The 57,671-nt window shown below is 42.7% G+C and carries 60 protein-coding genes and 1 tRNA gene (2 of these 61 cut by a window edge); 5 read left to right on the forward strand and 56 right to left on the reverse strand.

Annotated features, from left to right (window positions below; translation table 11 throughout):
• The 19 genes from PGY05_RS05645 to PGY05_RS05735 form a co-directional block, all read right to left on the reverse strand.
• Nucleotides 1-385, reverse strand: the 5' end (the start) of a protein-coding gene (locus PGY05_RS05645; protein ID WP_270475485.1) for a ParB/RepB/Spo0J family partition protein. Its footprint begins 857 nt before the window's first position; the window shows 385 of its 1,242 coding nt (coding positions 1-385); it begins with the start codon at nucleotides 383-385; its stop codon lies beyond the left edge, outside the window.
• Nucleotides 386-400: 15 nt separating this feature from the next.
• Nucleotides 401-682 (reverse strand): hypothetical protein, encoded by a 282-nt coding sequence (locus PGY05_RS05650; RefSeq protein WP_270475486.1) that lies wholly within the window; start codon nucleotides 680-682, stop codon nucleotides 401-403.
• 49 nt (nucleotides 683-731) lie between these two features.
• Entirely contained in the window at nucleotides 732-1,115 is a 384-nt protein-coding gene (locus PGY05_RS05655) for a hypothetical protein (RefSeq protein ID WP_101874953.1), read from the reverse strand.
• A gap of 5 nt (nucleotides 1,116-1,120) precedes the next feature.
• Nucleotides 1,121-1,885: a ParA family protein gene (locus PGY05_RS05660; protein WP_101874952.1), complete on the reverse strand. Its 765-nt coding sequence runs from the start codon at nucleotides 1,883-1,885 to the stop codon at nucleotides 1,121-1,123.
• Nucleotides 1,886-1,905: 20 nt separating this feature from the next.
• Nucleotides 1,906-2,328, reverse strand: coding sequence for a DUF3850 domain-containing protein (locus PGY05_RS05665; RefSeq protein WP_270475487.1), 423 nt, complete (start codon nucleotides 2,326-2,328; stop codon nucleotides 1,906-1,908).
• Nucleotides 2,329-2,371: 43 nt separating this feature from the next.
• Nucleotides 2,372-2,917 (reverse strand): VRR-NUC domain-containing protein, encoded by a 546-nt coding sequence (locus tag PGY05_RS05670; RefSeq protein ID WP_270475488.1) that lies wholly within the window; start codon nucleotides 2,915-2,917, stop codon nucleotides 2,372-2,374.
• Complete coding sequence (locus tag PGY05_RS05675) at nucleotides 2,914-3,234, reverse strand: hypothetical protein (protein WP_270475490.1); 321 nt, start codon at nucleotides 3,232-3,234, stop codon at nucleotides 2,914-2,916. The genes PGY05_RS05670 and PGY05_RS05675 overlap by 4 nt, the downstream gene beginning before the upstream one ends.
• Nucleotides 3,170-3,481, reverse strand: coding sequence for a hypothetical protein (locus PGY05_RS05680; protein WP_144368993.1), 312 nt, complete (start codon nucleotides 3,479-3,481; stop codon nucleotides 3,170-3,172). Before PGY05_RS05680 ends, PGY05_RS05675 begins: the two co-directional genes overlap by 65 nt.
• Nucleotides 3,466-4,257, reverse strand: a complete 792-nt coding sequence (locus tag PGY05_RS05685; RefSeq protein ID WP_270475491.1) for a rolling circle replication-associated protein — start codon at nucleotides 4,255-4,257, stop codon at nucleotides 3,466-3,468. The genes PGY05_RS05680 and PGY05_RS05685 overlap by 16 nt, the downstream gene beginning before the upstream one ends.
• Before the next feature lie 218 nt (nucleotides 4,258-4,475).
• On the reverse strand, nucleotides 4,476-5,201 hold the full coding sequence (locus tag PGY05_RS05690; RefSeq protein WP_195487942.1) for a single-stranded DNA-binding protein: 726 nt from the start codon (nucleotides 5,199-5,201) through the stop codon (nucleotides 4,476-4,478).
• The gene (locus PGY05_RS05695) at nucleotides 5,194-5,640 is read right to left on the reverse strand and encodes a hypothetical protein (RefSeq protein WP_270475492.1); all 447 of its coding nucleotides are present in this window, start codon (nucleotides 5,638-5,640) and stop codon (nucleotides 5,194-5,196) included. The genes PGY05_RS05690 and PGY05_RS05695 overlap by 8 nt, the downstream gene beginning before the upstream one ends.
• A gap of 7 nt (nucleotides 5,641-5,647) precedes the next feature.
• Nucleotides 5,648-5,944 carry a hypothetical protein gene (locus PGY05_RS05700; protein ID WP_225084376.1) on the reverse strand — a complete coding sequence of 99 codons (297 nt, stop codon included), beginning with the start codon at nucleotides 5,942-5,944 and terminating at the stop codon, nucleotides 5,648-5,650.
• Complete coding sequence (locus PGY05_RS05705; protein ID WP_270475493.1) at nucleotides 5,941-6,108, reverse strand: hypothetical protein; 168 nt, start codon at nucleotides 6,106-6,108, stop codon at nucleotides 5,941-5,943. The genes PGY05_RS05700 and PGY05_RS05705 overlap by 4 nt, the downstream gene beginning before the upstream one ends.
• On the reverse strand, nucleotides 6,083-6,358 hold the full coding sequence (locus PGY05_RS05710) for a hypothetical protein (RefSeq protein WP_270475494.1): 276 nt from the start codon (nucleotides 6,356-6,358) through the stop codon (nucleotides 6,083-6,085). Before PGY05_RS05710 ends, PGY05_RS05705 begins: the two co-directional genes overlap by 26 nt.
• Nucleotides 6,359-6,770: 412 nt before the next feature.
• Nucleotides 6,771-7,532: a DNA cytosine methyltransferase gene (locus PGY05_RS05715; protein ID WP_330672984.1), complete on the reverse strand. Its 762-nt coding sequence runs from the start codon at nucleotides 7,530-7,532 to the stop codon at nucleotides 6,771-6,773.
• Nucleotides 7,472-7,678, reverse strand: a complete 207-nt coding sequence (locus tag PGY05_RS05720; protein WP_270475495.1) for a hypothetical protein — start codon at nucleotides 7,676-7,678, stop codon at nucleotides 7,472-7,474. The genes PGY05_RS05715 and PGY05_RS05720 overlap by 61 nt, the downstream gene beginning before the upstream one ends.
• Nucleotides 7,679-8,030: 352 nt before the next feature.
• Nucleotides 8,031-8,104 (reverse strand) — tRNA-Ile (locus PGY05_RS05725).
• 30 nt (nucleotides 8,105-8,134) lie between these two features.
• On the reverse strand, nucleotides 8,135-8,413 hold the full coding sequence (locus PGY05_RS05730) for a DUF6874 family protein (RefSeq protein WP_270475496.1): 279 nt from the start codon (nucleotides 8,411-8,413) through the stop codon (nucleotides 8,135-8,137).
• 4 nt (nucleotides 8,414-8,417) lie between these two features.
• Entirely contained in the window at nucleotides 8,418-8,639 is a 222-nt protein-coding gene (locus tag PGY05_RS05735) for a hypothetical protein (RefSeq protein ID WP_118575651.1), read from the reverse strand.
• A gap of 84 nt (nucleotides 8,640-8,723) precedes the next feature.
• Between PGY05_RS05735 and PGY05_RS05740 the strand changes: the two genes are divergently transcribed.
• Both PGY05_RS05740 and PGY05_RS05745 read left to right on the forward strand, forming a co-directional pair.
• Nucleotides 8,724-8,873 (forward strand): hypothetical protein, encoded by a 150-nt coding sequence (locus PGY05_RS05740; RefSeq protein WP_270475497.1) that lies wholly within the window; start codon nucleotides 8,724-8,726, stop codon nucleotides 8,871-8,873.
• A gap of 276 nt (nucleotides 8,874-9,149) precedes the next feature.
• Nucleotides 9,150-9,503, forward strand: coding sequence for a helix-turn-helix domain-containing protein (locus PGY05_RS05745; RefSeq protein ID WP_118575649.1), 354 nt, complete (start codon nucleotides 9,150-9,152; stop codon nucleotides 9,501-9,503).
• A gap of 249 nt (nucleotides 9,504-9,752) precedes the next feature.
• Here the strand turns inward: PGY05_RS05745 and PGY05_RS05750 are convergent, their stop codons facing one another.
• On the reverse strand, nucleotides 9,753-9,953 hold the full coding sequence (locus tag PGY05_RS05750) for a helix-turn-helix domain-containing protein (protein WP_054338080.1): 201 nt from the start codon (nucleotides 9,951-9,953) through the stop codon (nucleotides 9,753-9,755).
• A 256-nt stretch (nucleotides 9,954-10,209) separates the two neighbouring features.
• On the opposite strand from PGY05_RS05750, the gene PGY05_RS05755 reads away from it, so the two are divergent.
• The gene (locus PGY05_RS05755; RefSeq protein ID WP_270475498.1) at nucleotides 10,210-11,262 is read left to right on the forward strand and encodes a tyrosine-type recombinase/integrase; all 1,053 of its coding nucleotides are present in this window, start codon (nucleotides 10,210-10,212) and stop codon (nucleotides 11,260-11,262) included.
• Nucleotides 11,263-11,405: 143 nt separating this feature from the next.
• On the opposite strand, the gene rpsI is transcribed toward PGY05_RS05755, so the two are convergent.
• The 5 genes from rpsI to PGY05_RS05780 form a co-directional block, all read right to left on the reverse strand.
• A complete protein-coding gene (rpsI, locus tag PGY05_RS05760) occupies nucleotides 11,406-11,798 on the reverse strand; it encodes a 30S ribosomal protein S9 (RefSeq protein ID WP_008373223.1) in 393 nt (130 codons plus the stop codon).
• Nucleotides 11,799-11,825: 27 nt separating this feature from the next.
• Nucleotides 11,826-12,254: a 50S ribosomal protein L13 gene (gene rplM, locus PGY05_RS05765; RefSeq protein WP_022220779.1), complete on the reverse strand. Its 429-nt coding sequence runs from the start codon at nucleotides 12,252-12,254 to the stop codon at nucleotides 11,826-11,828.
• A gap of 185 nt (nucleotides 12,255-12,439) precedes the next feature.
• Nucleotides 12,440-14,983 carry an HD domain-containing phosphohydrolase gene (locus PGY05_RS05770; RefSeq protein WP_270475499.1) on the reverse strand — a complete coding sequence of 848 codons (2,544 nt, stop codon included), beginning with the start codon at nucleotides 14,981-14,983 and terminating at the stop codon, nucleotides 12,440-12,442.
• A 9-nt stretch (nucleotides 14,984-14,992) separates the two neighbouring features.
• Nucleotides 14,993-16,609, reverse strand: coding sequence for a GH3 family domain-containing protein (locus PGY05_RS05775; protein WP_173692567.1), 1,617 nt, complete (start codon nucleotides 16,607-16,609; stop codon nucleotides 14,993-14,995).
• A 17-nt stretch (nucleotides 16,610-16,626) separates the two neighbouring features.
• The gene (locus tag PGY05_RS05780; protein WP_243257129.1) at nucleotides 16,627-17,211 is read right to left on the reverse strand and encodes a hypothetical protein; all 585 of its coding nucleotides are present in this window, start codon (nucleotides 17,209-17,211) and stop codon (nucleotides 16,627-16,629) included.
• 241 nt (nucleotides 17,212-17,452) lie between these two features.
• Between PGY05_RS05780 and PGY05_RS05785 the strand changes: the two genes are divergently transcribed.
• Nucleotides 17,453-18,757 (forward strand): alpha-amylase family glycosyl hydrolase, encoded by a 1,305-nt coding sequence (locus PGY05_RS05785; RefSeq protein WP_008373212.1) that lies wholly within the window; start codon nucleotides 17,453-17,455, stop codon nucleotides 18,755-18,757.
• 165 nt (nucleotides 18,758-18,922) lie between these two features.
• Here PGY05_RS05785 and PGY05_RS05790 read toward each other — a convergent pair whose 3' ends face one another.
• Nucleotides 18,923-19,969 carry an AraC family transcriptional regulator gene (locus PGY05_RS05790; protein ID WP_055156085.1) on the reverse strand — a complete coding sequence of 349 codons (1,047 nt, stop codon included), beginning with the start codon at nucleotides 19,967-19,969 and terminating at the stop codon, nucleotides 18,923-18,925.
• Nucleotides 19,970-20,209: 240 nt separating this feature from the next.
• Between PGY05_RS05790 and PGY05_RS05795 the strand changes: the two genes are divergently transcribed.
• Complete coding sequence (locus PGY05_RS05795) at nucleotides 20,210-22,597, forward strand: glycoside hydrolase family 2 TIM barrel-domain containing protein (protein WP_195548673.1); 2,388 nt, start codon at nucleotides 20,210-20,212, stop codon at nucleotides 22,595-22,597.
• Between the two features lie 91 nt (nucleotides 22,598-22,688).
• Here PGY05_RS05795 and PGY05_RS05800 read toward each other — a convergent pair whose 3' ends face one another.
• The 30 genes from PGY05_RS05800 to PGY05_RS05945 form a co-directional block, all read right to left on the reverse strand.
• Nucleotides 22,689-23,291 carry a Maf family protein gene (locus PGY05_RS05800; protein ID WP_055156083.1) on the reverse strand — a complete coding sequence of 201 codons (603 nt, stop codon included), beginning with the start codon at nucleotides 23,289-23,291 and terminating at the stop codon, nucleotides 22,689-22,691.
• Between the two features lie 3 nt (nucleotides 23,292-23,294).
• Entirely contained in the window at nucleotides 23,295-23,804 is a 510-nt protein-coding gene (locus tag PGY05_RS05805) for a flavin reductase family protein (protein WP_270475500.1), read from the reverse strand.
• 12 nt (nucleotides 23,805-23,816) lie between these two features.
• Nucleotides 23,817-25,040 (reverse strand): tyrosine--tRNA ligase, encoded by a 1,224-nt coding sequence (tyrS, locus tag PGY05_RS05810; RefSeq protein WP_173692569.1) that lies wholly within the window; start codon nucleotides 25,038-25,040, stop codon nucleotides 23,817-23,819.
• Nucleotides 25,041-25,810: 770 nt separating this feature from the next.
• On the reverse strand, nucleotides 25,811-27,214 hold the full coding sequence (locus tag PGY05_RS05815; RefSeq protein WP_008373201.1) for an alanine/glycine:cation symporter family protein: 1,404 nt from the start codon (nucleotides 27,212-27,214) through the stop codon (nucleotides 25,811-25,813).
• Between the two features lie 130 nt (nucleotides 27,215-27,344).
• On the reverse strand, nucleotides 27,345-28,187 hold the full coding sequence (locus PGY05_RS05820) for a carbohydrate ABC transporter permease (protein ID WP_022220784.1): 843 nt from the start codon (nucleotides 28,185-28,187) through the stop codon (nucleotides 27,345-27,347).
• Nucleotides 28,187-29,038: a carbohydrate ABC transporter permease gene (locus tag PGY05_RS05825; protein ID WP_270475501.1), complete on the reverse strand. Its 852-nt coding sequence runs from the start codon at nucleotides 29,036-29,038 to the stop codon at nucleotides 28,187-28,189. Before PGY05_RS05825 ends, PGY05_RS05820 begins: the two co-directional genes overlap by 1 nt.
• A gap of 190 nt (nucleotides 29,039-29,228) precedes the next feature.
• Nucleotides 29,229-30,548: an ABC transporter substrate-binding protein gene (locus PGY05_RS05830; RefSeq protein ID WP_055156079.1), complete on the reverse strand. Its 1,320-nt coding sequence runs from the start codon at nucleotides 30,546-30,548 to the stop codon at nucleotides 29,229-29,231.
• A gap of 165 nt (nucleotides 30,549-30,713) precedes the next feature.
• Entirely contained in the window at nucleotides 30,714-32,021 is a 1,308-nt protein-coding gene (locus PGY05_RS05835; RefSeq protein WP_215687171.1) for an ABC transporter substrate-binding protein, read from the reverse strand.
• Entirely contained in the window at nucleotides 31,993-33,774 is a 1,782-nt protein-coding gene (locus PGY05_RS05840) for a sensor histidine kinase (RefSeq protein WP_270475502.1), read from the reverse strand. The genes PGY05_RS05835 and PGY05_RS05840 overlap by 29 nt, the downstream gene beginning before the upstream one ends.
• Entirely contained in the window at nucleotides 33,771-35,369 is a 1,599-nt protein-coding gene (locus PGY05_RS05845) for a response regulator (protein ID WP_270475503.1), read from the reverse strand. Before PGY05_RS05845 ends, PGY05_RS05840 begins: the two co-directional genes overlap by 4 nt.
• 35 nt (nucleotides 35,370-35,404) lie before the next feature.
• A complete protein-coding gene (locus PGY05_RS05850; protein ID WP_270475504.1) occupies nucleotides 35,405-35,872 on the reverse strand; it encodes a Na+/H+ antiporter NhaC family protein in 468 nt (155 codons plus the stop codon).
• 79 nt (nucleotides 35,873-35,951) lie between these two features.
• Nucleotides 35,952-41,054: a penicillin-binding Tp47 domain C-containing protein gene (locus tag PGY05_RS05855; RefSeq protein WP_270475505.1), complete on the reverse strand. Its 5,103-nt coding sequence runs from the start codon at nucleotides 41,052-41,054 to the stop codon at nucleotides 35,952-35,954.
• A 68-nt stretch (nucleotides 41,055-41,122) separates the two neighbouring features.
• The gene (locus PGY05_RS05860) at nucleotides 41,123-41,638 is read right to left on the reverse strand and encodes a Gx transporter family protein (protein ID WP_270475506.1); all 516 of its coding nucleotides are present in this window, start codon (nucleotides 41,636-41,638) and stop codon (nucleotides 41,123-41,125) included.
• Nucleotides 41,639-41,652: 14 nt separating this feature from the next.
• A complete protein-coding gene (locus tag PGY05_RS05865) occupies nucleotides 41,653-42,051 on the reverse strand; it encodes a NusG domain II-containing protein (protein WP_173686886.1) in 399 nt (132 codons plus the stop codon).
• Between the two features lie 3 nt (nucleotides 42,052-42,054).
• Entirely contained in the window at nucleotides 42,055-42,918 is an 864-nt protein-coding gene (locus tag PGY05_RS05870) for a 4Fe-4S binding protein (protein ID WP_270475532.1), read from the reverse strand.
• 10 nt (nucleotides 42,919-42,928) lie between these two features.
• On the reverse strand, nucleotides 42,929-43,363 hold the full coding sequence (locus PGY05_RS05875) for an FMN-binding protein (RefSeq protein ID WP_270475507.1): 435 nt from the start codon (nucleotides 43,361-43,363) through the stop codon (nucleotides 42,929-42,931).
• Nucleotides 43,364-43,365: 2 nt separating this feature from the next.
• A complete protein-coding gene (locus PGY05_RS05880; protein WP_270475508.1) occupies nucleotides 43,366-45,135 on the reverse strand; it encodes an FMN-binding protein in 1,770 nt (589 codons plus the stop codon).
• Between the two features lie 28 nt (nucleotides 45,136-45,163).
• The gene (locus tag PGY05_RS05885) at nucleotides 45,164-46,255 is read right to left on the reverse strand and encodes an FAD:protein FMN transferase (protein WP_270475509.1); all 1,092 of its coding nucleotides are present in this window, start codon (nucleotides 46,253-46,255) and stop codon (nucleotides 45,164-45,166) included.
• A 177-nt stretch (nucleotides 46,256-46,432) separates the two neighbouring features.
• A complete protein-coding gene (locus PGY05_RS05890) occupies nucleotides 46,433-46,966 on the reverse strand; it encodes a GNAT family N-acetyltransferase (protein ID WP_173685850.1) in 534 nt (177 codons plus the stop codon).
• Nucleotides 46,967-48,118: a double-cubane-cluster-containing anaerobic reductase gene (locus tag PGY05_RS05895; protein ID WP_022220794.1), complete on the reverse strand. Its 1,152-nt coding sequence runs from the start codon at nucleotides 48,116-48,118 to the stop codon at nucleotides 46,967-46,969.
• Between the two features lie 5 nt (nucleotides 48,119-48,123).
• Nucleotides 48,124-48,894 carry an acyl-CoA dehydratase activase gene (locus tag PGY05_RS05900; RefSeq protein ID WP_270475533.1) on the reverse strand — a complete coding sequence of 257 codons (771 nt, stop codon included), beginning with the start codon at nucleotides 48,892-48,894 and terminating at the stop codon, nucleotides 48,124-48,126.
• A 246-nt stretch (nucleotides 48,895-49,140) separates the two neighbouring features.
• Entirely contained in the window at nucleotides 49,141-49,887 is a 747-nt protein-coding gene (gene truA, locus PGY05_RS05905) for a tRNA pseudouridine(38-40) synthase TruA (protein WP_022220796.1), read from the reverse strand.
• Nucleotides 49,888-49,898: 11 nt separating this feature from the next.
• The gene (locus tag PGY05_RS05910) at nucleotides 49,899-50,723 is read right to left on the reverse strand and encodes an energy-coupling factor transporter transmembrane component T family protein (RefSeq protein ID WP_055156067.1); all 825 of its coding nucleotides are present in this window, start codon (nucleotides 50,721-50,723) and stop codon (nucleotides 49,899-49,901) included.
• Nucleotides 50,720-51,583 carry an energy-coupling factor transporter ATPase gene (locus PGY05_RS05915; protein WP_022220797.1) on the reverse strand — a complete coding sequence of 288 codons (864 nt, stop codon included), beginning with the start codon at nucleotides 51,581-51,583 and terminating at the stop codon, nucleotides 50,720-50,722. The genes PGY05_RS05910 and PGY05_RS05915 overlap by 4 nt, the downstream gene beginning before the upstream one ends.
• On the reverse strand, nucleotides 51,568-52,419 hold the full coding sequence (locus PGY05_RS05920; RefSeq protein WP_008373161.1) for an energy-coupling factor transporter ATPase: 852 nt from the start codon (nucleotides 52,417-52,419) through the stop codon (nucleotides 51,568-51,570). The genes PGY05_RS05915 and PGY05_RS05920 overlap by 16 nt, the downstream gene beginning before the upstream one ends.
• Nucleotides 52,420-52,559: 140 nt before the next feature.
• The gene (locus PGY05_RS05925) at nucleotides 52,560-53,249 is read right to left on the reverse strand and encodes a GTP pyrophosphokinase (protein WP_270475510.1); all 690 of its coding nucleotides are present in this window, start codon (nucleotides 53,247-53,249) and stop codon (nucleotides 52,560-52,562) included.
• An 89-nt stretch (nucleotides 53,250-53,338) separates the two neighbouring features.
• Nucleotides 53,339-54,982: a PucR family transcriptional regulator gene (locus tag PGY05_RS05930; protein ID WP_195255922.1), complete on the reverse strand. Its 1,644-nt coding sequence runs from the start codon at nucleotides 54,980-54,982 to the stop codon at nucleotides 53,339-53,341.
• A 178-nt stretch (nucleotides 54,983-55,160) separates the two neighbouring features.
• Nucleotides 55,161-56,531: an amidohydrolase gene (locus PGY05_RS05935; RefSeq protein ID WP_195255923.1), complete on the reverse strand. Its 1,371-nt coding sequence runs from the start codon at nucleotides 56,529-56,531 to the stop codon at nucleotides 55,161-55,163.
• Nucleotides 56,532-56,568: 37 nt separating this feature from the next.
• Entirely contained in the window at nucleotides 56,569-57,267 is a 699-nt protein-coding gene (locus tag PGY05_RS05940) for a hypothetical protein (RefSeq protein ID WP_008373154.1), read from the reverse strand.
• Between the two features lie 13 nt (nucleotides 57,268-57,280).
• Nucleotides 57,281-57,671 carry the 3' portion of a DUF5058 family protein gene (locus PGY05_RS05945; RefSeq protein WP_008373153.1) on the reverse strand. The gene runs 305 nt beyond the window's last position, so 391 of the gene's 696 nt are visible here — the last part of the coding sequence; the start codon falls outside the window, past its right edge; the stop codon is at nucleotides 57,281-57,283.

Below are 57,671 nucleotides of genomic sequence, written 5' to 3' on the forward strand. Positions count from 1 at the left end.
ATTCCCAGTCGCTAAGCTGTCGGTTAAAGATATTTGCACTATGCAGTGTCAGCATAAACAGGCTTTCGCTCATTTCTTTTATTTTGCAGTCCACAAGCTTAAATTCGTCGTGTCCGCGCTCGATATTAAGGACTGCTGCCGCTGTACGTCTATGTCCTACTATTATTCTGTCTTGCCCATCTACACGCCCTACTATGATTTCCTGTAGCTGTCCGACTAAAAGCATATTGTCCGCCAGTTCTTCTATATTGTCCTGGCTATACTTGTTATGCTCTGACGGAATCAGTGTACGCGGGTCTAAGCGTACCTTTCTGTAGTCCTTTGCAAAAATAATATTTTTCTTGCTGTTGGCGTTAAGTCTGTCGCCTATGCCAATCTTTCCCATTGCTGTATCTCCTTTCTACTGTTCCCCTATTTTTTCTCCTGGGCTTAACCGTCTTATCCCTTTTCTTTCGTCTTCGCTTCCTTCTTTGTATCCGACTTCGTACCCAGTTTCGTATCCGTCAACAAAGCCACCCGCTTTTATTCCGCCTTCATGCCCTTCCCGGTATCCATCAGTCTTACCAGCTCTGTACCCTTCGGTAAAACCGCCCGCTTTTGTTCCGTCTATATATCCTTTCGTATATCCGTCAGCCTTCCCGGTTTCGTATCCGTCTATAAAGCCGATGCTATACTTTGCCAACAAAACCCTTCTTAATGTTTCCTTGAACTCTTCAAGCATCTTTACACTCCTACTTTTCTCCAACACCTATAAACTTTCTGACATTCTGCAAAAATGTTGCGCTTTCCTGTAATGTATCCCCGATACACTCTTTAAGGTTCATTTCTTCCAACACAAGTTCTAATTGCTTAAGCTGTAAAATTTCTTCCTTAATCGCGTTCTTAAGTCCACTTATGAAAATTTCTTTTGCTACCGTGTGTACTTCGTCATTAAAATTAAATTCTGACTTATTCCCGTAGATATGATCTATGTATTTTATTTTTCCACCTTCTACAATAAGATACGGGTTGTTATTCTCTCTTCTGCCGTCTTCGCCTTCCGTTTTACTTTTCAGTCTTACCGCATAAATCATTTTTTCATTTCGTATAACTATTGTTTCTTCAACTTTTTTCATTTTCCTTATCCTCTTTTCCCCATATACTCTAATACCAGGTTCTTATAATCTCTTGTCGCTGCGCTTCTCGGTGTTGTCTCTAACAGGCTTTGCCCGTTCTCATACGTCCACGCTGTTACTTTCTTGCTATGTCTGATATGCGTATTAAATACGTCGTATTTGCTATTTCTTAAAGCTTCCTCGCCTTTGATTACATCAATATCCTTTGTGTACATCGTTACCAGGCAGCGCACGCTTTCCAGCTTTTCGTTATACGGTCTGATTTCCTGTATAATGTCGTCTAACTCTTCCATACCGTCTAAAGCGTTCTTATCTGCCTTAATCGGTATAATAATGTCTTCTGCTGCTGCCAGGGCGTTCAGTACCTCTATTCCTACTCCTGGGTGGCAATCAATAATACAATAATCGTAATCTTCTTCCACCTGGTTAAGTACGTGTCTGATTCTTCCCATCTGATCGCCGTCTTTATCTGTTATAAGGTCGTCTGCTGCCGCTACCAGGTTCATATTAGACGGGATAATATCCAGCCCCCAACGTCCGCTCGGTACAATTACATCTTGCGCGAATAAAATCGGATTTCTAAGCACTTCTTCCATGCTCAGCGCGTCATAACTGTGTTTTTCAAAGAACTTTGTGACTGCTGCTTGGAAATCATTATCAATCAATAATACTTTCTTCCCGTGTACCTGGCTCATAATCAAAGCCATGTTGATAGCTGTTGTACTCTTCCCTACGCCACCTTTTAAATTTACTACTGCTGCTGTTCTCATTTGTTCTACCTCACTTTCTTTTATTTCACTTTCCACGCTGCTAAGCCCATATTTTCGACCATTAAGACACAATAGCCGTCTAATAAACCTTCTGTTCCTCTTTCTGCGCTGTATACCTGTACTGTAAGTTTCTTCCCTGTAAACTTTCCGTTATCTTCTTCCAGTAATATTAAAACATCGTCCGGCTCATATCCTCTGTCTTTCAATATCATGTATGTAGAGTAAGACGCTTCCAGCTCTATAGCTGTGTCCTTATCGCATTTCTCATAATATTTCTTGCCTATCTTTCTTTCGTCCGGCTCAATATGTAGTTTTCCTTTTAACCATTCAATCGCGTTCATTTGCCTAAACTTCCCTTTCTGCGGCGGCAGCAGAAAAGCCCCGCCGCTGGTGCTTCGTTGTCGTGTTACGTGTGTGATATACATTTCCTTGCTTTTTGCCATAACCATAAGCAGTTACAAGCGTTTTTCTCTTTTGTACTGTTCTTTATGTTGCCGGAAGTAGCCCCGGGCTTAATATGTCGTCTACCGTCCGCCCCTGGCAGCCTTTGTTATCGCATTTCCGGCAATCTGCACCGCAAAAGCCTATAAACCGTTTCTTGTTTACCCGTTCTGTAATCTTTGCTTTTTCCTTCGGGTATGTGTCGCTTACTATTTCCAGGTCGTCTATAGTTCCTTCCAGGTATGCAGTTATAAGCTCTATTGCCGCTTCGCTGCCGTAGACTACAACCGCCTTCCCGCCAATGCTGTTTATCATATCTACAAACTTAAGCTGATTATCCGTTGCTTTGTTGTTTCCTACTTTCAGCTCTACATACAGGTTGTTATACTTCCCGGAAGCATACGGTAAGCAGATATCGCTTACGCCTGGCTTCATGCCCTGGCGTTTCAATTCTGCCCCAGCTCTTGCACTTCGCTTCCCTTCATTCGCTGCATGGTACATAGCCTTAAGCTGTGGGTATTTGCCCTGCTGCCAGCGCGCCCAGTCAAATATAAGGCGCTGTGCCTGGTCTTCTGATTCTGTTATATTCATTCTCCTAAGTCGTCTCCTGTAATCGTCAATATTGTTACTCCGATGCTTGCCACTACCACAAGCCACCACATAAGCCCTACGGTTAATGCAGTCCCAACTTGCGCCCATACAAGCGCCGCCTTCTCTTTCCCGTGTGGCTTCTCCCGGTAGTAGCCCCGTTCCTCTTCCCGCATTTCTTCCCGCATCTCGTCAACGTCCAGCCATAACAGGGCGAAGCAGAACGCTACAATAGCCCCGGTAAGATAGATTGCTTTAAACATTTTCTTCCTTCCCTTCGTCCTTGTCTTTCTCTGCTGCCCGCTCCGGCACTTTTGCAATATATGTACCTACTGCCTTTTTGATCTCGTCCACCTTCTCAGCCGGGAACGTGCCTTTAATTACTTCTTCCTTAAGGATTTCGTCCATAGCCTGTCCCGCCAGTGCGATACCTTCTACTAAGCCCTGTTCGTAACCGTTGTTATAGCTCTTGTCGGTTACTCTCGTTAAATAGCCGTCCAGCTCCTTACGGCTCATTCTCTTAATTTTTCTTGCTAAGTCTCTGTCAATTCCTAAAGTTTGTCCCATTCTAGTTCTGTCTCCTTCCAGGTTTGGTTGATTTTTACAAATGTGTAGGTAAAGAACGTATAACCCGTCTTTTCGTGTATTCCTTCCTGTACGCTGTCGCCGTCCAGGTAATAGGACTGCTCCAACTTCTTCGGAAGCCTTGCGATACGGTTATACCAGCCTTTGTCTTTTACTGGCTCTTTCCTTAATACCTTCGGTTTCCTTAAGTTCCGTGAACTATTCCAGCGCTTTCCTTGCAGTGCGTCCGGGCTTCTTAACATTCCGTCGCTTTGCTTTATCAGATACGACGCTAATTTAGCGTACTGCCCTGTATCGTCTAGCGGGTTGTGGTGTGTCCTTCCTCTTCCCTTCCAACACCGTACTATAGCTTGCTGGCTTATCTCTTCGGGTGTATTTATGACTAAGTGATGATGCAGCGCCCCTTTCTTCCCGATCTCCATTACATGAATGTACTTGAACGGAATACCATGACGCTTATACAGCTTTCGCATTTCCCTTAAGAAGTCGTCTGCGTCTTCCCGCATCTGTACTCTTTCGGCTGGTCTTCTCTCCTTTCTGTAGTCTAATACCAGGTGTGTATCTCCTTCCTGGAAGTTCTCATTTATCAGCCTTCTCAACTTCTTCTCTGCTGCTCTCTTATTCACTTTAATCTGTTCTTCTTTGGTAAGTGCCTTCCTCTCCCCTCTCTTTATTCCCTTCTTCCCGTATCTGCTGCTATAGTATTTCATTACCTCTACAGTTCTACCCGCTTGTACTACCTCTATGATGTATGGCATATATCCTAACTCCTGTTCCTAAAGTTAATACTTTTATCAAGCCTTAAAACTGGTAAAACCCCTTGAATTCAAAGGCTTTCCAGTTGCTTTTTCGCCGGATATTTGCTATACTATCTTTGTGAGTTGAAGTACAGCTTTGTACGGCAAAGCCGCTAAGTTATTTCCCGATAACCTAGCGGCTTTTCTTTTTGTCTTTCTCTGTTTTCGGGTGTATGTGCTTACGCTTCTTTCTTTAACTCCGCTGGTGCTGCTACCTGGTATTCCTCAATACTCAGCTCGTAACACGTTCTAACCTCGGTTTCCCCGTGTTCCAGCTCTTTTGTATACTCCCGGCTCTGTAAACGTCCGCGTACTTCGATACAGTCCCCTACATTAAGGTTATCTGCTGCCCTTGCCGCTGTTCCGTTCCATGTGATCGCCGGGATATAATCGCTTACGTTGCTTTCGTCGTCTTCGCGCCAGCACGCTAAAATCATATCCGTAATACGGATACCGCGCGGCGTAGTCCGCATATCGCCCTTTTTACATACGAACCCGGTTAAAACTACCCCGTTCGTATCTCCTTCGTATTCCTGGTCTGTAATCTCCTGGGCGCGCACTGAAATATATAACTTGCTATGTTCTTTCTCTGCTGCCTGGTTCTTCTTGTCGTGTTCTTTCTCTTTGGTTCTGCTGCCGTCGGTGTCCTTCCGTTTGATATTTCTTGTACGGATTCTTCCAGTAACCAGCAGCTTACAGTCTAACAGGTCTTTTACCTGGTCGATTGCTGTTAAGCTCTCAAAAGCTGGCGTACCTTCTTCTACGATTACCTGGGTAATATCCTTAATGCCGCTTACCCTTTCTGTTGCCATGTTGAACCCGTAGTAAGCTACTCCGCGCTTATCTACGCTTACCTGGTGCGGATACTCTAACGGTTCTCCGTACAATGTTATATAGTTATTCATCGGTTTTACTCTCCTTCTCATTGCTTTTCGCTTCCCAGTACTTTCCTTCGCTTTCATAGTACAGTTTGTACATTCCTGGCGACCACTCGCCCGTCTCTATTGCACTTTCCATACTTACGCATAATCCCATATACTCTGTAGTCTCATACGGGTACGTGCCGGAAATATGTATACAGCCCTGGTATTCTCTCGTAACCCCGGTATCGTCTGTAACGGTAATCGTTCCCCAGGCGTTTTGTTCTGTCTGAATCTTCCCGGATTCCGGCGCTACTTCTGTTACTTTCGGCTGGTTCTCTTTGGCAACGATCGCGGTAAGCAGTACAATACAACATATTGCGATAGCTCCCGCTACGGTTTTACTACATTTAGTGTTTGCCCCGATGATTCCTAATAACATCAACGCAATCATTACACCTAAAAATATTTTCAGTCCTAACACTCGGTCTTTACCTTCCCCATTTACTACGGAATATAGCCAGGTTCTTTTTAAATTCTTCCTGGTTTTTCTTCTTCTGTACTACTTCCGGGTCGTCCGGGTTCTTTGGTTCGGTTCGGTGTCTTAAGTCCGGGCGTTCTGCTGCTGTAAGTACCAGGGTAGTACCGTAGATATCTACAAAATGCTTCTGCCCGCAAAAGCTACATTCGTGTTCGGTGTTGTCCTTAAGCCCTACCAGCACACGCCCGCACTGTAAACAGTGCTTATGTTTCTTATTTTTCAAGCTTCCAACTCTTTTAAGTGTCATTTCTTCGGTTTTCCTTTCTCTTCCGGCGTTTCCTTCGCCGCCAGGAACATTTTAGTAGCAATATAAACGGCTTTCTGCATCGAAGCATCAAGCTGTCCTACAAGTTCCAGCGCTTCGTCTGCTCTTGCCTTCTGTTTATCAATGCTCATAACTGCCGCTGCCATATTTTCGCCCCTTTCTTTTTGCCCCGTATCCGAAGCCATGACCGAAAGTGTAGCCACCGTAGCCGCGTTCCTCTTCTTCGTCGCGCTGCCCGCTTACTTTCACGTTCTGCCCGGTATACGGAACACATGATAATACTGCGTCTCCTTCGTTCTTGCAGTTGCTTATCGCTGTACATTTGTTTCTTGCTGGTACTAACCTGGTTTCTACTCTCCCGCTTTCCTTCTCAATCTCAACAACCCATTTTTTCACTGCTTCGTTCTCCTTTTCTTTGTTGCTTTTTCGCGATTTTACCTATAAACAAGGGCTTTACGACTGCTGCCACAGTCTTTTATCTTTGGTTCGTGCTTCTGATTCTTTTAATCTCTTCCGCTACGTTCTTAGAAGTCCGCTGCTGTAATAAGTTGTCACTGATCTGATATGTGTACTCGCTTGAACCAGGAAGCTTTATGGCTATTCCTATAGGAAGTTGCCCCATTTGCATAGCAACCCGGATAAATTGCGGCGAAACGCCCAATATTTCCGCTGCTTCCGCTGGTTTTATGTTGTTTTCCCTCAATCTATCCCGCCTTTCTATGTAATATCCGCCCTCTGCATTTTCCCAGGCTTGGGACTGGCTACCGTGGTAGGCTGCATTACGGTGGGCGGTGCTTCCGCCCATTATTTATAAGTCTTTTGCATAACTTAAAATATGCGCTATAACATCTACCGTCCAACCGTTTCCCAACGCTTCATATCTTCGAGTTTTTGGTACTCCTTCCGTATAGTTATCCGGCAATGTTTGTAATCTCTCAATTTCTACAGGGCAAGTTTTCTTATAAGTCTCTCCGCCTAAATAAACATTGAATTTTGTTTCCGTTCTGCATCTCGGAATTGTCGGCGCTTTCTTATTCAGAAAATACATTCTATCTTGTTGCGAATAGTGCCCCTTCCCACCCAGGTCGTACTTAATATAGTTTTCTGTTATTTTTAAAGTGTTTCGTATTCTATCATCAAAATGTTTGATTAAGCTTTCATCGTTGCATATAATGTCTTTTGTTAATATGCCTTTATCTTCCGGCTGTTGTACGCCTGGTATATTAGTCCAGTACAACCGCTTTCTTCTTTGTGCTGATACTAAAGCGCTATCAATCATTATCGGCTCAACGCCCAGCTTTTCGCTTATAGCGTCCTGTATTTCTTGTGCTATTCCGTAGTTATTTTCATATAAAAAATATTTCGGTTGTGCTATTTTCTTTGCTTCTAAATATCTCTCAAACAGTTTCCACCCCATACCTTCTGTTTCGGTTTCTCTCTTTTGTTTTGCAGTCTTGCTACATTTTGCTTTACTCCAAAACGTACACGGGCTGCCACCTAATAAGAAATCTATTTCCTGTACTGCAAATTGTGCAAAATCTGTATTGAATACGTCCCCCAGTTGTATAATCTCCGGGTAATTTTTTTGCTAATTGTAATTGCGCTCGGTTCTATTTCGTATGCGTAATATCTTTCTACCTTATATCCGGCTCTTTCAAGTGCTACCATTCCGCAACTTATACCGTCAAATAAGCTTAATACTTTAACTTTCTCCATTGTGTCCGCGTCCGAACACGACTAGCCGCTTCTCCTTTAAAGGTTGTTCTTTTCCTTTCTTTTTTTCTGCCTTCTGTATTTCCCCAGGCTTAGGACTGGCTACCATAGTAGGCTACATTACAGTTTCCTACTGGGTGGCGCGCGTACATGATACCTTTTCATATTTTGTATTTCTCCTGTTCCGGCTTAATTTACTGTGTAGTCGCTTTTTCTCATTAAAAAAGCAGTAGAAAAACCTGTTATACGTCTGCACACTCTCTAGCTGGTGTACCCGCTGCTATTTTTATCACAGTATCCAGCTTAAGCTCTTTGCTTGCTGTCGCTACTGCAAGGTAGCCAACCTTGCTACTAATGCGCCGTGTGGGGCTCGAACCCACGCCCGCCCGGTTATGAGCCGGGTGCTCTGACCAACTGAGCTAACGGCACTTACTGGGCGACTACTGCCGCCCTAGTGTTTTATGCGTCTCTTCCCGCGAATCTCGGTACAAAGTACCCGAAGTCCGTCGCCGGGTATTGGTTTCTTACAATATTTCGCTGTATTCCGGCGAAGTCATGTTTAAAGTTTTCTTCGTCAGCGTTTAAGAAGTCGTCCAGTCTTAAATTAAACTTTTGGTCGGCGCTGTCTATATCCATAATTGCATTTAACGGGTTTCCTTCCATAATTCCAAATGCATTAGCTCTTATGCAAATCGCAATGTAGTGATAAACTTTATCTTCTCCTTCTTCCCACGTCATTTTTTTATTGTCCCTTCTTCTTTTCTGCTAAAAGTGTAGTAAAGTGTCTATCCAGTTCCCCGCTTGTCAGCCCTGTAGTTTCTGCCAATCTGTTTACAAAGTCGCAATAATCTTTATGAGCTTCCTTAAAGCCTTCCTTTGCCGACAGTGCTTTCTCGATGTTTCCCAGCTTTTCTAAGCCTTTGGCTTCTACTTTTTTCCAAATTTTAAATTGTTCTTCGCTCAACTCTCTACCGTCCTTCCTTCGTTCGTGTTATAATAGCTCTGAGTAGTTTTGCTACTCGGCTCTTTGTGAAAGGGGGTGTACCGTATGAAGGACACTAAACCTGTCACTAAAGAAGCGTTGATTGCTGTAATCGCTTCTGCATTGGCTGAATTTCGTCCCGAATCTGATGATAGTTCTTATGAACCTATCGTTAAATTCGCTACCGAACTTCAAACACAATTAGAAAAATTGTAGCAATCAAACAGGTACATAAGAAAACCTGTTAGGAACTTCCGAAAGTTTAAGAAGTTCCTGGAAGCCGTTGTATTAGGGGTACAGCGGCTTTCTTTTTGTTGTGCCCTTCATGGATACAAACCCAATCACTAAAGAAGTTTTATAGTCTTTATTGACTATGACGTAATTATATACGTCTATGACTTCTTTGTCAATACTTTCTTTTTTGTTTTTCTTGACTATGACGTATTTTTATTGTATTCTTTAGTTACCTAATACAGAAAGGGGGAATTTAAGTTGGATAAGCGTATCAAAGAATTAAGAAAAGCTTTGAACCTTACGCAAAATGAGTTAGGTTCTCGTATAGGAATGACTCCAAACACAATAACCAACTATGAGACTGGGCGGCGTGTCCCTTCAAACCAGGTTATTTTTTCAATATGCCGGGAATTTAACGTAAACGAAGACTGGCTTAGAACCGGGAATGGCGATATGTTTAATCCCATATCGGAAGACGAAGAACTTGACTTATATGTAGGTCGTATCTCCGGCGGCGCTGATGAATTTAAGAAGAACCTAATTAAAACTCTTTGTAAATTGTCAGAAGACGAATGGGATGTACTTAAGAAAATCATTTCAGAAATGAAATAAGGGATAGACGCTATTAACGTCTACCCCTTCAAGCCCAGGATATAAAAGTATATCTTTCTTAATAGTTTTTCTTCCTGGATAGTGTCTATAAGGTTGTGTAGCTTCTCACGCATTATAGTTAAGCCCCCCTTCCTTTTGACAATATCCATTATATTCCTATTTTTTTCGCTCGTCCCGGATTTGAAAAACATTTCCAGGATTGTGGAAATATTTACAAGAATACCAGGTAAAAAGCTGTGTTATGATATACTACTTATATTCGGAATCGTACAGATCGCTTATACGGCAGCCTAAGCCTTTGGCTATTTTTTCCAGGTTTGCCAGTGTTGGCGAAGTTTTACCATTTTCAATATTGTTTAGTGTGGACTTGCTTACACCAGTCATTACGGCTACAGCTTCCAGCTTTAAGCCTTTGGCTGTACGCACTTCCCACAAATTCACTTTTAACATTATCCTACCTTCCTTTCAGCGTGATAGGATAATGTTATTATCGGCATCTAACTGCCGGAATCATTAAATTGAATACAGTATTAACTAAACCTTTGCAAATTAAAAAAGCCGTCCCGGGCTGCCACCCGAAACGGCTACGCGATACCTATAAACAAGGGCTTATAGATAAATCAAAACGCAATATGATTATACCATAAGCCCATATTTTTAAAAAGGGCTTATTTTTTATACCCTTTTTTAAGGAAGGTGTGATTATATGAAATTGCCTAACGGCTTCGGAAGTGTTTACAAGCTCTCCGGCAACCGCCGTAACCCCTATGTAGCAAAGAAAACAAAAGGCTGGGATATCGACCCGAAAACAGGGAAGGTAAAGCAGCTATATATAACAGTCGGCTATTATCCTACCAGGAAAGAAGCACTTACCGCCCTGGCAGAATTTAACGCCAACCCTTACGATGTGAACGCCGCTAAAGTTACTTTTGCTGATGTATATGAGCGTTGGAGTGACGAACATTACCCGACAGTCAGCGAATCTAACGTAAAAGGTTATAAGGCTTCCTGGAAGCTCTGCGATAAAATCGCTTCAATGCGCTTCGTTGATGTTAAATTAGATCATCTTCAAATGGTTGTTGATGAATCCGGGAAGAATACCCCTACTCTTAAGAAATTAAAAATTATGCTGGGTCTTATGTACAAATACGCTGTAATACATGAAATAATACCGAAAGAAAGAAATATGGTCGAATATCTAAATATTAAAAATGCCGGAAACCCGAACGCGCTAAACCGTGAACCGTTCAGTAAGTCGGAAGTTTCCCGGATATGGGACGCTAAAGAAAGTAACCCGTATTATACAGTTATACTTATGCTGATCTATTCCGGCTGCCGCATAAGTGAACTATTAGACTTGAAAAAAGAAGATGTAAATTTAGAAGAACGTCATTTTAATATTGTCGCCGCTAAGACTGCTGCCGGAATCCGTACAGTACCGATAGCAGAAAAGGTTTACCCATTCTTTGAATATTGGTATAGCCTTAATTCCTGTGAGTACCTTTTAAGTACGCCAGAAGGCGCGCACTTCAAATATCGTAATTATTACGATTCTTACTGGAAGCCGCTACTTGATGCCGTCGGAATGTCGCACCGTCCGCATGATACCCGGCATACTTGCGTAAGCTTATTAACCGTAGCTGGTGTATCTGATAAGGTCATAAAAAAGATAATCGGACATAAAGGGCAAGGCGTAACTGAAATAGTATATACTCACTTTGAAATAGAGGAACTAATAGACGCAATCAACAAGATATAGTGTTAGTTACCTGTTAGTTACGTGTTAGTTACCGTAAAAAATTCGTGCTTTTTTGTGGTACTTTACAAATCTTCGGACATAAGAAAAACCCAGGAAATATAAGCATTTCCTGGGTTTGTATCTTTTTCGTTGTCTCTTTGTAATTATCGTTTAGAGAACTGTGGTGCTCTACGAGCTGCTTTGAGACCGTATTTCTTACGTTCTTTCATACGTGGGTCACGTGTAAGGTATCCGGCTTTCTTAAGTACCGGTCTGTAATCAGAATCTGCTTCAAGAAGTGCTCTTGCGATTCCGTGACGGATTGCTCCTGCCTGTCCTGTGTATCCACCACCACGTACGTTAACGAGAACGTCAAATTTATCAACTGTTTCAGTTGCAACTAATGGCTGACGAACTACAACTTTAAGAGTTTCAAGTCCTAAATATTCGTCGATATCTCTTTTATTGATTGTGATCTTACCTGTACCTGGTACAAGGTATACTCTTGCGATAGATTTTTTTCTTCTTCCTGTTCCGTAGAATTTAGCTGTTGCCACTTTTATTTCCTCCTTTCAAACCTCTGACTAAAATGTTAAAACTTCTGGTTTCTGTGCCTGATGAGCATGTTCTGCTCCAGCATATACGTGAAGTTTCTTGATCATTGTTCTTCCCAAAGGTCCTTTTGGAAGCATACCTTTAACAGCAAGTTCGATAACCTGTTCCGGTTTCTTTGCCATCATTTCTCTTAATGTAGTTTCTTTCATTCCTCCTACATAATCTGAGTGATGATAGTATACTTTCTGATCTAATTTCTTTCCTGTAACTTTGATCTTTTCAGCGTTGATAACAATTACGTTGTCACCTGTATCAATGTGCGGTGTAAATTCCGGTTTATTTTTTCCTCTTAAAACTTTAGCGACTTCTGCTGCAAGACGTCCAAGTGTCTGTCCTTCAGCGTCAACTACATACCATTTTCTTTCAATCTTATCTGGATTAGCCATGTAAGTTTTCATTGGTTGACCTCCTATGAATTTCAGTTTACTAATTATTTTCATTGTAGATTCTATAGAAAACAAGTTCACTCCGGGGCTTTGGTGCAAACTGTTTCTTCTCACGTCATACTTGTATATTATATTATACCAGCAGGCTTTTGTCAACTGTTTCTTGCTGATTTTCATCACTTTTTTGTAGGAATTTTCTACAGTATTTCTTTCAGATTGTCCACAGTTTCTTCTGCCTTCACCAGTGTAATACTGCCATTATCCAGGCATTCAACAAACTTATATACCAGGTCAGGATCAAACTGTCTGCCTGCATCCTGAAGAAGCTTCTCCCGTGCCACTTCAATAGAAAATGCTTTTTTATAACATCGTTTGGATGTCATGGCATCAAAAGAATCTGCCACGCACAAAATCCGCGCAGTCAGTGGAATATCTTCTCCTGCGATCCGGCGTGGATATCCTTTTCCATCATACCGCTCATGATGACCGATGACTGCCGGAATTACATAATCCAGCGATGGAAGGTGACGGATAATATCGATCGATGCCTCTACATGCCCTTTGATGATCTCATATTCTTCATCTGTCAGTTTTCCCTCTTTATTGAGTATATACTCCGGAATACCGATTTTACCGACATCATGCAGAAGTGCTGCCTGCCGGATAATCTCTATCATATCTTCGTTCATTCCAAGGGTCGTCGCCAGTGACGTTGCATAATAAGCTACGTTGTTGGAATGGCTGAACGTATAGTGATCCTTCGCATCAATTGCCGCCGTCAGCGCATAAATCGTAGACTCATACTCCTGATAAATATGGGTGTGATTCCTTGTATTGTTCCCCTCACTGTTGTTCCGGAACATCATATCAAAGACCTGGATCCCATTTTTTCCATTATGTTTCACATGATAAACTGCCAGATCTACATTTTCCATCAGCTCTTTCACGTTCCTTGCCGCATAAGGAGCCGCACTGATACCGGCACTCACAGTTACCGCTTTCAGCTTCATATCCGTTCTGCGGTTATTCATAACATAAATCTGTTTTGCAATAGATTCCACCATATTTCTGGCGGAAAAAAGATCATATCCCGGTAAAAGAACCGCAAATTCCTTTCCTCCATAGCGGGCCGTGTATCCACTTTCTCCGACACTGCTTCTGATAATATCTGCAATCCGCTGCAGACACAGATCTCCTTCTTTCACCCCATACAACTGATTATACAATTTAAAATCATCTACATTGATGATCGCAAGTGCCAGCGATGCCTCCCTGTTTTTCTCAAGCTCTTCATTCAGCACTTCATAGAAATATTTCCGGTTCAGTAATCCGGTCATCTCATCTGTTCTGGCTTCCTGGCGGGCTCTCTCGTACAATCTTGAATTCTTAATCGCAATCGATGCAACCGACGTAACAGATGAGATCAGCTGCACCTCATCATATACCAGCCGTTTTTTCACCGAAGCATCTGTGATCAGAATCACACCAACCAGGCATTCTCCATCTTTCAACCCTGCACAGTAACGGATATGCGTCTTATCCAGCCGGTGTTTTTCACTCTCCCACATCGACTTATACTCCACGGTATAACGGAAATCCCGGTAAATGATCGGCTCTTCATGTTCTTTCAGCCACTGGATCATCGGGTTTTCTTCTTCCATCGTAAATGTCAGATCATTCAGTGGCTGATCACTTGCCACTCCCCGATATGGCTGTCCCGGTGCATCCTGCATACAAATATAGATATTTCCAACATCCATCAGTTCTTTCATGACACTGATCGTTTTGTCCAGAATTTCATTTAAATCCAGCGTCTTCGAAATTGCAGAGCTGAACTCCCTGATTTTTTCTGTCTGATAATTTTCTTCCCTGACAAACACACTGCGTACCAGAAGCTTCCACAAAAAAGTAAACAGCGCATAAATCACCAGAAACACAATTGCAAAAACAAGGGCATAAAGCGTTGTATTCTTATCCATCTGTATATGGAAGATTTTCTGCAGATATGGAATTATATTTAAAAATACAATAACAGAAAACAAGAATCCTACACCGTAACACAGACTGGGCGATGCCAGCATCTGCAACCGGAACAGACGTCTGCGTATCAGTGCATAAAACAGAAAAAATACATTTACAACGCCACTTAAAATATCAATCGGAAATCCACTGAAGAATGGTATTCCAAGCAACATATTCCCTGCAAACAACACCAGAACCCCTGCCATGACCGGTTCATACTGTACTTTCATATTGGGATTCGCTTTGCAGATCCGCACAAGGATAAGGAAAAGATAAATCAAAAAAATCCCAGCCGGGAAAAAGAGTACTAATATAGTAGGTTTAATCTCATACACAAAAGTAGGAAGCCCATTCTTTTCCACCACATTCGGGCATCCCAGGAATACCCCATGCCGGATATTTACCACAAAACAGATCAGCATAACAGCCAGATATATTTTCCCTGGCAGACTTTTTTTCACTCCGCCAAATGCCAGAATAAAACAATAATATGCATACGGCAGCAGTAAAATTCCAAGCAGGGAAACCTGATACCAGAATTCATAACTTGGCCACAGATGGACACGCATAAATGCCGATCCTCCAGCCCAAAAAAGCAGTCCAACCAGCACTACCAGAAAGCTATTTACAATTTTATTTCGCTTCGCTGTCAGAAACATCAGCAGCATAAATCCATAGCACACCATTGCTATGATTGAAATATATCCATAGGTTCCCATAATTCCCTCTTATCTCACTTTGTTCAAACATTCCTGCACTTCCAGCAACGCCTTCAAATCATAATAAGAAGGATTCATCTGATGCAGTTTTTTCCCAGTCTTTTTTTCATAAGTTTCAAATGTTCCGCACGTAAAAATTGTAACCTGTAAAGGATCCATTCCCAGGATTTTCTTCAAGTCACGGTAATCCTGATCAATATATTTAAAATATGTACTCAGTAACTCTTTTAAAATATCGGCGCTCATGGCACTGTTCAGCAAGGATTCCCGTTCCAGTTCTACATACATATGCAGATATGGGCGGTTCTGTTCATTATATTCCTTTGCCGCAACCCAGTTTGTGATCGGGAGCTTTGACAGACGAATGACATTTCGGATCCCATTTTCTGAAATCCTTGTAAATCCTGCTATATCAATGATCCATGGTACCCGGTCCACATATTCAAAACGTGGGATCTGTGTTTCATCTTCCCTGTTTTCCAGTCCAACGCACCGATACATATCACCACAGCGATATCTCGCGAATGCACCGCCTTTCAAAATCGTAAATACGAGCTCATATTTTTCTCCCGGCTGGACTTCATCCATCAGATATGTCGGTGGAACATAAGACGGATCCTCATGATTTTTCAACATGTCCTTCTCTGTGATAAATTCATAAAATGCCGTATCCGGGAAGAAATACATTCCTTTTCTCGTCCAGGTCTCTGTCCCCATTATAGATGGTTCCGTACCGGCAAACAATTCCATCGGCCGGATTCCCCAGAGTTCTTCCAGATCATCTTTATAGCACTGATTGTCCGTACCTGCTACCATGAACCCTTTCAAATGGAATAAATCCTTTGGGAGTAATTGCCGGTTCTCCTTTTTGCAGCGGTATTTTGCCTGTATCATACGGAAGATCATATGCGGTCTGCATTTCAGAAGACTTGATAGTTGGATACCGCCGCCACCGGTCATCGAAGAAAGGCTCAGACTTACCGCATAAGCCACACTTCCAAGACCAAAGAAAAATCCCAGATCTTTTTTCATCGCCATTTTAAATCCCAGCTTGTTTCGTTCGCTGAAACTCATATTCACAGCATCTTTTACTGCCGGAAGGAACTCAATATCGATTTCTTCCCCGAGTGCCAGTGGAAAAAGTCCGGTAGCATACGGAAGCGGTGCCAGCGCATACAGAAATTTGTCCGTAGATGCAACATCAAAAGAACCCTTTTTCCTGCTGGTCGATAAAATCAGACATGCTGTCACATTATTCCGGTAGGTATCCAGCATACTTCTTGTATACGGTGCAACCTTAATCGGATGTTTCCCGCCTTCCCAGGTTGTCTGAATCCAGATCACCGGATTCCCCGGAAGCATATCAGGCTGCTTGGTCAGAAGAATGTCTGCATAATCTTCATACTCCGTCAGCGGTACCATTTTGCGGAATTCATCCAGATTTCGGGGATGTTTTCCTTTCAAAATCGACTGTCCAAGTCCACAGTTACTCCACAGCTGGATCTGTTCTTCCATCAGCCGCCGCTGGATTTTCATGTAACCGTCCATCGACAGATCCAGAAATCCACAGTACTGCTGCCATATTTCATTATACTGTTGTTTTTTTAATTTTTCTTTTAAATTCATAGACTGTCCGCTCCAGATCAATCATTTTTTCTGATAGTACGCAGGCACACCCGTATACTTTTTCTGTTCGGTATCAGAAACGGTGTACTTTGCTGATATTCTTTATAGTTAAAAAATGTCCGTGGGAATGTCCACAGATCCTGAAAAATAATATACAGATAATTCCAGAAAATCATAAGTAAAAAATAAATCCCATGTTTCCATCCACCGACCATTCCCCACATGCACAAATATGCTCCTGCAAACCATAAAACACCAGGATGGCGGCACAATCCATACATACCTTCCGTATAAGCCGCACGCAGTTTATTTTCTTCACAATAGGTTTCTTCAAAGGGAAGCGCAAAAAACAACGTATAAATGAGCAGACAAAGGAAAAGGAATCCTCCTAATCCAAATCCGGTCATTGTTCCGATCTTCCGCTGGCAACTCCCCCATGCTGCATAAAGCTCTGCAATCAGTGATACTACAACGAGAATACTCCCAGCTGCAAAAAATTTTTGTAATACTGCATTCTTCATCCGAACACTGTTGATATCATAAATAAAATACAGAATAAATCCTGTACTTCCTAGTATAAACTGCCACATTTTTCTCTCCATGATTTGTGCATTATTATGCACAAATACCTTTTCACGCACTCTAAATTATAATAAAAGCTACTATAAATTGCAACCAAAAAATGTCTTCCCTTTCCCCTTTTTTCAAAAACATTACCATATCATTACATTTTTTACAAATTCCACTTTTGCTTTAAATAGTATACCATCATTTGCTTCTATCTGATACAATAGATGTATGGGATTTTTATCCAAATTTTGACTAAAAGGCAGGTACTAGAATATGTGGGCTTATGAAGGAATTTTTTATCAGATCTATCCAATTGGATTCTGTGGCGCTCCGACCGCAAATGACGGCAAAACCGTATCCCGGATTTTAAAATTAAAGGACTGGAGCAGTTATCTGGAATCCTTAGGTATCTCTTCTATATTATTAAATCCAATTTTCGAATCAGACAATCATGGTTATGATACCAGGGATTATAAAAAAATCGACTGCCGTCTCGGAACCAATGAAGATTTCGCAGAAGTATGCAAAGATCTCCATGCACACAATGTAAAAATCGTTCTTGACGGTGTGTTTAATCACGTAGGACGCGGCTTCTGGGCATTTAAGGATGTACAGGAAAAGAAATGGGACTCTCCATACAAGGACTGGTTCTGCATCAATTTTGACGGTAATTCCTGCTACAATGACGGATTCTGGTATGAGGGATGGGAAGGACATTTTGAACTGGTCAAACTGAATCTTGCCAATTCTGCTGTTGTAGATTATCTCCTGGAATGTGTAAAAGGCTGGATCGATGAATTTGACATCGACGGTCTCCGGCTTGATGTTGCATACTGCCTGGACCGCAATTTCATGAAACGTCTGCGCAGTTTCTGCCAGGAATTAAAACCTGACTTTGCCCTGATCGGAGAGGTTCTCTTCGGGGACTACAATCAGATCGTCAATGACGAAATGCTGCACAGCTGCACCAACTATGAATGCTATAAAGGTATTTATTCCAGCTTCAACAGCATGAACATGTTTGAGATTGCGCACTCTCTGAATCGTCAGTACGGACCGGAACAGTGGTGCATTTACCGCGGAAAACATCTGATGTCTTTTGTTGACAACCACGATGTAACCCGAATTGCAAGTATCCTGACCAACAAGAACCACCTGCCGCTGACTTACGGACTTCTTCTTGGTATGCCGGGTGTTCCTTGTATTTATTATGGAAGTGAATGGGGTGAGGAAGGGGTAAAAGCACCAAATAATGACTACGCCCTTCGTCCATGCTTTGAAGAACCAAAGCCAAATGAACTGACCGAAGAGATCAAAAAAATGATCCACGTCAGAACCGGAAGCAATGCACTCTGCCACGGAAGCTACCGTAATGTTGTCCTGACCAACCATCAGCTCATCTTTGAGCGTCGGACCGATGATGAACGGATGCTGGTTGCGATCAATGCATCGGACGCACCGTTTACTGCGCACAATGGAGAACTCGGAGGCACAATGACCGACCTGCTCACCGGAAATGAAATCCAGATGAGCGGACAGCTTGAGATGCCGCCGTACAGTGTGCAGTATCTGAAATAATATCTCCGGACATTTTCCAAAGCAGACCTCTTTGGTTTGCCATGAGAATGATTGATATTGCTTAACAGCACAAATGCCAGTTCCGGCTTGCTGTCGGTTCTGGCATTTTTTCAAAGAATCTCTGTTCCAGTAAATACAGTAATTTCGTTTGAGATTTCCTGTCATTTAACGGAACTTCGATTTTCTATATTCCCTCGGAGTCATTCCATAATTTTTTCGAAAAAGCCTGTAAAATTGTGTCCGATTACTAAAGCCAAGGTCCTCCATGATTTCTGCAATCGTAAGATCCGAATCCAAAAGAAGTCCCTCCGCCTTTTCCATTGTAAATTTCGTGCTATATTCATACAGAGACAACCCGGTATATTTTTCAACCGTTTTATAAAGATAATCTCCTGAATAACTAAACTTTTCCTCCAAATCCTTTCTGCGCACCTGTCCATCCTTTTCCCGGATATAACTGGTTATCTGATCAAATAGTTCTCTCTCAGACGTATTTCCGAAAGCAACCGGCGTATTTGTGTAAAGCGCTCCGTCAAACAATGCAGATAACATTCCTATCATTGCTCCTGCAATCTGAAAATTTGATTTAGGCGTTCTCTTCTGCAATCCTACTGCAATTTTGTCAAAACAATCATGCACTACTTTTGTCTCTTTCATCGGAATAAAATCGATATAAGCCCGTTGTGATGCCTCTTCTTTATCCAATTCATGTAAAAAGAATTTCCTTACCATCTCATATTCCTTTGTGCGTTTCCCGGAAAAAACACTTGGAAATTGTAGTAAATTCAAAATATATTCTTGTGTAAATTCCAGAAAAATCACTCTGCAATACTCATCGAATTCCTCCAGATGGCGAATATTCATATTCATCAGACAGCAACTTCCTTTCGGATAAAGATGTCTGGTATTTTCAATGTTCTGATATAGCCTTCCATCTGCAACATACATCAACTCATAGAAATTATGTCTGTGCATACTTTTCCTTTCAAGAATTTTGTCCGATTCCTCCTTGTCCATACAAAGATATCCTAAATCCTTCGGTCCTATAAATGTAAGCACCTCTCTTCCTTCTTCTTTTTCCGGATAATAGGAATCTAAAATAAAAGAAAGACTATCTTCTGTAAAATGATTTTCTCCAAAACCTTTTTCATATGCCTTCATTTCTTTAATTAAATCCTGATACATCATAGGACGTGTAGATTGAAAATACATAATTTATTCCTCTTTCTGATAAAAACCAGTTTTATCTTTTTATAGTGATCATTCCTGTTCATCTCGAATAGCTCTTAACAATTGAATCTGATACACATAAGGTTCAATCCCATCATTTATGCCATTTATACTCTTTTTCATATCATTTATAATAATATCATATGATGTGGATGTCAAAATTTTTTACCACTCACTAATTAACCGAATTGTTCTATTCAATAGTAAAAGCGAGGAAAACTTATGCAAAAAACAGATTTCAACCGTGACTGGACCGTACAGAAAGACGGATCCAATGAAATACTTCATGTCAATCTTCCAGATGACGCCATGATCCGTGAAGAGCGCTCAAAAGAGAATAAAACCGCAAGTGCAAGTGCCTATTTTGCCGGTGGCAAATATATTTACACTAAAATTTTCGATCTTTCGGAAAATGAAACCAGACAAACTCTGATCTTAGAATTTGAGGCTGTCTATCAAAACGCAACCGTATTCTTAAACGGCAGACAGGTTGCCGAACATCCTTACGGATACACAAACTTTTTTGTTGACATCACCGGAAAAGTTATTGCCGGAACAAATGAACTGAAAGTCGTTGCAGACAACGCAGATGTCCCGAACAGCCGTTGGTACTCCGGATCCGGTATCTACCGCGAAGTGCACCTTTACCGTTCCGGAAGTTCTTATATCCGCCCGGAAGGGTTAAAAGTGCAGATTGTTGATCTTAATACAATCCACATTTTTACTGACGCGGTTATGCAGCCTGATGAAAAAATTGTACTGGAAATTTTCAATGACACTGGCAAAATCGTATCTTCCGAAGGCACAGATGTCACCATCACCATCCCAGATGCACACCTCTGGTCTGCCGAAGATCCTTATTTATATACCTGCAAGGCAACCCTTCTACAAAATGGAACTGCCATTGATACTGCCAGAACCTCTTTCGGAATCCGTACCCTTTCCTGGGGAAAAGATGGATTTCTTGTAAACAACAAGTCCGTCCTTTTCCGGGGTGCCTGCATCCATCATGATAATGGGGTACTCGGTGCCTGTGGCTTCCATGATGCTGAATGTCGGCGGGTACGCATTTTAAAAGAAGCCGGATTTAATGCCATCCGTTCTTCACACAATCCCATTTCAAAGGCAATGCTGGATGCATGCGATCAACTTGGTATGTACATTATTGACGAAGCTTTTGATATGTGGCTGATCAAGAAAAATCCTTACGATTACGCCGGTGAAACATTTTCCAAATGGTGGAAAGCTGATATTGCTGCCATGATTTCAAAAGACTATAACCATTCTTCTGTTGTGATGTACTCTGTTGGAAACGAGATTACAGAGCTTGGACTTGCAGACGGGCAGGAACAGGCCCGTATCATGACTGAATTCTGCCATACCAAAGATCATACAAGACCTGTCACAGCCGGGATCAATCTGATGCTTGCTACCATGGCCGGAAGTAAAAAAAGTATTTATGGCACGGACGAAGACGGTAAAGTCAAAGACAGTGGTTCCGGTGGACTGGATAACGCTCCGACCTCTGAATTTTTCAATATCATGATGAACAAAATGGGCGGACTCATCAATAAAGCAGCCAAAACAAAAAAAGCGACTGCCATTGCTGAAATTATGTCCGGCATTTTCGATATTCCCGGATATAATTATGCATCCAGCCGCTATAAAATTGATGCCAGAAATCATCCGGAACAGGCGACAACCGGCTCTGAAACTCTCCCGCAGACCCTTTACGATAACTGGCAGCTTGTCAAATCGATTCCTACCATGACCGGCGACTTTATGTGGACCGGATATGATTATCTTGGTGAATCAGGCATTGGCACCATTCAGTACAAAGACAAAAAGACGAAGCAAAATGCCGATCCGGGCCTTATTATTTCCGGTGGTGCCGGTATCATTGATATCTGTGGAAAAAAACGTCCGGAAGTTGGATGGAGCAAGATCATCTGGGGATTACAGAAAACTCCAACAATTGGTGTTGACCCTTATACCCGCACAGACTATTTCCAGTCTCTTTCTATGTGGCGTGTCACAGATGCGGTGGAAAGCTGGTCATGGGAAGGCTGCGAAGGGAAAAAAGCTTCTGTAACAATCTACTCAGATGCAGACAAAATAGAACTTCTTGTCAATGGAAAAAGCGCAGGTAAAAAGAAACCGAAAAAAGATATTGCAAAATTCAGGAAAATTCCATATGAAGCCGGCAAAATCGAAGCCATTGCTTACGACTCCTCCGGAAAAGAAACAGCCCGCACCACGCTTGTCTCAGCCACTGGAAAAACTTCGATAAAACTCACTCCTGAAACAACAAACCTCTGTGCAAATGGTCAGGATCTCTGCTTCCTTAATATCGATCTTATCGGTGAAAATGGAATCACAAAATCCTCTGTCGACCAGGAGCTGAAAATAGAAATCTCTGGTCCTGCAACACTTCAGGGATACGGTTCTGCAAGACCAAATGTTGAAGAAAGCTTCTGCAACGATACTTTCAAGACATTCTATGGCAAATCCTTAGCCGTAATCCGGGCCGGCTATGAACCAGGCACTGTCACTGTAAAAGTATCCGGAAAAGGATTAGACACCCAGGAACTCACACTAAATATCTGTTAAAACTCTACAGATTTCTAAATAAAACCAAAGGAGAACATCAGAACTCTTTTTCTGTTCTGACGTTCTCCCTTCTGGTCATTTATCCCATTTTCTAATAAATATATTTCTTCATTTCCTGATATACCCTTGCAAGAGGAAGTCCGACGATCGTATTATAATCACCTTCAATCCCACAGATATACACGCCAAATGCCCCTTGGATTCCATAGGCTCCTGCCTTGTCCATCGGCTCTCCTGTCGCAATATATTCCCTGATTTCTTCCTTGCTCATCGGATATACATGCACATCACTGCATTCATGAAATGTCTTCCGGATCTTTTTCCCATCCTTCTTTATCAGAAGCGTAACACCGGTGTAAACCTGATGTGCTTTTCCCTGAAGCATGGAAATCATCTGATATGCCTGCTCTTTATCCTTTGGCTTTCCGAGAATCGTTCCATCCGCTGCAACCACCGTATCTGAGCCGATCACCAGAAAATCTCCTGTATTTTTCGTTTCATACTGCTGATAGACATCTTCTGCTTTCTGTACAGAAAGTTCTTCCACAACCTGGCTTGGAACCTGGGATGTAATTACTTCCTCACAGTGTGACGGCATGACTACATGCTTTATATTTCCCTGTTCCAGCAGTTCTGTCCTGCGCGGTGATGCAGAGGCCAGAACTACAGTCAGCTTCTGTGTCCTACTACACATAGCCTAATCCTCTTTCACAAGAATCTTCTTAATTTCTCCCATATACATGTTATGCATATCTTTGTCAGCATACCATTTGTCAAGATTTGCTTTCTCAACAAAATTTTCTTCTCCCATGCGCTGTACATAAACCTTCTTGCATACAAAGATCATTTTTGCTTCTTCAAACGCAACTGTTCCATCTACATAATATGGTGTCAGACCGGCTTCTTTGATCTTATCTTCGTCCCTTCCGGAAACTCTTCCACAGAGATTTAACGCTTCTCTATGCTCTTCTCCAAAAAATGCCAGTGTAAAATAATCTTCTCTGTCCACAAATTCTTTGGTATAGCGGGAATCACGGATATAAGCTGTCGCAGTCGGCTTACCCCACATAATTCCAACACCACCCCAGCTTGCTGTCATGGTGTTACATTTTTCTTCATTTCCTGCTGTGATCAGCATCCACTGTTTTCCGATCAATTCAAATGGATTATCCTTTAATTCTTCTGCTTTTATTTCTGTAAAACTCATTTTTCTGTCCTCTTATTTTGCGATTACTTTACGGAAATTCTTCTTTCCTTTTCTTACAACTTTTCCTTCACCTTCAAAGTCTGCTTTTGCAAATTTTGTCGCAATATCGGAAACCTTTTCTCCGTCAACGGCAACTCCACCCTGCTGTACGGCACGACGTGCTTCTGACTTGGAAGCAACCAGTCCACTCTTGTGAAGCAGTGTCAGGATATCGACAGACCCGTCTGCAAAATCTTCATCAGAAAGCTCTGCTGTCGGCATATCTGCTGCATTTCCTGAGCTGAACAGTGCACGTGCGCCTTCCTGTGCCTTTGTAGCTTCTTCTTCGCCGTGAACCAGTTTTGTCAGTTCGAACGCAAGGATTTCTTTTGCTGTGTTAAGCTGTGCGCCTTCCCATTTGTCCATCTCATCAATCTGCTCAAGCGGAAGGAATGTCAGCATACGTAAACATTTAAGAACATCTGCATCTGCCACATTTCTCCAATACTGGTAGAATTCAAACGGAGAAGTTTTTTCCGGATCAAGCCATACAGCTCCAGACTGTGTCTTACCCATCTTCTTTCCTTCTGAATTCAGAAGCAGTGTGATTGTCATCGCACTTGCATCCTTACCAAGCTTACGACGGATCAGCTCTGTACCACCAAGCATGTTGCTCCACTGATCATCTCCGCCAAACTGAAGATTACAGCCGTATTTCTGGTATAACATATAGAAATCATAGCTCTGCATGATCATGTAATTGAACTCAAGGAAGCTCAGTCCCTTTTCCATACGCTGTTTGTAGCATTCTGCAGTCAGCATACGATTTACGGAGAAATGTGCTCCGACTTCACGAAGTACTTCCACATAATTCAGATCCATCAGCCAGTCCGCATTATTAACCATCAGTGCTTTCCCGTCTGAAAAATCAATAAAACGGCTCATCTGCTTCTTAAAGCAGTCACAGTTGTGCTGGATTGTCTCCGGTGTCATCATCTGACGCATATCTGTTCTACCGGACGGATCCCCGATCATAGCAGTACCGCCCCCGATCAAAGCGATCGGCTTATTGCCAGCCTCCTGCAGTCTCTTCATCAGGCACAGTGCCATAAAATGTCCAACATGCAGACTATCCGCCGTCGGATCAAACCCAATATAAAACGTAGCCTTCCCGTTATTCACCAGATCCCGGATAAGCGGCTCATCCGTAACCTGCGCAATCAATCCTCTGGCCTTAAGCTCTTCATAAATACCCATTTTCCTAATTTCCTTTCTTTTTTCAAAACCTATATCTTAGTCACAGCCAATCTTCTCCCCCGGAGAAGGAGGCGTCCCGTCTGGAACTCTTTGAAGTCTTCAAGGATGTCAGCCATCCGAAAACCATTTCTATTTGACTGCATGTGCAGGCGGATGCTCATACTTCTTAGGTTTTGGGAATTTGTGTTATGATTGAAAATCCATCTGTCTGAGCGCAGCGAGTTATGGATTTTCAATCATGCCCTTAACAAATTTACAAAACCTTAGAAGTATCAGCCGCCGAACCCGCAGACAAATAGAAATAGATTCCGGATAGCGTCCGTCCTGAACCCCTTCAATTTTTCCAATAAAAAAACCTCGTCCTCCGGCCAATCAGCCTTTAAGGACGAGGTATATTCTCTCGTGGTACCACCTTAATTCACATCCGGCTCGCACCGAATGCCTCAGTCAGTAACTAACATTACCGTAGCAGGTATAACGTCCGCCACTCCGTCACAGCTTACTTGCGCTTCCGTGCGTTCGGTGTGAAACTCCAAGATGTATTCACATCTGACTCTTCGTGCACCTCTCATCAACCGGTTACTTTCTGTCTGAGCCTTGTCATCTGCTACTTGTTCTCTTCATAGTCTGTAATTTTCTCTTCTTTTGTCATACTACCGTATCCTTCAAAATTTGTCAAGCCGGATTTCACGCCAAATTATCACAAAACAACTTTTGTCAAATCCAATTCACAGCCTTCCATCATTTTCCGAACCACTCTCGCAGATTCCCTAATTCCAGAAATCCGTCTTCTGCTCCAGCTCAATATCTGCACTTTTAAACACCGGATTAACTCCCCGCTTCAACTGATCCTCATAATCCCGGATTGCCTTAAATGCCGTCCCGGACAAAATCAGGATCACCGGAATATTGATCAGTGCCATCACACCCATCAGTACATCGGAAAGATCCCACAAAAGCGACATTTCCATACCTGCCCCTAGAAATACAACAAATGCAGATACCAGGCGGAATCCGCGCATAAATTTTTTCCCCGGTTCCTTTTTATGGATATAGGTCAGAAGATTGTCGCAATAGAAACAGTTTCCAAGCAATGTTGTAAACGCAAAAAATACCATAGCCACCGTTATAAATACCGGACCAAATGCTCCCAGGGATTCCTGAAGAGATGCCTGAACCCACGGTGCCCCCTGCATCTCCCTGGTTGGATCAATGCCAGACGACATACACATCATCGCCGTTGCCGTGCAAAGAAGAAGTGTGTCGATAAAGACAGACAGCATCTGAACCAGTCCCTGTTTGACCGGATGGCTGACATTTGCAGAAGCAGATGCATTCGGTGCCGAACCGATTCCGGCTTCGTTGGAATAAAGCCCACGGCGGATACCCTGCATCATAGCAGAACCCGCAAACGCTCCGAAAATCGCCTTGAAATCAAACGCTTCCTCAAAAATACGCAGGAACATTTCCGGCACATTGCGGATATTGATGATAACCACAATCAGCGCCATACCGATATATGCAAGTCCCATCACCGGCACAAGCGTCGATGTCACCTTTACAATACGGCTTCCACCGCCAAGCAAACACCATCCGGTCAGAACTGCCAGAATCCCACCAATGATCCATGGGCTTACCTTCGGATCATAAAAAGAAAATCCGGAAAATGTAGACTGCAGATTGTAGGATGCCAGCATATTGAATCCAAATGCATAAGTCAGGATCATGGCAATACAAAACACGATCGCCAGTGGTCTGCAATGCAGCGCCGCCTCGATATAATAAGCCGGACCACCATAGCATTTCCCATCCTCTCCCTTTTTCTTGTAAATCTGTGCCAGCGTACTTTCAATCAGTGCAGACGCACTTCCAATGATCGCAATCACCCACATCCAGAATACAGAACCAAATCCCCCAATACAAATTGCCGATGACACCCCGACAATATTTCCCGTTCCTACTCTCGATGCCGTTGAAACCATAAGCGCCTGGAATGATGAGATTGCCTCTTTGTCGTCCGGCTTCTCCATCACGGACTCACAAGCTCTCTCAAATAAACGCACCTGTGGAAATCTTGTCCGGATTGTAAAATATAAACCTGCACCGATCAGAATAATCACCAGAAGTTTGCTGTACATAAATGAACTGACCGCCCCAATAATCGTCTGAAACATACCTTCTTTCCTTTCTCAATGTTTTCTTCCATTTTTGCAATATCTTAACGGAAACTCTCAAAATTTGCAAGCTTTTTCTATTTAAAAGCGGACAAGCAACGCCTGTCCGCCAAATTTATACTATATTTTTCTATCCCTTTACAGCTCCGGCAGCAACACCCTTGATGATGTACTTCTGTCCTGCCAGATATACAATGATGATCGGGATTACTGTAAGCATAATGCTTGCCATCATCGGTCCCATTTCAACTCTTCCGTAACTTCCGCGGAAATACTGGATCAGCATTGGGATTGTTTTATATTTCTTAATATCAAGTACAAGAGTTGGAAGCAGGTAATCATTCCATACCCACATTGCTTCCAGAATACCTACGGATATCATGGTAGGCTTCAGAATATGGATATCGATCAAAAAGAAGGTCTGCAGCGGATTACATCCGTCGATCATGGCAGCTTCTTCGATTTCTACAGGAATCGATTTTACAAATCCGCAGAACATAAATACCGCAAGACCTGCGCCAAATCCAAGATAGATCACCCAGATATTCCATGGCATATTCAGATGTAAGGTATCTGCTGTCTGTGACAAGGTGAACATAACCATCTGGAAAGGAACAACCATGGAAAATACAAACAGATAATATAAAATCTTTGAAATCGGACTATTTACACGGGTTATATACCATGCACACATGGAGCAACATACAAGAATAGCAACTACAGAAGTAATCGTAATAAATGTACTGTATCCAAGACTGCTTAAAAATCCTTTTGAAGCAACGGCATCTACATAGTTTGCGATTCCTGCAAATGCATCTGCAGTCGGAAGTTTAAATGCAGTTCCTGTACTGATCGCTGATTCTTTTTTCAAAGAGTTCATCAGGATCATAATGATCGGATAAATCCAGGCGAGTGCCGCAATTGTTAATATAACTATCCATATTGTATTTGCAATACTTTTCTTCTTTTTCATTACTGCTGCACCTCCTTAGATCTTGTTGCTTTCAGCTGTACCAGTGAAATAATGATAACCAGAACACAGAAGATCACTGCTTTTGCCTGTCCATAACCTTTCCACTGCATTCCGGCACGTGCGTAGAATGTCTGGTAAATATTCAGTGCCAGCATTTCTGTCGCATGGTTCGGATCTCCACCTGTAAGAGCCAGGTTCTGGTCAAACAATTTAAATGAATTGGTAAGTGTCAGGAAGACGCAGATCGTGATGGAAGACATTACCATCGGAACTCTGATTTTCCAGAGGATATCCCACTTTGCTGCTCCGTCAATCTCTGCTGCTTCGATCAGATCATCCGGTACATTCTGAAGACCTGCGATGTAAATGATCATCATATATCCGATCTGCTGCCAGCACATCAAAATGATAAGTCCCCAGTAACCGGCTGCAGAATTCAGTGCCAGAAGCGGCTGCCCGATGATCGTAAGCAGACAGTTGATCAGGATCTGCCAGATATATCCAAGTACGATTCCACCGATCAGGTTCGGCATAAAGAAAATAGTTCTGAAAATATTGGTTCCCTTTAACTTCTGTGTCAGAAGCAGTGCCAGACCAAATGCCAGTACGTTGATCAGTAAGATCGATACAATCGCAAATAATACTGTAAATTTAAATGAACTTGTAAATGATGTATCCTTGATTGCTGCGGTATAATTTGATATTCCAACAAATGTTGCATTTCCTACTGTTGTAAACTTACAAAAAGAAAGATAAAATCCCTGTGCAAACGGAATAATAAATCCGATCACAAATGCAAGAAATGTTGGGAGAACAAATATTGGTGCATGTTTTTTCAGTGCCTTCTCCATAGAAATCCTCCTCTTTTCCTTTTGCCCGGAAGGATCTTCCTACCAGGTGGCTCTCATTTCACTTTTTATTTTTATATGGAAAAACGTAGGTTCCCATATCCAGAAAACCCGCTTCGTACAGGCTCTCCTCTCACTTAAAAGGGGCAGGCAAGCCGCCTGCCCCTAGGTCAGTTCTTTTTATGCAACTTATTTATTCATTTGCAAGCTTGTATTCAGATGCCCATCCATCTACGAATGCACTTACTACTGCATCCCAGTTAGCATCTGTCTGATCTGCCGCATAAGCTGTCAGTGCAGATCCAACACCATTTTTCCACTCTTCTGAAGGCATTGTTGAGAAGTTCCATGCTACCGGAGTCTTTCCGTCTTCGGTCATCTGTTTGTCTTCTTTGATAAAGAGATTCTTAGATTCCTGAGCTTTCTTAAACGGAATGTTGAATCCCATATCGTCTGCCATACATTTTGTTCCTTCATCTGAAGTTACACACCAGTCCATAAAATCTAATGTAGCCTGAATATCAGCTTCGTCTGCGTCTTTATTTACGCACCAGTAATTTTCTGTACCTGTGCAGAGTCCCTGGTTTGCTTCATCGCCTACACCAAAGTAAACCGGAAGCATGGTCATGTCATCATCTGTCAGACCGCCATCGATCAGCTGTGTATATTCCCATGTACCATTCTGATAGAATACAGCTTTTTTATTCAGGAATTCATTTCTTGCATCGTCACCTGTCTTTGCAGCAAGATCCTTTGGATCGCATGTGCTGTTGTTGATGTACAGATCCCACATATCGCGATAATTGTCAAGATATGTGCCTTTGATTGCATCTGTTGTGTTAATTCCTTCATCCTGATATTCAAAGTAGATCGGAAGGTTTGCAAGGTGTGTCTTGAATCTCCAGTCAGAAGATCCGTCCATACCTGCTGAAGTAAATGCAGAAAATCCAAGTTCAGAAGTTCTATTTGTAATGTCTTCTGCTACTTTTTTCAGATCTGCAAAAGATTTGATGTCATCCGGTGTATATCCTGCTTCTTTTAATAATGTCTTATTTGTGATAATTCCGTATGTTTCAATAACATATCCGATACCCGCTACAGAATCTCCGTCTTTCAGTGCATAATCATCACTTGTGAGTTCTTTGTAAATATCAGAATCTGATAAGTCGTAGCAGTAATCTTTCCAGTTTGCAAGTCCTACAGGTCCGTTTACCTGGAATAATGTTGGTGCTCCGCTCTTTCCCATTTCACTCATCAGAGTGGTTTCATAGTTTCCGGAAGCTGCTGTAACAACCGTTACATCTACACCTGTCTCTTTTGTGTAATCCTTTGCCAGCTGCTGCCACTGTTCATCCTGCTCCGGTTTGAAGTTCAGATAATATACAGATCCTTTGCTGCTGTCCCCTTTACCGTCTGCACTCTTGCCATCGCTCTTGCTTCCACATCCTGCAAAGCATCCAAGTGTCATGATTCCTACCAGCCCCAGTGCCAGCCATCTTTTTTTGTTTTTCATAATTTCCGTTCCTCCTCGTCTGGATTTCTTTTCTATGCTTAGATAATAGCAAGAATCCAATCAAAGGCTGTAGCAAATCGCAAACCTCCTTTAACAAAAAATATACTTTTCGAAATGTAAAAAATTTGTTATTGATAAAATGACACCAACAGCCTTCTCCTCCCATCATCTCTCTTTCTCATACTCCCGGATACTTTCATCGGCAGTCTCCACCATCTGCGCAAGCGTCATTTTCCCGGCGGCAAGCTGTGGCAGGCACTCCCCGATCGTCTCTTCCTGAAGGATGGAGTTCCATTTCACCTGATAGTTCGGAACGATCTGCGGATTGTTATTGTAGGCATTTACATAATCCTGAAGGAGCTGGCTGATTTCAGTGCGTCCGTTCTTGTCCATCAGCTCTTTCTTCTCTTCCAGATTGAATTTCGTGCGAAATTTCAAAAATTCAACCGCTCCTTCTTTGACCTCCTCGCTGTAAGTGGAAACCACCGCCCAGCCAAAGGTTTCCGGTGAGGCGATCAGTTTATTTCCCGGAAATGCGGAAAACCTTACCTTTTCTTTCCATTCTTCCGGCAACTGGTCGATCATCCAGTATCCGTTCGGAATCATTGCCACCTTTCCTGTGACAAAATTATTGTATGCCACATCGTAGTCAGCATGAATTGCATCTTCTGTTGTATACCGAAACAATTTCTGCAAGTTTTCTGCAATTTCAAGACCGGTATCATTGGAATAGCTTTCTGGGAAAAGCTCTTTCATAAATGCATAGCCTTCTTCCGTGTGTGCTGCCTCTGCTGTTGCAATCAGCATCGGCGCCCAGCCGGTTCCTTCAGTGTGAAGTCCAAGCGGTGTGATTCCGTTTGCCTGCAGCCGGTCACAGCAGTCCCAGAATTCTTCCCATGTCTCCGGGAATTTCTCAATCCCTGCTTCCGCAAAAAGCTCCGGATTCCAAAACATGCCGGCGCACGCAAATGCCGCCGTACTGATCGGTCCAAGATAGATATTGCCATCCTCATCCGTACAGCCTTCCATCACCGCCGGTTCGATCATATTCCTCCACTCTTCATCCTCTTCCAGATACGGACTCAGATTCTCGATCCGTCCATCCGCAACCATCATCTGATAAAAGGACGGCAGGGTGCGCACATCATAGATCACAGCCGGAAGCTCGTCTGTGACATTTAACCGTTTCAGATTTTTTCGGTATTCCTCTTCCGTCTCCATGATCCATTCCACTTGCATATGATACGTACCGGCATATTCTTCATTAAATGCATCAACGACATCCTGTTCCGTTTTCTTGCCGGAAGTCGGATCTACCGTCAGAATGATCGGAATATCAATCTCCTTTTTTTCTGTGCTCCGGCTTGTCTGCCCCGTATTTTTACCACATCCGGTCAGCACTGTCAGAACCAGTGCGATACAAAACACCAATTGCAAATATTTTCTATAAATCACGTTTCTCCTTTCCGTCATCCGGAATTTGGATTGTACACCGGGTTCCATTTTCTTCTGCCTCATAGTAAAACAGCACATCCTCTCCATATTTCAGCCGCAGTCTGGTCAGTACATTCACCACTCCATATCCGTGTTCCTTATCCTGGAAGCATTTTTTCGCCTCCAGAATCGGATGCCCGTTTAAGGCATTGATCTTTTCCATCATTTCCCGGTCAATCGGCTTCCCATTATTGAATACCACGATTTTCAGCTGGCTATCCTCCCTCGCAATCTCAATCCGGATCAGACCATTCTCATAAATTTCGCAGAATCCGTGCTTGATCGCGTTCTCGACAAGTGGCTGCAAGATCAGCTTCAGCATCCACGTACTCTTCTCTTCCACCTTACACTCAATCTCATACCGGAACAGATTTGCATTCCGGATCTGTTGGATTTCCATATAACTCTTTACATTTTCCAGTTCGTCCTCCACCGTCACGATATCACTGCCCTTGCTGAGTGACAGACGCAGATATTTGGAAAGTGCCTGAATCATCTTCATGGTTGTCTCTTCTCCGTTTATCCGCGCAAGCATGTAAATTGTATCCAGCGTATTATAAAGGAAATGTGGGTTGATCTGTGCCAAAAGCATGTTCAACTCCGTCCGTCTGAGCACCCCTTCCTGTTCTTTGATCTCTGCCAGAAGATTCTCAATATTTTTTAGCATCTTATTGTAGGAATGTCCGATCTGATCCAGTTCTGTATTGGTATTCAGTTCAATCAGGCGACTGAAATCATTTCCGTCAAACTGTGTCATCTCTTCACTGATCTCCCGGATCGGACTGGTGAACCGCTTGGAAAAATAGATACTGAGCACAACCGCTACCACTGCCACAAACAGATAAATCCCGATCAGCACCGTAAGTACCCTCATCGTTCCCTGTGTCATTACACTCGACGGAACGACTGTGAACACCGTCATTTCAGAGCTGCTTTCTTTGTAAATGGAGCAGACACCACCGCTCACTCTCCGGCTTTTTGCAAGAATACCACTTGTTTCCTGTGCGCTGATCTTATAGACTTCCTGTTTTACCGCATCCGAAATCTTCGTCCCTTTCGGGCACCAATCAGCACATAAATTTCCCTTCTTATCCAGAATTCCGATCTGCACTTCATCTGTCATACTCCGATCCTTTCCAAGTATCGTTTCCAGAAAGCTGTCATTCATCTTGATGAGCAGCAGTCCTGGTTTGCTGGCGTATTCCATGCTGTGTACATATCTTCCGATAAACAATGCTTCTTTCTCCGTCCCAAACAGAGTATCCTTCGCCCAGAACCATTGTGTTTTCGCATAAGAATCTCCCATGTAATCTTCCAGATGGCTGTCTGAAAAATCTTCATAATCAATATGCGAGTAGGATCTGGCATAAACATTATTTTTATTATCTACATAGCAATATTCTGCCACATGATCCAGATTCATATAGGCAAAATATTTCTGAAGAGAGTTCTTTTCCACATCTGCAAATGAAGCTTTTTTCAGACTTTCCTGAACCTGATCGTAAGTAATACATTCTGCTGTCCCTTCATCCGCCTCTTTTGACAGTGTATCCAGAGCCAGCCCCATCTTCTCATTTAAAAATTCATATTTATCTGTAACCTCTGTGGTCAGACTCTGCCTTACATAAATCCAAACACCGATGCTTGACAGCAAAATTGCCAGCAACAACAGCCCCATTATATATCGAAGGTATTTTCTCTGTATTCCGGATTTAATCATCCATTTCTTCATTCTTCGTAATCCTTTTTGTATTCACTCGGTAATTTTCCTGTATATTCTTTAAATAAATGTGAAAAATAGGATGCATTGCTGATTCCCACCTGCTCACATACCGTTCCTATACTCTCACATCCATCCTGGATCAGCCTCTTTGCTTTCTCCATTCTCTGCTGTAAGAGATACTTTTTAAAGGTCATATGAAATGTATTTTTAAATACACGCCCGAAATATACCGGATTCAGATAAATCTGCGTTGCCACCTGAACAATAGAAAGTTCTTCCTCCTGCAAATGCTCACCGATATAAGAAAGTGCCACTGTCATATATTCCTTTGCACATTTATTTTCTCCGCTTTCTGCGTATTTTTCCCGTTCCTCAATTGCTTCTCCGAGGATCTTATAACTGACATCTACCGCCTGTGCTGCTGTCAGACTCTCCATATTCGAATAATAATTCCGGAACTGTTTCTGCAGTTTTTCCGTCATTCCGTAAGTATCGTTCAGCATCATCTCCGCTTGCAGCATAACCTTATGTATATAACGGATCTGTAACTCTTCCTCATGTGGAAGTGCGTAGATTAACGCAATAAAAGCCTGTTTTAACTCTTTAAACGTATTCTTCCGAACAGCATTGACGATCGTAAGTCCTGCCTCTTCACAATCACTTTTTGCCGCTTTTTCTTCCTTTTTCACAGGTATGGAAAAAGTATTCTCATTTGTGGCACTGCTGCAGATTGGCTCGAAAAGTCCCTGCGCCTCTTCGTAACTTCGGCGGATTCCATCCAGTCCTTTATACGGTTTGGAAATCGATGCAGTAACCGGACTTTTCTGTTCCCTTTTAACCTGTTCCAGAATCTGCGCAATCTCGCGCACTGTCGCATTTTCCTTTGTCTTGATCAGAAATACATGACAACCTTCTGCCTTTTCAAAATGCCAGAAAAAATACCGCTCTGAAAACATTTCTTCCAGAGATTGTATCAATTCCAGCCTGGCTGCTTCGTAATTCAGTGCATCCGTAATCTTATATGTAAGATCAAGATCCACACACATTGCAATAAAACGGTCGCCCTCTTCGATCACATCTTTCAAGATCACAAATACTTCCTGCACCTTTTCATAGGAAATTTTATTCTGTAAATACTTCTGTACAACAACCTGGAGAAAACTGGTGGAATCTTTTCGGATCATATTTTCCCAGCTTTCATAACGCTCTTCGCTCTCCAGTTTCTCCATACAGGTCTGGTATGCGCCCTGCATGGTCTCCTGCAGTTTATCTTCCTCGATTGGTTTCAGCAGATATGCATATGCACCAAGATCACACGCCTGCTGTGCATAATTAAAATCACGGTACGCACTGAGCACAATAAAAACCGGATCCAGCTCTGTCTTCTGGATCTCTTCCATCACCATCAGACCGGAAACCTGTTTCATCCGGATATCCGTCAGTACGACATGGGGCTTCACTTTTTTGATCACTTCAATTGCCTGCTCCCCACTCTGTGCCTGACCGGCAACTTCAAATCCCATCTCATTCCAGTTGTACGTCTTAACCAGTCCCTGCAGAAGGATTGGTTCGTCATCTACAATCACAAGTTTTAATAATTTCATACCATTTTCCCCATTCCTGATAATCTTCCTACTTCTTATTTTAGATAAGACATGATAAAGAATTTATCAAAAACTATACTTTTGATGCAAAAAATCATACTTTTACCAAAAATTATACATTTCGGAAAAATAAATAGCAAGAAATTTAAAAAAGCCGTTACATGATCGATATGATCAGATCCGGTTGCAAGTGATGATAAAATCGTGGTATCAGAAAGCGGTGAACAATGATCTCCAAAGCATCCTCCACCCATTACAGCTGCTATTGTAGCATATACGACCGGTGTTAAAGCTCCACCAGATATATTCAGAGCCATCTGTACACAGATTGGTGTAACAATCGCATAGGTTCCCCATGAAGTTCCTGTAAAGAATGCAATAAAAGCAGATACTACAAAAGTCAATGTCATAAGGATCGTCGGTGTCATCCAGCTTTCTGTAATAGAAATTACATAATCTGCAGTTCCTTCGGAATCTCCTATAAAAAAAAAGCTGGCAGACAAATGTATTTTTTCTCATCTGTCTGTCAGCTTTCTAATTCTTATTCTAATTTGATTCTTTGTTACAAATTATCGTATAGTCTTATTTTCTTTTTCTGCGTTTCCAAGCAAAGCCGCCCATACCTGCTCCGAGCGAAGAAACTGCAAGTCCAAGCCAGCCAAGTACACTTGCCGGATCTCCTGTTTTTACAGAATCGTTTCCGCTTGTCTTGGATCCATTGGTTGTACCATCTGTCTTCTTTACAGATGAGCTGCCTTTCTTTACAAGTGCTTTGATCGCTTTGTTCAGGCTGTTTGTTGCATTATCTACTGCTTCCTGGCTTTCTTTTGCTTCCAGTGCTTTCTGGGCATCTGAAAGTGCGCTCTGCAGTGCTTTCCAGCTATCTGCTGTGTAATCTGCTTCTTTAAGCGCTTTTGCATCTGCAATTGCTTTTTCAAGAGAAGCAGTATTGATTGCAACCGGTTCTTCTTCAGCTTTAACCAGTGCATCTTTTGCTGCATTTAAAGCAGCAAGTGCCTGATCAACTGCATCCTGACTTTCCTTTGCTTCCAGTGCAGTACGTGCGCTCTGCAGTGCTGCCTGGTATACACTCCAGCTATCTGCTGTGTAGTCTGCTTCTTTAAGGTTATCAGCTTCTGCAATTGCAGCTTCCAGTGCTGTTGTATCAACCTCTGCCGGTGCCGGAGTCTCTGCTATCTTGTAAGTAAATGTAAGAGGAGTTTTATAACCTGTTGAAGCTACTGTAATCTGGAATTCCGTTCCAACTACCGCATCCTTAAACGGATCTGCATCTGTCTTGATCGTACCATCCTTATTGATAATAACTACGGAGCCTCTTCCACTTGCTGCATAATCTTTACCATTTACATTTACAGAAGTAATATTTCCAAGATAAACTTTAAGCGCATCTGTGTCAAATCCTTTTGCCTCTACAAGTTTCTTATTCTCTGCATCATATGCTGCAGGCATATCTTTTGTTGTCAATGTAAATGTTGTAACAACATCTGCATATTTCTTGCTCTTATCTTTAATTGTGAGAGTATATTTTCCAGGTTTTACAGAAGCTGCTGCTCTGCTCTCTGTCGCTGCTTTAAAAGTCAGTTCATTACCTTCTACCGACACATCCAGTCCATCCACACTGTATTCCGGTTTAAATTCATCTGGAAGCTTTACATTGATTTTAGTCTTGCCTGCTGTAATGTCTGCATCTGCAACTTCTACTACTGTATTATCAGCTTTCACCGGAACATAAATATCCTCAATATCCATTGTGTATAAACCATTTGTTGTATAATACTCAATGCTGTCAATGGTCTTGCCCATCATAGATTTATAGTGTTCAGAAGATGTCGGACAATTGTGAACTGACTCTGTAAATCCAGTACACCATGCAAGTTCTGTACCTCTCCAGATATTTTCCAGATGACGCATACCATACGCTGTTCCGTCAGTCGTCTTTATTACAACCGCATTTACACTATCAGATGAAATTTCTTCCGGAAGGCCATCAAGGTCAAGCTCATAGTCTCCATAAGATGATTTCGTTGAAAGTTCTGCTGTGACTCCTTCTACCACCTTTGCTTCCTGACCTTTTACCTCACTGAATACAAGATTTCCATCTGCATCAAGTGACACTTCTTTATAATTTGCCGGTATTTCTGAAAGCGGGTAATATGCATAAGATGCGTTTTCAAATAATGTATCTTTTCCGGTCAGAGTTGTAGTACTTGTCTGACCTCTGTTTGTAACTGTAATATCTACCGTATCACTGTCTTCTACTTTTTTGTATTTCGAAAGATCTACCGAAGAATCTACTTTTACAGCATAAGTGATACCATCAATACTGGATCCATCTGCTTTTTCATGGTATGATCCACCTGCAAGGCCTTTGGTTCTGGTCTTGTTCTTTGTCGCAGAAGTAAATGCATCTACCGCAATATCATTACCTGTTGTTTCAGCTTTGTAGAATTCTGCGTATGGGATGTTCATGAGAACATATTGCACTTTCACAAGAGAGTCAATTGCATCTGTCAGATGTTTAACCTGTTCGTTTACTTCTGACTTCAATGGATTTTCTGACTTAAGGAGATCTTCTGATTCTTCCAGTTCATCCTGCATCTTCTTCCAACTATCAGTAGTATACTTAGATTGATTCAAGGCTTTTGCTTCATCGATCTTGTCCTTCAATGCCGCTATTTCTTCTGCACTTGCTGTTTTTAATGTGGCAATATTCTCGGTTCCAACCTCAAAATTATAGCTGTAATCAGCATAACCAAGTCCATAGATAGTAATCTTCCAGTAACCGGTTCCATTCGTATTTTCCGGCAGCTGGCATCTTAAAGAATCAGTAAGTCCAAGCTGGATCCCCATTGATTTATGCATCCAGTTATCTGATGCAAATTTTGTTCCAAATACTCTTACCGGATTTGTATAAGTATCATCATTTCCATAGTATGTCCATTCAACAGCCTGCATCGCAGAACCAAGTCCGCCATAATTTCCATTAAAATCTACACGGATGAATTCTCCATAGCTTCCAACTTTATCTCCTGCTTTGACATCCGGAGTAACATCAGCAGTTGCAAGCTGTGTATCCTTTAATCCAGAATAAGATCCTGTTGTTCTTGCTGAAAATGTGAAAGAACCATCTTCCTGCTTTTCTGCTGTCTTAAGACCATTTGTATTTGGGGTTACATCTGCAATTGCTGTGTATGACTGGAGCTGATTTTCAGAGAATCCTCCACTTAATGTGCCTCCGTTTTCCACAACTGCATATTTTTTTCTTAATGCATTCAGATCTGCTGTCTTTACTTTGACCGGAACATATTTGATACCTGTCACTTTATAATCAGCCTGGATAAATGAGCTTCCGTCTTCAGCTGTAAATACTGCTTTTTTATCTTCATTGGTTGATCTCGTATAAACACTTCCGTCTGTCATTACAGCTTTTCCATCTGCATTCCAGTATGCAAGATCATATTCGTTTCCATTTGTATCTTCAATAACTGCGCTGCACTGGAAACTTCCTCGATGTAATCCATGATTTGCAGTCGCTCTTGTTACTGCATCAAAAGCACCCTTGTCATACTCATTACGTGAATCTACATCAGCAGAGGATTCTGTATCACCTGCTGCATAGACACCTTCATTTGCCCAGTATTCAGACCAGCTCATACCAACATAAACATAAGAATATTTACTGTCTTCTTCCGGCACTTTATAAGTAAATGTGTATGTCTGATAACCGTCTTCTGCAATTGTTATGGCAAATCCCTCTCCTGCTTTTGCATCTTTAAATGCATCCTGTGAAAGATCCAGTTTTCCGTCTTCTGTGATCAGTTTTACTGCTTTTTTCCCGGAAGCCGCATATTCTTTTCCATTCACAGTTACGGATGTAATATTTTTTAAATATGTCTGGAATTCTTCTTCATCAACACCATCCGCTTTCACCACAGCCGGATCTTTGTCATTCTCATTATATTTTACCGGCGTTGTCTCTGTGTAAACATTAAAAGTCGTTGAAATCGGTACATAATTTCCATTCCTATCACTAAGCGTAACTGCATATCTACCTTTTGCAAGTGCTTTCTTAAAATTAATTGTTCTTGTAGTTGTCTTGCCATCTGATTTGATCTCAACAGAATATGCATCTTCATCGATTCCATCAATTTTATATTCTTCTTCAAAATCATTTGGAAGTCCACTTACCGTTATAGCTGTTTTTTCTGATTTCACAGATACATCCGCTACTGATACTTCTCCGTCAAATTTCTTTGCAACTTGCTGATCCATCGGAATTTCATAAATACCCTGATCTGTGTAGTAAGTTACTTTATTGATCGTCTGTCCCATCATGGCAGCATAATCTTTGGAATCCAGTGTGTTCCCATGGGATTCTGTTACAAATCCAGTACTCCATGCAAGTTTTGTTTTCTTCCAGATATTTTCCACATGGCGAAGTCCATAACTGCTTCCTTCTTTTGTGCTGACCACTACACCATATACAGTATTCACATTTTTCAGATCCTCACTCGTAATATCTAACTGGTAATCACCATATTTTGATGACGTAGAAAATTCAGTTTTCGCATTTGTCAAAGTTGTCGGTCCTTCTCCCTTTACTTCGCTAAAGCTGAGGCTTCCATCCTCATTTACAGTTGCCTCTTTATAATATGACGGTGTATCACTTAATGTGTAATAAGAATAGCTTGCGCTTTCAAATAATGCACCTTGTCCCTTATATGTAACAGTATTTTCTTTTCCTTTAATATTTGTTGTAATCGTAACTTCACTTTCATCAGTAACCTGTGTATATTTTTCTAATACAGATGCATCACTGATCTTAACCGGGAATGTTACACCGGTAATATCTGAACCATCACTATTTACATGATAAGAACCTGCTGCAAGGGATGCTCTTGTTTTCTGCTTTGTTGCTGACGAAACAGCATCTGCGCCTGCGACACCGTCTGCTTTATAAAAATCGGCATATGGGATGTTCATTAATACATAGACTTCTTTCTGTACGTCTGGTGTTTTCGTCGACACAAGTGCATCAATTGCATCTGTTAACTCTTTTGCTGCCATATCTACTGCTGTCTGATCTTTTGCTGTAAGTGCTGCTCTGGCTTCTGTCAGCTTATCCTGCATTGCTTTCCATGATTCATCTGTATAATCAGCTTCAGTTAAACTTTCTGCTTTTGTGATCGCAGCCCGAAGCTCATCTGTTTTCACATTATTTTCTTCTTTTTTAGTTGCATTTTCTAATGCATTATTTACTGCATCAACGATCGCCTTAGATGAGCACGTCGCTCTTGATACTGCATTGATTCCATCTGTTCCATTGGCATCTATAATCTGCTGTACAACACCTGTCGGATTCTTTTTCGTTCCGTTAGCAGCATTCGTAATATAAGTATTATTATCTTCTGCTCCATTTCCCTTGATATTTCCTATAGATTTGATTACTCCATTTTCTATCGTTACCTCTACAGAAAGATCATATTTTTCAAAATCCTCATATTCATCCGGTGTACACTTTGCAGTCCCTGTATATGTTCCATCCTGAATCTTCGCTACATCCTCACTGTTTGCCGCAAACACCGTCGACGGACAAAGTCCAGCTACCATCGACATTGCCACAGCCATCGTCATAGCTTTTGTCTTAATTGTTCCCTTTCCCATAATTACCTCCTTGTTGTTGATAAAATTTATTATTAAGTTAGTTTCTGCTAACCCATAATTAAAAAAAATTAACCTATCTGCACCTCTCTCTCCGATTCTCTTTTTACGATCGGAAGCAACTTTTTACTTATCATTCCCATCACAAATCCGGTCACTGTACCGGCGATCAGAAGTGCCGGAAGATAATAGATCAGTTTCAGATTCTCTACCACAACTGATGCCACAATGATCTGACCGATATTGTGTGACACGCCTCCGGCGATACTGACTCCGGCTACGGAAAATCCTTTCAGCCTCTTCATCAGCGCCATGACCAGAAAGCTTAAGATTCCTCCTGCCAGGCTGTAAACGATCGACATTCCATTTCCAAATAAAAAGCCGGTCAGCAGGATTCGCATAACTACCACCAGAAATACTTCCGGAAATTCCAGAAAATACATCCCAGTCACTGTCACCAGATTGGCAACTCCGAGCTTCATTCCCGGTATCCCGAAATTGATCGGTATTAAGCTTTCCACATAACTGAATATCATCGCCAGCGCAACCAGCATTGCCATATTGGCAAGTTTTTTGTTTTTATTCATCTGTTTTTCCTTTATCATTTTGCGATCGTATCCGGAGCTACATCTTCCGGATCTGAAGTTCCAAAGCTCTGGTCATTCTCATTTTCCAGAACCTCTACTACGAGCTTATGTGGCAGACAGACGATCGTCTGTGTATGCCCGCTGATCTTTCCCTGCTCTTCACAGTATCCATCCGGGCAGTTTGCCTCTTCCATATACGCCTTTCCGTCTTCGATCCGGATCCGGTTATAAAAATCGCCATCCTTTACTTCGATGGTCTGATCCTTCGACAAGGAATACGTTCCATAGATTTTCCCATCCAGCATAACCCGGATCTGATTTCCTTCTTCCCCTCTCGTCAGCTGCATCACAAGCAGCATCGCAAGCGCAATCACAATAATTCCTGCTCCAAGTATCAGATCTTTCTTCTTCATCTTCTATACACCCAGCCAGAGTAGAAGAATCAGTAAGATTACTGCCCGCAAAATCGTAAACCAGAATTCATTTCCACAAAGTCCTTTTACTCCGGTATGAATATTTCCTTTCGGACAGGTATCGATACATTTCTGACACTGGAAACAGTCCCCTTCTACCTTCGGAGATCCATCTTCCGGAAGTCCAATGTTAGAAGGACATTTCTTTGTACATGCCTTACATCCTTTGATGCAGTTTTCCCGGTCTCTGTGAAGTGCGAAAAACGGAAGGACCGGAAGCAGGGAAAACACAGCTCCCATCGGGCAGAAATTTCTGCAGAAAAACCGTTCTTCAAAACACATTCCCACGAGAATCAGAACCAGAAGAACGAGTCCCACCAGATATCCGCCAAGCTTAAAGTTGCCTGCATGGAGCATGGAAAATACATCCCACGGGCTGGTTCCTTTTGCTTTGCTGTAGACGCCTGTAAAGCACAGGATTGAAATCAGTGCCAGTACAATATATTTCAGATAACAGAGCTTTTCTGTCCATGCATCCGCAATCTGAAGAGGTTTCTTTTTCATCTTTTTACAAATCCACACATAGAGTGCATGCACACCATCTCCCAGTGTACCGAACGCACAAGCGAATCCGCAAAAGAATCTTCCGAACAGAATGGTGTAAATACAGATCACAACCAGTACTGTCACGAAAGAGGTCACGGCAACCTTTTCGCCTGCACCGATCTGTGTAAAGATGTATTTCACTCCGGCAAATGCCGCTGTATACACAGATGGGATAAACAGAAAATAAAGTACCTGGATCAATGCTCTCAGCCATATATGTAATTTTTTTATATCTTTCGCCGTTAAATTATGAATATCCATCTTTTTCACGTTACTTTACCGCCTTTTCCAGAGCCTGTTCCGATGCATTTTTGATTCCGGTCGAGCTAAATGTCGCACCACTGATCGTATCTACATCTGCGCTCTGTGCATCGATGATCTTCGGAATCATATCCTTTGCCATGGAAAGGTATGCCCCGTCTTCTTTCTCTGCCGATATCACATTGATCTCTGCAATCTTGTTTTTCTCAATCTTCACTTCTACCTGGATCGTTCCGCCAAATCCATCAGCTTCCCCGGTATAGGTTCCGTCCTTGTAGTTTGTGGAACCTCCATTTTCACTGTCTGATTGTCCGTTTCCGGCAACCTGTGCGGAAAGCCGGGCGATCTCATCTTCTTTCGCACGCACATCCAGCACTGAATTGTATCCCAGCAGAACTCCCACGATCGCGAGCATACTTACCAGTCTTACCCAGAATTCTCTCATTGTTATTCAGCCTCCATATCTGTCGGTCTTTCTGCTGCTTCCAGTACTTTTTTGCATCCTTCCAGGATTGCATTGGAAGAGCAGGTTGCACGGGAAACAGTATCAATATCCTCCGGCATTCCTTTATCTATGATCTGGAATACCACACCTTTTATGCTTGAAGTACCATTTACCGCTCTCTTAATATAGCTGTCATTACTGCTTGCACCATCGCCTGTGATATCCGTAATTGACACAATTTTATCGTTGCGGATCTCCACCGACATTGTCAACTCATACTCTTCAAAATCTTCGTCTTCATCCGGCGTACACGGAACGGTCACTTCATAAGTTCCACTGACATATTTTGTATTTTCTTCGTCTTTTCCATCTTTTGATTCCAGCTGAGCAATTGCTGTTTTCAGCTTTTCTACTGCTTTATCCACAATAGTCTGTTTTGTTTCCTCGAGTGCTTCTTGTGCGTCCGCAATTCTGGTCTGCAGAACTGCCCAGCTTGTTTTTGTGTATTTATCTTCTTCCAACTTTTCTGCTCTCTCGATCAGCTCTTTCAGATCAGTCAGATCCGGCTTCTCATCAATGGATTCTCCATTTGTCACTTTCTCTGCCTGTTTCAGTGCATTCTTGATTGCATTTAACAGTCCTTTGGAACTGTAGGTTGCTCCTGACACAGTATCTACATCGTCTGTCTTCTGTGTCCTTATCACCTTTTTCACAACATCCATTGCACGATTAAAGAATGCTTCATCATCTGAGCTTTCTGTGATCAGGATTGCTTTGATCGTCTTTTCCTGGATCACGACCGCAACGGATACATCTCCGCTGTAACCCTCTGCTGTTCCGTAATAGATTCCTTCCTTGTACGGAACAGTTCCGGTTACAGTAGAACTATCGTCATCTGACGAACTATTGTTATTACTGTTGTTATTGCTATTTTGTGTGCTGTCCGATGTACCATTTACCACCGCCTGACCCAGCGCATCCCGGACTGCCTGGATAATTCCGACAGAGCTGTAGGTTGCCCCTGACACCGTATCCACATTGGTACTCTGTGTCGTAATAATAGAATCGATCAGAGAAGCTGCTTTGGAAATATAATCGCTTCCGTCACTGTTCTCCACAATCTGGATGGATGCGATCTTCCCTCCGCTGATTTCTACCATAACCTTCAGCGGACCGCCAAATCCGGTTCCCGAACCGTAATAAGTTCCGTCCTTATACGCTGCCGCATCTTCTACCTGTGCCACACTAGTTGAGCTTCCTGCCGCCGCCCCTGTCTGACCGGACTGCGCCTGTCCTGTCTCGCTGGTATCCTTTTCCCCGGTCAGCGCATTTTTTACGGCGCTGATGATTCCTCTGGAACTGAACGTTGCTCCCGATACAGTATCCACATCCAGCGTCTGTCCTTCGATGATCTTGTCGATCACCGCTTTCGCACGCGTGAAAAACGCCGCATCATCGGAAGAGCTCAGAATATCAATCGAAACGATCTGCTTGTCCTTGATCAGTACCGATACGGTGATGTCTCCTGCATACCCGGTTCCGGTTCCCTTATACACACCATCCTCCAGGTTAAATGATCCTTTGGCTGCTGTCTTTTTTTCTTCTTTCTTCTCTTTTGTCTCTTCTTTTTTTGCCGGTGTTTCTTCCTGTGTCGCCGCATAGACCGGAGCCTCATATCCACTTAAAGAGCCTGCCACGCACGCCGTAACCAGTGCAACTGAAAGAACGGGTGCAAACGGTTTTAATTTTTTACCGGTTTCTTTGATGTCCATCTCTCATTATCCTCTCATTTCACGCAAATTATTTCGTAATAACCTTCATGTTAAAATCCGTTGTAAAGCTGTCTTTCAGACCTTCTGTCACATAAATCGTCCCATCATCTGTCGCAAAGATCGCCTCAAACTCATTACTGTGCGCCTTCCAGAACTCTGCCGCTTTTTCTTCTCCCATGATAAAAAGGGAGGTGGAAAGCCCATCTGCAAGGGTTCCGTCCGAGCTTACGATCGTGACAGATACCAGTCCGTTCTCTGCCGGATATCCGGTCTTTGGATCAATAATGTGATGATAGGTCACACCATCCTGTTCAAAATAGCGTTCATATCCACCAGATGTGATCACCGCTTTATCCCGAATGGATAAAACTCCCAGATAATCCTCTGTGTCGTCCGGACTCTGTACCGCAACCCGCCAGTTGCTTCCGTCTGTCTTGGTTCCGAGTGCCTGTACATTTCCACCCAGATTTACCAGACCACTTGTAATCCCGTTTTCTTTGAAAATATCCATAATCCGCGAAGAAGTATAGCCTTTTGCAATTCCTCCAAGGTCGATTTTCATCTGGTCATCTTCAAAAGAGATTTCTCTCGTATCCTTATCGTATGAGATCTTCGCTGCATCCACATGCTTCAGAAGCCCTGTCAGTTCGTCAGCTGATGGGACACGGAAATTCTGTATCGGAAATCCCCACGCCTCCATAACCGGATAAATTGCGATATCAAATGCCCCATCCGTTTCCTTATTCAGTTCCAGTGCGCGCTTCACAAGATATCCGCCATCTTCTGAAAGTGTTGCACTTTTCTGTTCATTCAGTTTTACAATCTCACTGTCTGCATTTCCCGTTGATAAAAGTGTATCTAATCTTTTAATCTCTGCTTCAGCGGCATCCACCGCATCCTGTGCTTTTTCTCCATATGCTGTCACTGTCATATAGGTATCCATTGCAAAAATGTCTTTTGATGCCTCATTATTCTGAGAGGTTCGTTCTGTACTTTCCTTCGAACTGGCTGTTCCTTCACTATTTTTACTCTTTGTTGTATTCTGACCACCTTGACCGCATCCACCCGCGAATACAGATACGCACAGACAGACCACAATGATTTTATTTTTGAATTTCATTCTGTTTCCTCTTGTTTGTATTCTCTAACTTAGAATAGTTTATATTACCACAAGTTAGTATGTCAACATTGAAGTTGTTAGTTAAGAAACTTTCTCATTTTACAATTCATACTTGTATTCAAAAAGAGCTTATGGAAAATGTGCCATTACATTTTCCATAAGCTCTTTCGTTTTTTTCTAAGATTCTAATGTTTTACTCATAACATATCTTCGTTTCCCGCCATACTTCTTTGTCTCGAGAACTGCCTTCATTCCAAGCTTTTCCATATTGCGAAAACTGTATATATTATCCGGATGAACTGTTGCCATCAGATACCTCATCTGCTTATTTTTTACGATTGCTTCTGACTGACAGAAAAGCTCATATTGCAGTCCGTATCCCTGATACTCCGGTACTACAACAGCAATCTCCAGATGCGCAACCCGCTTCATTTCTTCCCTGGAAATCTTCAGATATTCTCCCAGGTTGTCCTCTGCCAGTCCTGGAATACGGACAATCATGATTGCTGCAATCTGTCCATTTTTCTTTGCCAAAAGGGTAAATCCTTCCTCACGGATATGCTTTGCAAGAAATTCTTCATCCTCTGCCTCAAACCATTCTTTCACGGGAACACTTTCTCCGGCAAGCTTTACTATACGACAAATTTCAGGAAGATCCTCCTCATTCGCCCTGCGGAACTGAAACGCATTTCTCTTCGTCATACTCTCCATTTACAGCATCTCAACAAACGCAGCAAGTCTGGTGTTCAGCTGTCCGATGTCTGCCTGAGAGTAATCGGTTTCCACACTGATATACGGAATTCCCTTTTCACCTGTCACAAACTTGCGGATGGTATTGGTCTCCACATTGTAGGTATGACAGGCCTGAAGGATCATATCTACCACACCGTCTACCTGATATTCGTCGATCAGTCTTCCAAGAAGCTCCAGACGATTCGGGTTCGGCGTCATAACAGAACATCCAATGCTGAGGTATCTTCTTGCGATTGCATCGTAGATATCTTCTGCGTCCTCGTCTACCAGCTTGTCAATGGATTTTGCACCGCTGCAATTTTCAAAAGTTACAACAATACCGCCGTTGTCTTCTACGGCACGGATTACTTTTTCAGTTGCTCCTCCGATTGGACATCCTGTGATCAGGATACGTGGTTTCTTCTCTTCTCTCTTGCCCTCTGCATATTCTTTTTCAATCTTCGCAGTAAGAGCATCCACTTCACCCGGGATCAAGGAACGGTCAAATTTGAAGGTGCTTCCGTACAGAACTTTGAACAGATCCTGTCCTTTGATCGGAGCCGGATCATATTTCATTACTTCATAAAGTTTCTTTAAGGATCGACGTGCCTGATTCTCTGTCTTTACAGCTTCACGGATCTGCTCTTCCGTGATCGTCACGCCAAATTTCTGTTCCAGATATTCCTTGAAACGGATGATCTCGCCTTTCCAGAGTTGAAGTCCCGGTTCTCTCTGGCTATTCGGAAGTTCCATAATAAATACATCTTTGAATTCTGACATATATTCATACATCTTCTTCTTACCATCACAGGTTGTTTCCCCAACTACTACATCTGAGAAATAGAAGAACGGACATTTGTCTGTCTTTGCAAATCCATAGCTTGATTTGATCAGCGGACAGAGGTTCTTCGGAAGATCTTTCTCTGCTTCCGGAATTGTCTCATCAGAAGTTGAGCAAAGGCTTACGCATCCTGCCCCCATCGCCATTGCAATCTCTTTCGGGAAGTATGTACAGTACGATCCAACAACTGGAACCCCTTTCTCTTTTAACTCCTTGACAGCCAGAAACGATTTCTGTCTCTGCTCTGCGAATTCCTCAAATACCTCTGGTAAATCTTTAATCAGTTCCATTTTCATTATCTCCTTTTATCCTTTTTTTCTCTGGCAAGAAGTGCTGCCCCGTATGCCCCCGCAAAACGACCAAACTCTTCTGATTCCACTTTCTGATCCAGCTTTTCTGACAGGATTCCTGTGAAATAAATGCTGTGACTGAGTCCTCCGGTCAGGATCACTCTGTCTCCAAGTTCCTTTTTCTGCGCAAGCTGCACTACTTTATTGGCAACAGAATCTACAACTCCGGCCGCAATATCTTCACGCTTTTTTCCTTCTCCGATATAGTTAATCACCTCAGATTCGGCAAATACCGTACAAAGTGAGCTGATCGGAATAACTTCTCCTGCTGCCGCCATATCAAATAATTCATTGATCGTAACACCCAGGCGGTTCGCCATGATCTCCAGAAACTTTCCTGTTCCCGCCGAACATTTATCATTCATCTGGAAATCGGATACCATTCCATTCTGTACAATGATCACCTTCGTATCCTGTCCTCCCACATCAATGATCGAACAGTCCCCCCCTGCAAGTTCACGACCCCCTCTGGCATGGCAGGTAATCTCTGTAATTACATGATCTGCAAAATCAACTGCGATTCTTCCATATCCTGTAGCAACTACCTTTGTATCATCTGAGGTAACATCTACCCCCATCTCAAGCAGCTTATTCTTGATCTTTTCGCAAGTCTCTTTGCTGCTCCATCCTGTCGGCAGTACGAAATGTTCTTTCTTATCTCCTTCAACAACAACCTTGGATGCTGTTGATCCGATATCAATTCCTACATAATTCATATTTCTTCCCTTTTCTCTCTTTAATGACATCCTGTTTCTATGCTGTTTTTCCAAAATGCCTCTGGTTATTAGGATAACATTTTCATAATATTTCTTCAATAAAACTGCCTGTTTTACTTATTGTTTATCCGGATAGGCCGACTTCTCTATAGAGTTTTTCTATTGTAAAATTTCTCCGATATGTAGTACCTTCTATTCGGAATTTCCTGTAAAAAAATGAGCCTGCCTAAAAAGCAGACTCATGCACTATTCCTCATTCTGATAGCGGATTTCCATCAGGCAGAGTCCCTGCGGCGGTGCCGTGACCGCTTCCCTGGTTCTTTCTCCGCCTTCCAAAAGTTCCTTTACCTTTTCCGGTTCGTAAAATCCTCTTCCGACACGCACCAGTACCCCGGCTATGATGCGCACCATGTTATACAAAAATCCATTTCCCGTAATCCGGATCGTAATATGCTCTCCGCTTTGCAGAATCTGCAAATCCGTGATTGTCCGCACCGTTGTCTTTGCATTAGTACGGATACAGCAAAATGGTGCAAAATCGTGTTCTCCTTCCAGATAAGCCGCTCCGCGTCTCATCTGCCCCACGTCCAGGTCAAAACTTACAAAGTAATTATAAAGCCTCTCTGTCGGAATCGGCACTTTCGTATTGATGATATGATATTCATAGGTTTTCAGAGTATCCTGATAACGTGGATGCCAGTTAAGATCCACCTCATCTGATTTTACAACTACAATATCTTTCGGAAGACGCTGATTCAGGGCATAAGAAAAACGTTCTGCCGGTATCCTGCTTTCCGTGTCAAACACAGCAATATTTCCTCTTGCATGAACCCCGGAATCCGTCCGGCTCGCCCCTATCACCTGAATCTCTTCTCCGGTGAGCTTACAGATTGCCTTATTCAGCACTTCCTCGATCGTAATTCCATTTGGCTGGATCTGCCAGCCACAATAATTTGTTCCATCATAAGCCACTGTTAATCTGATTCTTCTCATCTTATGACTCCTTAAAAGATCCACAGCTTGAATGGAACATATCTTCCAACAACAAATGCGATCACAACATACAGGATCGTAATCAGGTATGCCATGTGGTCAGCACTCTTATAAATCAGAGGTTTCATCTTGGTTCTGCCATTGCCACCGCGATAACATCTTGCTTCCATTGCCATTGCAAGATCATTGGCACGGCGGAATGCGGATACAAAGAGCGGAACCAGGATCGGAATCATTGCCTTTGCCTTCTGGATCAGATTTCCACTTTCCATATCCGCACCTCTGGCAATCTGTGCCTTCATGATCTTATCCGTTTCCTCCAGAAGGATCGGAATAAAACGAAGTGCGATCGACATCATCATCGAAATCTCATGTACCGGTACATGGAGCTTATTCAATGGGTGAAGAAGCTTCTCCAGACCGTCTGTCAGTGAATTCGGTGTAGTTGTCAGTGTCATAAGTGAGGATCCCATAATCAGATAGATCAGCCGGATCGCCATATAAACCGCTGTGCTTAAGCCGTACTCCGTGATCTTGATAAAGCCCACATGGACCAGTGTCTTTCCGCCCGGTGTCAGAAATAAGTTGAAACATACTGTGATCAGAAGCAGAATGATAATTGGCTTCAGTCCTCTGACAATGAATTTAAACGGTACCTTCGCCAGCTTAATGCATCCAAACAGGAACACAGTCGCAAGTACATATCCCAAAATACTTTTAAATGTAAAAAGAGAAATCAGATACAGCAGTGTGCATACAATCTTCACACGCGGATCCAGCTTATGGATACGGCTGTCAGCCGGATAATATTGTCCAATCGTTATGTCTCGAATCATTTGGCTGCCCTCTCCTTCTTCAGTGCTTTCATAATGCCATCCGCTGCTTCTTCTATCGTGGTTGCATCTGTCGGAACATCCATTCCCTTTTCCTTCAGCGCATGCATGATGTACGTTACCTGTGGTGCCGCAAGTCCCACACTCTCCAGTTCTTTGTAGTGTGCAAACACTTTCTTTGGCACATCATTAAACATGACGCTGCCTTTATTCATCACAATAATACGATCCACATATTTTGCAATATCTTCCATACTGTGGGAAACTAGAATGACAGTCATGTCTGCTTTTTCGTGCAGATAGGCAATCTGATCCAGGATCTCATCTCTTCCCTTCGGATCCAGTCCTGCAGTCGGTTCATCCAGAACCAGTACCTTCGGACGCATTGCCAGTACACCTGCGATCGCTGCACGTCTTTTCTGCCCGCCTGACAGATCAAACGGGGAATGATCGAAATATTTTTCTTTGAGACCAACAAGCTGCAACGCCTCTCTTGCCCGCTTTTCACATTCTTCCGGTGAAAGTCCCTGATTCTTCGGTCCAAAACAGACATCCTGAAGTACATTGACCTCAAAAAGCTGATGCTCCGGATACTGAAAGACCAGCCCGACCTGATTTCGCAGCTCACGTAAGTTATAGTTTTCTCCGTAAATATTCTCTCCGTTGTAATAAAGTGCTCCGCTTGTCGCCTTGATCAGTCCGTTCAGATGCTGGATCAGTGTCGATTTACCGGAGCCGGTGTGACCAATGATCCCGACAAATTCACCGTGTGGGATTTCCAGGGATACATCCTTCAGCGCATGCTTTTCATATGCAGTTCCTTCACTGTATACATAATTGATATGTTCTAATTTAATCGACATAATATCTCCACCAATTCTTCCTTCTTCAAAACTCCCGCCGGAATATCAAGTCCTCTTTTTCTCAGTTCATCAGCAAGGATCGTCACCTGCGGCACATCCAGTCTGTAGTGCTTTAAAGTATCCACCTGTGAAAAGATTTCTCTCGGTGTTCCCTGCATTACCACATGACCGTGATCCATTACGAATACATGATCTGCATCTACAACCTCTTCCATGTAATGGGTGATCAGAATCACTGTAATGTGTTCTCTTTTTCTCAGCTCCATCACACTTCGAAGTACTTCTTTTCTTCCATTCGGATCCAGCATCGCAGTTGGCTCATCCAGTACAATACACTTTGGACGCATTGCCATGACACCGGCGATCGCAACCCTCTGCTTTTGCCCCCCGGACAATTTATTCGGTGAATGGTGACGGTATTCAATCATCCCAACCGCTTTCAGGCTATCTTCCACTCTCTGCCAGATCTCCTCTGTCGGCACGCCCAGGTTCTCCGGACCAAATCCCACGTCTTCCTCAACGACCGTTCCTATGATCTGATTATCCGGATTCTGGAATACCATTCCGGCGCTCTGACGTACATCCCACAGATGTTCATCTTCCTTCGTGTCCATTCCGTCTACCCACATGGTTCCGTCAGACGGAACCAGCAGGGCATTCATATGCTTTGCAAGTGTAGACTTCCCAGAGCCATTATGCCCCAGGATCGCAATAAACTGTCCCGGCTCGATATCCAGCGATACCTCATCAATAGCGCGGCTTTTCCCTATAATATTACCTTCTTCGTCACGCTTTGCATATTCAAATACAAGTTTATCTGTCTTGATCATTTTCATGGTATTTCCTCATATCCATTCTGTAATTTATCTGTCCATACTGTACTAGATTATAACCTAACTGGAATGCCTATGCAATTGATTTCCTGATTGTATCAAAAAAAGAATGCGCCTTCGCACATTCTTTCCCTGTGTTTCTACTACATTTTTTCAATCTTATCCCTGAGTTTCAGCATTTTTGCATCCAGCTCAGATATTTCATCTGCATAGGTTTTTAATTCCTTTGCAACCTCTTCATTCTCTGTCTTCTTATAAAATATCTGGTACTCAAGCACAGACCAGTAATCCATTGCCACCGTACGGAGTTGGATCTCCACCTTTTCCTTCAGTGGTCCTTTGGATGAATAAATTGGGACCTCCACGATCATGTGAAGACTCTTGTATCCGTTCTTTTTGGGATTCTTAATATAATCTTTCTCACGGATGATCTGTACATCTCCCTGCGCTTTCAGACGGTCTGCGACCTCGTACACTTCATCTTCAAATGGACAGACCACGCGGATTCCGATCAAATCCTTCAGTTCTGCTCTTGCCGTGTCAAAATCCGGCTCCAGGCCTTTCCGGATCAGTTTTGTATAAATACTCTCTGCCGTCTTCACTCTGCTGCTGATCTGGTTGATCACAACATGGCGTTTCTTGCGCGAAAGATCTGCATTTATCATATTCAACTTTGCTGTAAGAAGATCGATTGCAGCTCTGCATCTGAGCTGATACTTCTGATCCTGAAGCGAACAGTCTATCTCTGCAATCTCTTTTGCAGCCTCTGTCCGGATCAGCTTTTCAGAGCACTTATTTTTCTGCTTTATCTTTGCCTTCTGTTTCTTTGGCATAGGCATCTCCCTTTTTGTCTTTTTTTTCACACAATATATATTGTATCATCTTTTGCCCTGAAAATCATCAATTCTTGTTCAAGGAAACGTTAAATTTTTTCTTCCAGATTCAAAAAGCGCAGTAAAAGCTCTGCATTCATCCGTGCAATATTATCGCTCCAGTCAATCTGCAGAAGTTCGTTTACCTTGTCGATCCTCTTCCTGATCGTATTGATATGTACATATAATTTTTCAGCTGTTGCGCTGTAGTTCATATTATTTTCCAGATATACTTTTAAAGTCTTTAAAAGCTCGATATTCTTTTCATCTTTCAGGAGTACACTGTAAGCCGAGAGCATATGAGTAAGCTCTTCTTCCGGAATATCCAGCCATGCAAGTGCACCAAGCTGAGAATACTCCCATGCAAAAAGGCTTGGATAAATCATTTTCCCCATATTCAGTGCTTTCTGGCATTTCTCTATGCTCTGACGGATACGTCCAAGAGAAGCGGCATCCAGTGAATAACCAAATTCCAGTGCCGTCTCCGGACAGCTCTTCAGAACTCTTCTCCGGAATTCTTCCAGAAGTGCCAGGATATGACCTTTCTCCCAGTCTTCTTCTCTGTCCTCCAAAAAAAGAATTCCCACATTTTCTCCGATCATTGCGATTCTGGCATATTTGATCAGACTGCTTTTCCTGTAAGCCTCAAGGATCTCTTTTCTCCGGTTTGGAAGTTCTTCCTGATTGTCCGCGCGCCGGAACAATACATACCTGTATTTTGTACTCATGGAAATTCCCTGTACATTCGCCTGAAACATCATCTTCTGTGTATCATCTTCCGTTGCACTCAAAGCGTATAACACAAAGTTCTCAAATCCGATATTTCCCATGTTCTGCGCCGCTACGATCTGCTCATATAATCCCTGCAGCATCAGATAGGCAATCCGGATACTGTATTCATCATAATAATCCAGGAATTCCCGCGCTTCCATCACGGCAAAATACGCCTGTACACTTCCATTTACAGAAATCGGGACCCGTATCCAGCTGATTCTCGGTCCCTCCTGGTGACTCTGATTCACAAGACGGTATCTCACCATGTCCATGTAATCACAAAGCGTATGCCGGGTATACGGCATTGACGGCTCCCAGAAATCCTCTGTTTCAAGTCCGAATCCTTTCGCTATCTTCTGAAAATTCATCGAACTGTAATACGCCTCTTCTTCTACAAAATCATATAAAAATGCCGGGAAACCCATCTCAGCCTCCATCGCCTGCAGGATCCGCTTGATCTTCTGCTCTTTATATGAAAAATTCGACATCTGAAATGTCATATGACTGGTATTGATCCGCAGCCTGCGTATGGTCCGGTTCAGCACAGCAGTATTAATCTGGCTCATCACTTCCATCCATGGTGCTGAAAATGGCATGGAGATAAGGGGCACCTCATACTGATCAAAAAGCTCCAGTATCTCCTCCGGTATTTTCTCCAGATATCGTTCTCTTTTGATCATCATTCCCGCTGATTTCTGGACACTTCCCTCCCGGAATGCTTTTTCAATACAATCTGGTTCCTTTGCAATAACGTACCCTGATGAAAGTACCAGTTCCTTCCCTTTTGTCCAGTGAAATGCATCCGGCGCCTCCATAACTGTGATTCCCTGGATCTCACGGTGCAGTCCCTTTGCCCCCGCCAGAACGTAAAAATCCTTAAAATAGTCCTGCGATAATAATTCTTGTATTGCGATACCCATTTCTGTCTCCTGCCTGACTGCACTTATCCCCCTCACACAGTCTGTTTTTCTCCTATTTTCTCAGTGTAACATTCATGAAAATTCTTGTCAAATCCAGTCACACACTTACTTTTTTTCCTCATAAAAATCCCGGAAACCTCACGGCTCCGGGATCTTTTTTCTTTACTTTTTCTTGTTCTTATTCACCCTCATACATCGGTGCATATGGTTCTCTGTCCTGCGCATCGAATTCGTCCTGAATTTCTTTTCGCAGTTCCGGCTGTGTATACAGGTCATATGCTGTTGCTGCAATGACTTTCGCTGCGTAAAATGCACCTTTCTGTCCGATCGTGCTTCCGGCAGATGCACAGCTCTGCCAGGTATGCGGTGCAACACCAACCGGCCAGCAAACTGCAGTAAAGAGGTTCATCGGCATCATCTGGCTCACATCTCCACTGTCCGAAGAAGCAGTAAGCGGTGCTTTTTCCCAGGCATTTCTGGAAACAACACCATCTGCTAATGCCTTTTCTTTTGCTTCATACATTCTCTGATCTCTATCTTTGATAGCCGGATCAACGGTAGCCTGCAACTGTCTTGCAAATTCCATTTCCTCTTCCGTATAAGTTGGTGTTCCGACCTCCTGCAGATTCTTCCATGTCAGATCCGCAAATGATTTTTCGCTGACCATATCGCAGCAGCCATATTCAATTTTGGTCTCAACCTCCGTCTCTGTCATCATTGCAGCACCTTTTGCCACAAGTGTCAGTCTGCGGAGAATGTCTTTTACATCGCTGATGTGCGGAGCCCTTGTAAAATACCATGCACTTGCTTTATCCGGCACGATATTCGGTGAAAATCCGCCACTGTCTGTAGTATAGTGGATTCTTGCCTTGTCAACTACATGCTCTCTTAAATAGTTGGCGCCTACACTCATAAGTTCCACTGCGTCAAGCGCACTCCGACCTCTTTCCGGCGCAAATGCTGCATGTGAAGTTTTTCCTTTGAAATAAAACTTCGCAGATGCACTCGCCAGATATCCTTCATCATAAATCATGTTTGCAGACATCGGGTGCCAGCTCAGTGCCATATCGCATCCGTCAAACATATGATAATATGCCATTTTTACTTTTCCACTTAGCAATTCTTCTTCCGGGCATCCATAGAATCTTAAGGTTCCCGGAATTCCTTCCTGCTCAAGAAACCGTTTGATCATGATCGCTCCTGTCACAGCCCCTGCGCCCAGAAGGTTATGTCCACATCCATGTCCTGCTGCACCCGGTGTTACCGGCTCTTTCGTGATCTGGCATTTCTGGGAAAGTCCCGGAAGCGCATCATATTCTCCAAGAACAGCGATCACCGGTTTGCCACTTCCATATTCTGCATAAAACGCATGTGGAAGATGTTCTTCATTTACAATCACAAATCCTTCATGATGAAGAAGCTCACGGATCATATCCGCTGACTTCTGCTCATTCCCGCCACTCTCAGGATTATTCCATAAATTAGTGCAGATGTCCACGCAGGTAGACCTAAGTTCCTCCATCTGCCCAAGCATCTCTTTTTTCGTCATATCTACCTCTCCTTTTCCATCCAATTATACACTATTCTTACTTTCCGGCTTCTTTTTTCTTTCCATAAGTTGCAAGTGTTACACCGATTGCTACAAATACACTTGCAAGAGTTGTCAGATAGTTTGCTGCTCCCGGAAGCCAGTTGAAAAGACCTGCGTTAATTGCAATACCAATGAGAATTGCAAATGCAAGCATACCACCTGCAAATTTGATTCTTTTCAGTCCAAACTGCATAAGCAGGGCACCAAACAGTGCCGGAAGCAGATAATTCAATGCCTCTATCACACTTGCCGGCATTGCTGAAAGTACAGAGCTTCCGAGGATAACTCCGATCGTCAGCACAGATACGTTGATGACGATGGATGTCGCCATACCGATTACTGAAACGATCGAACCTTTTTCTGTTCCTGGTTCAACGTCAGCTGCGACCTGAGCCATACCAGCACAAGGAACTCGCATATTGGAAATATTTCCTGACAAAAATGCCATGTATGTACCTACCGGACCAAGTACGGTAAAGTAAGAAATCGGTTCTACAACCCAGAGAAATCCAAATGCACTTGCTGCAGAAATAAATGCGGTGGCAAGTGCAGCAGGTTTTGGAAGAAGTCCGTACACAACTGCCAGTACAAGTGCCGGCAGGAAAGATAATACAGCTCCAAGCAATCCGGTAAGTTTACCAATCTTATGCATCTGCGGCATATATTCGCCCTCATAAAAATCTTTTTTTTCCATGTTCGCTCCTCCTTTAAATCACGGCTGTGATGATCATTGCTGCCAGAATTGAAATCGTAAGATTCCATTCTTTCAGCCACTTGATATTCTTTTTTTCTGAAATGGTTAAAAGTATTGCCATAAATACAGCTCCAAGTACGCAGGCAACTGAGTTTTTATTCAGCTTGATCAGATGAGAAGATGACATTGAACTAAATGCACCAATGATAGCCGCACTTGAAATTGCCATCAGTTTTGCCGGATCTCCACCTGAAATTTTGTGCTGTACCTTGTCCATACGGCTTGCAGAAATAGTTGCAAAGATGATCCATCCGATCGATCCAAGGATCATGGTCCATACTGCCATATCAAGTGCCAGTGGTGTCAGTGTATCTGCTCCAAGCTGTACACCAACTGATGCAGTA

It is taken from the genome of Coprococcus sp. AF51-11b1 (assembly GCF_027682785.1).
In the GTDB taxonomy this organism is placed as follows: Bacteria; Bacillota; Clostridia; order Lachnospirales; family Lachnospiraceae; genus Allocoprococcus; species Allocoprococcus comes.

Bases quoted from the DNA above. Each gene is read 5' to 3' on its own strand.
- PGY05_RS05660 (WP_101874952.1), bottom strand. From the start codon at position 1,885: ATGAGAACAGCAGCAGTAGTAAATTTAAAAGGTGGCGTAGGGAAGAGT.
- PGY05_RS05775 (WP_173692567.1), bottom strand. From the start codon at position 16,609: ATGAATTTAAAAGAAAAATTAAAAAAACAACAGTATAATGAAATATGG.
- PGY05_RS05795 (WP_195548673.1), top strand. From the start codon at position 20,210: ATGCAAAAAACAGATTTCAACCGTGACTGGACCGTACAGAAAGACGGA.
- rplM (WP_022220779.1), bottom strand. From the start codon at position 12,254: ATGAAAACTTACATGGCTAATCCAGATAAGATTGAAAGAAAATGGTAT.
- PGY05_RS05755 (WP_270475498.1), top strand. From the start codon at position 10,210: ATGAAATTGCCTAACGGCTTCGGAAGTGTTTACAAGCTCTCCGGCAAC.
- PGY05_RS05895 (WP_022220794.1), bottom strand. From the start codon at position 48,118: ATGGAACTGATTAAAGATTTACCAGAGGTATTTGAGGAATTCGCAGAG.
- PGY05_RS05855 (WP_270475505.1), bottom strand. From the start codon at position 41,054: ATGGGAAAGGGAACAATTAAGACAAAAGCTATGACGATGGCTGTGGCA.
- PGY05_RS05915 (WP_022220797.1), bottom strand. From the start codon at position 51,583: ATGTCGATTAAATTAGAACATATCAATTATGTATACAGTGAAGGAACT.
- PGY05_RS05820 (WP_022220784.1), bottom strand. From the start codon at position 28,187: ATGAAAAAGAAGAAAAGTATTGCAAATACAATATGGATAGTTATATTA.
- PGY05_RS05685 (WP_270475491.1), bottom strand. From the start codon at position 4,257: ATGCCATACATCATAGAGGTAGTACAAGCGGGTAGAACTGTAGAGGTA.
- PGY05_RS05840 (WP_270475502.1), bottom strand. From the start codon at position 33,774: ATGAAGAAATGGATGATTAAATCCGGAATACAGAGAAAATACCTTCGA.
- PGY05_RS05920 (WP_008373161.1), bottom strand. From the start codon at position 52,419: ATGAAAATGATCAAGACAGATAAACTTGTATTTGAATATGCAAAGCGT.
- PGY05_RS05870 (WP_270475532.1), bottom strand. From the start codon at position 42,918: ATGGATATTCATAATTTAACGGCGAAAGATATAAAAAAATTACATATA.
- PGY05_RS05655 (WP_101874953.1), bottom strand. From the start codon at position 1,115: ATGAAAAAAGTTGAAGAAACAATAGTTATACGAAATGAAAAAATGATT.
- PGY05_RS05880 (WP_270475508.1), bottom strand. From the start codon at position 45,135: ATGGACATCAAAGAAACCGGTAAAAAATTAAAACCGTTTGCACCCGTT.
- PGY05_RS05665 (WP_270475487.1), bottom strand. From the start codon at position 2,328: ATGGCAAAAAGCAAGGAAATGTATATCACACACGTAACACGACAACGA.
- PGY05_RS05805 (WP_270475500.1), bottom strand. From the start codon at position 23,804: ATGAGTTTTACAGAAATAAAAGCAGAAGAATTAAAGGATAATCCATTT.
- PGY05_RS05910 (WP_055156067.1), bottom strand. From the start codon at position 50,723: ATGATTCGAGACATAACGATTGGACAATATTATCCGGCTGACAGCCGT.
- PGY05_RS05780 (WP_243257129.1), bottom strand. From the start codon at position 17,211: ATGGAGAGAAAAATGTGGCAGTTTATACTAGGAAGTACAGGATTTATT.
- PGY05_RS05875 (WP_270475507.1), bottom strand. From the start codon at position 43,363: ATGAGAGAATTCTGGGTAAGACTGGTAAGTATGCTCGCGATCGTGGGA.
- PGY05_RS05690 (WP_195487942.1), bottom strand. From the start codon at position 5,201: ATGAATAACTATATAACATTGTACGGAGAACCGTTAGAGTATCCGCAC.
- PGY05_RS05770 (WP_270475499.1), bottom strand. From the start codon at position 14,983: ATGGGAACCTATGGATATATTTCAATCATAGCAATGGTGTGCTATGGA.
- PGY05_RS05835 (WP_215687171.1), bottom strand. From the start codon at position 32,021: ATGACGGAAAGGAGAAACGTGATTTATAGAAAATATTTGCAATTGGTG.
- PGY05_RS05830 (WP_055156079.1), bottom strand. From the start codon at position 30,548: ATGAAAAACAAAAAAAGATGGCTGGCACTGGGGCTGGTAGGAATCATG.
- PGY05_RS05940 (WP_008373154.1), bottom strand. From the start codon at position 57,267: ATGGAAAAAAAAGATTTTTATGAGGGCGAATATATGCCGCAGATGCAT.
- PGY05_RS05700 (WP_225084376.1), bottom strand. From the start codon at position 5,944: ATGACACTTAAAAGAGTTGGAAGCTTGAAAAATAAGAAACATAAGCAC.
- PGY05_RS05785 (WP_008373212.1), top strand. From the start codon at position 17,453: ATGTGGGCTTATGAAGGAATTTTTTATCAGATCTATCCAATTGGATTC.
- PGY05_RS05705 (WP_270475493.1), bottom strand. From the start codon at position 6,108: ATGGCAGCGGCAGTTATGAGCATTGATAAACAGAAGGCAAGAGCAGAC.
- truA (WP_022220796.1), bottom strand. From the start codon at position 49,887: ATGAGAAGAATCAGATTAACAGTGGCTTATGATGGAACAAATTATTGT.
- PGY05_RS05935 (WP_195255923.1), bottom strand. From the start codon at position 56,531: ATGACGAAAAAAGAGATGCTTGGGCAGATGGAGGAACTTAGGTCTACC.
- PGY05_RS05845 (WP_270475503.1), bottom strand. From the start codon at position 35,369: ATGAAATTATTAAAACTTGTGATTGTAGATGACGAACCAATCCTTCTG.
- PGY05_RS05720 (WP_270475495.1), bottom strand. From the start codon at position 7,678: ATGGAGAAAGTTAAAGTATTAAGCTTATTTGACGGTATAAGTTGCGGA.
- PGY05_RS05885 (WP_270475509.1), bottom strand. From the start codon at position 46,255: ATGAAATTCAAAAATAAAATCATTGTGGTCTGTCTGTGCGTATCTGTA.
- PGY05_RS05680 (WP_144368993.1), bottom strand. From the start codon at position 3,481: ATGGGACAAACTTTAGGAATTGACAGAGACTTAGCAAGAAAAATTAAG.
- PGY05_RS05890 (WP_173685850.1), bottom strand. From the start codon at position 46,966: ATGGAGAGTATGACGAAGAGAAATGCGTTTCAGTTCCGCAGGGCGAAT.
- PGY05_RS05730 (WP_270475496.1), bottom strand. From the start codon at position 8,413: ATGACGTGGGAAGAAGGAGAAGATAAAGTTTATCACTACATTGCGATT.
- PGY05_RS05815 (WP_008373201.1), bottom strand. From the start codon at position 27,214: ATGTTTCAGACGATTATTGGGGCGGTCAGTTCATTTATGTACAGCAAA.
- PGY05_RS05750 (WP_054338080.1), bottom strand. From the start codon at position 9,953: ATGTTAAAAGTGAATTTGTGGGAAGTGCGTACAGCCAAAGGCTTAAAG.
- PGY05_RS05930 (WP_195255922.1), bottom strand. From the start codon at position 54,982: ATGGGTATCGCAATACAAGAATTATTATCGCAGGACTATTTTAAGGAT.
- PGY05_RS05800 (WP_055156083.1), bottom strand. From the start codon at position 23,291: ATGTGTAGTAGGACACAGAAGCTGACTGTAGTTCTGGCCTCTGCATCA.
- PGY05_RS05865 (WP_173686886.1), bottom strand. From the start codon at position 42,051: ATGAAGAAGAAAGATCTGATACTTGGAGCAGGAATTATTGTGATTGCG.
- tyrS (WP_173692569.1), bottom strand. From the start codon at position 25,040: ATGGGTATTTATGAAGAGCTTAAGGCCAGAGGATTGATTGCGCAGGTT.
- PGY05_RS05740 (WP_270475497.1), top strand. From the start codon at position 8,724: ATGAAGGACACTAAACCTGTCACTAAAGAAGCGTTGATTGCTGTAATC.
- PGY05_RS05860 (WP_270475506.1), bottom strand. From the start codon at position 41,638: ATGAATAAAAACAAAAAACTTGCCAATATGGCAATGCTGGTTGCGCTG.
- PGY05_RS05670 (WP_270475488.1), bottom strand. From the start codon at position 2,917: ATGAATATAACAGAATCAGAAGACCAGGCACAGCGCCTTATATTTGAC.
- PGY05_RS05790 (WP_055156085.1), bottom strand. From the start codon at position 19,969: ATGTATTTTCAATCTACACGTCCTATGATGTATCAGGATTTAATTAAA.
- PGY05_RS05925 (WP_270475510.1), bottom strand. From the start codon at position 53,249: ATGCCAAAGAAACAGAAGGCAAAGATAAAGCAGAAAAATAAGTGCTCT.
- PGY05_RS05900 (WP_270475533.1), bottom strand. From the start codon at position 48,894: ATGAATTATGTAGGAATTGATATCGGATCAACAGCATCCAAGGTTGTT.
- PGY05_RS05825 (WP_270475501.1), bottom strand. From the start codon at position 29,038: ATGGAGAAGGCACTGAAAAAACATGCACCAATATTTGTTCTCCCAACA.